This is a genomic window from Erysipelatoclostridium sp. MSK.7.34 (assembly GCF_019041935.1).
GTDB classification, from domain to species: domain Bacteria; phylum Bacillota_I; class Bacilli_A; order Erysipelotrichales; family Coprobacillaceae; genus Thomasclavelia; species Thomasclavelia ramosa.
Genome location: NZ_JAHPYJ010000015.1, coordinates 1 through 57,671, shown reverse-complemented (window position 1 = coordinate 57,671; position 57,671 = coordinate 1). Strand labels below are relative to the sequence as shown.

Annotated in this window: 55 protein-coding genes (1 of these 55 running past the window's edge); 45 read left to right on the top strand and 10 right to left on the bottom strand. The window is 31.4% G+C overall.

Annotated features, from left to right (window positions below; genetic code table 11):
• The 11 genes from KTF99_RS10945 to KTF99_RS10895 all read left to right on the top strand — a co-directional run.
• Positions 1-654, top strand: the 3' portion of a protein-coding gene (locus KTF99_RS10945) for a DUF561 domain-containing protein (protein ID WP_003538987.1). Its footprint begins 279 nt before the window's first position; only the last 654 of its 933 coding nucleotides appear in the window; its start codon lies beyond the left edge, outside the window; its stop codon occupies positions 652-654.
• A gap of 2 nt (positions 655-656) precedes the next feature.
• Positions 657-1,721, top strand: coding sequence for an NAD(P)H-dependent flavin oxidoreductase (locus tag KTF99_RS10940; RefSeq protein WP_003538986.1), 1,065 nt, complete (start codon positions 657-659; stop codon positions 1,719-1,721).
• Entirely contained in the window at positions 1,721-2,653 is a 933-nt protein-coding gene (gene fabD, locus KTF99_RS10935; protein WP_022007883.1) for an ACP S-malonyltransferase, read from the top strand. Before KTF99_RS10940 ends, fabD begins: the two co-directional genes overlap by 1 nt.
• Position 2,654: 1 nt before the next feature.
• Positions 2,655-3,407: a 3-oxoacyl-[acyl-carrier-protein] reductase gene (gene fabG / locus KTF99_RS10930; RefSeq protein WP_008792259.1), complete on the top strand. Its 753-nt coding sequence runs from the start codon at positions 2,655-2,657 to the stop codon at positions 3,405-3,407.
• Positions 3,408-3,418: 11 nt separating this feature from the next.
• A complete protein-coding gene (gene fabF / locus KTF99_RS10925) occupies positions 3,419-4,660 on the top strand; it encodes a beta-ketoacyl-ACP synthase II (protein WP_217215569.1) in 1,242 nt (413 codons plus the stop codon).
• Between the two features lie 4 nt (positions 4,661-4,664).
• Positions 4,665-5,090 (top strand): 3-hydroxyacyl-ACP dehydratase FabZ, encoded by a 426-nt coding sequence (gene fabZ, locus KTF99_RS10920; RefSeq protein WP_008792258.1) that lies wholly within the window; start codon positions 4,665-4,667, stop codon positions 5,088-5,090.
• A gap of 101 nt (positions 5,091-5,191) precedes the next feature.
• A complete protein-coding gene (locus tag KTF99_RS10915; RefSeq protein WP_217215568.1) occupies positions 5,192-6,052 on the top strand; it encodes a DMT family transporter in 861 nt (286 codons plus the stop codon).
• Positions 6,053-6,340: 288 nt separating this feature from the next.
• Complete coding sequence (locus KTF99_RS10910; protein ID WP_003538980.1) at positions 6,341-7,495, top strand: amidohydrolase; 1,155 nt, start codon at positions 6,341-6,343, stop codon at positions 7,493-7,495.
• On the top strand, positions 7,488-8,510 hold the full coding sequence (locus tag KTF99_RS10905) for a methionine ABC transporter ATP-binding protein (RefSeq protein ID WP_029481779.1): 1,023 nt from the start codon (positions 7,488-7,490) through the stop codon (positions 8,508-8,510). The genes KTF99_RS10910 and KTF99_RS10905 overlap by 8 nt, the downstream gene beginning before the upstream one ends.
• Positions 8,503-9,171: a methionine ABC transporter permease gene (locus KTF99_RS10900; protein WP_003538978.1), complete on the top strand. Its 669-nt coding sequence runs from the start codon at positions 8,503-8,505 to the stop codon at positions 9,169-9,171. Before KTF99_RS10905 ends, KTF99_RS10900 begins: the two co-directional genes overlap by 8 nt.
• A gap of 10 nt (positions 9,172-9,181) precedes the next feature.
• A complete protein-coding gene (locus KTF99_RS10895; RefSeq protein WP_008792256.1) occupies positions 9,182-9,994 on the top strand; it encodes a MetQ/NlpA family ABC transporter substrate-binding protein in 813 nt (270 codons plus the stop codon).
• 56 nt (positions 9,995-10,050) lie between these two features.
• On the opposite strand, the gene KTF99_RS10890 is transcribed toward KTF99_RS10895, so the two are convergent.
• The 3 genes from KTF99_RS10890 to KTF99_RS17220 all read right to left on the bottom strand — a co-directional run bounded on the left by KTF99_RS10890 (position 10,051) and on the right by KTF99_RS17220 (position 11,098).
• The gene (locus tag KTF99_RS10890) at positions 10,051-10,221 is read right to left on the bottom strand and encodes a hypothetical protein (RefSeq protein ID WP_155854232.1); all 171 of its coding nucleotides are present in this window, start codon (positions 10,219-10,221) and stop codon (positions 10,051-10,053) included.
• 106 nt (positions 10,222-10,327) lie between these two features.
• On the bottom strand, positions 10,328-10,825 hold the full coding sequence (locus KTF99_RS17225) for an IS110 family transposase (RefSeq protein ID WP_336244698.1): 498 nt from the start codon (positions 10,823-10,825) through the stop codon (positions 10,328-10,330).
• A gap of 66 nt (positions 10,826-10,891) precedes the next feature.
• Positions 10,892-11,098 carry a hypothetical protein gene (locus KTF99_RS17220; RefSeq protein WP_254210141.1) on the bottom strand — a complete coding sequence of 69 codons (207 nt, stop codon included), beginning with the start codon at positions 11,096-11,098 and terminating at the stop codon, positions 10,892-10,894.
• A gap of 236 nt (positions 11,099-11,334) precedes the next feature.
• Here KTF99_RS17220 and KTF99_RS10880 point away from each other — a divergent pair, with 236 nt between their 5' ends.
• The 5 genes from KTF99_RS10880 (at position 11,335) to KTF99_RS10865 (ending at position 17,609) form a co-directional block, all read left to right on the top strand.
• On the top strand, positions 11,335-12,492 hold the full coding sequence (locus tag KTF99_RS10880; protein WP_009299497.1) for a trans-sulfuration enzyme family protein: 1,158 nt from the start codon (positions 11,335-11,337) through the stop codon (positions 12,490-12,492).
• Complete coding sequence (locus KTF99_RS17215) at positions 12,479-13,246, top strand: MalY/PatB family protein (protein ID WP_254210140.1); 768 nt, start codon at positions 12,479-12,481, stop codon at positions 13,244-13,246. Before KTF99_RS10880 ends, KTF99_RS17215 begins: the two co-directional genes overlap by 14 nt.
• Positions 13,243-13,662: a hypothetical protein gene (locus tag KTF99_RS17210; RefSeq protein WP_254210139.1), complete on the top strand. Its 420-nt coding sequence runs from the start codon at positions 13,243-13,245 to the stop codon at positions 13,660-13,662. The genes KTF99_RS17215 and KTF99_RS17210 overlap by 4 nt, the downstream gene beginning before the upstream one ends.
• A gap of 1,047 nt (positions 13,663-14,709) precedes the next feature.
• Positions 14,710-15,528 (top strand): MerR family DNA-binding transcriptional regulator, encoded by an 819-nt coding sequence (locus KTF99_RS10870; RefSeq protein WP_008792252.1) that lies wholly within the window; start codon positions 14,710-14,712, stop codon positions 15,526-15,528.
• Positions 15,529-15,668: 140 nt separating this feature from the next.
• A complete protein-coding gene (locus tag KTF99_RS10865) occupies positions 15,669-17,609 on the top strand; it encodes an oxidoreductase (RefSeq protein WP_217215567.1) in 1,941 nt (646 codons plus the stop codon).
• Positions 17,610-17,674: 65 nt separating this feature from the next.
• Here KTF99_RS10865 and KTF99_RS17415 read toward each other — a convergent pair whose 3' ends face one another.
• The gene (locus KTF99_RS17415; RefSeq protein ID WP_003538969.1) at positions 17,675-17,803 is read right to left on the bottom strand and encodes a hypothetical protein; all 129 of its coding nucleotides are present in this window, start codon (positions 17,801-17,803) and stop codon (positions 17,675-17,677) included.
• A gap of 151 nt (positions 17,804-17,954) precedes the next feature.
• Between KTF99_RS17415 and KTF99_RS10860 the strand changes: the two genes are divergently transcribed.
• The 6 genes from KTF99_RS10860 (at position 17,955) to KTF99_RS10835 (ending at position 24,102) form a co-directional block, all read left to right on the top strand.
• Entirely contained in the window at positions 17,955-19,154 is a 1,200-nt protein-coding gene (locus tag KTF99_RS10860) for a PucR family transcriptional regulator (protein WP_003538968.1), read from the top strand.
• 124 nt (positions 19,155-19,278) lie between these two features.
• Positions 19,279-20,172: an ROK family protein gene (locus KTF99_RS10855; protein WP_029481777.1), complete on the top strand. Its 894-nt coding sequence runs from the start codon at positions 19,279-19,281 to the stop codon at positions 20,170-20,172.
• A 55-nt stretch (positions 20,173-20,227) separates the two neighbouring features.
• Positions 20,228-20,992, top strand: coding sequence for a MurR/RpiR family transcriptional regulator (locus KTF99_RS10850; RefSeq protein WP_029481776.1), 765 nt, complete (start codon positions 20,228-20,230; stop codon positions 20,990-20,992).
• A 4-nt stretch (positions 20,993-20,996) separates the two neighbouring features.
• Entirely contained in the window at positions 20,997-21,683 is a 687-nt protein-coding gene (locus KTF99_RS10845) for a hypothetical protein (RefSeq protein ID WP_008792249.1), read from the top strand.
• 142 nt (positions 21,684-21,825) lie between these two features.
• The gene (locus KTF99_RS10840) at positions 21,826-23,151 is read left to right on the top strand and encodes a PTS sugar transporter subunit IIC (protein WP_008792248.1); all 1,326 of its coding nucleotides are present in this window, start codon (positions 21,826-21,828) and stop codon (positions 23,149-23,151) included.
• A gap of 15 nt (positions 23,152-23,166) precedes the next feature.
• Positions 23,167-24,102, top strand: coding sequence for a DUF7916 family protein (locus KTF99_RS10835; protein WP_003538951.1), 936 nt, complete (start codon positions 23,167-23,169; stop codon positions 24,100-24,102).
• Positions 24,103-24,180: 78 nt separating this feature from the next.
• Here KTF99_RS10835 and bilR read toward each other — a convergent pair whose 3' ends face one another.
• From bilR to KTF99_RS10820, 3 genes are all read right to left on the bottom strand, one after another.
• A complete protein-coding gene (gene bilR / locus KTF99_RS10830; RefSeq protein WP_009299500.1) occupies positions 24,181-26,106 on the bottom strand; it encodes a bilirubin reductase, long form in 1,926 nt (641 codons plus the stop codon).
• Positions 26,107-26,122: 16 nt separating this feature from the next.
• A complete protein-coding gene (locus KTF99_RS10825) occupies positions 26,123-28,078 on the bottom strand; it encodes an FAD-dependent oxidoreductase (protein ID WP_217215566.1) in 1,956 nt (651 codons plus the stop codon).
• A gap of 85 nt (positions 28,079-28,163) precedes the next feature.
• A complete protein-coding gene (locus KTF99_RS10820; RefSeq protein ID WP_217215565.1) occupies positions 28,164-29,042 on the bottom strand; it encodes a helix-turn-helix transcriptional regulator in 879 nt (292 codons plus the stop codon).
• Positions 29,043-29,172: 130 nt separating this feature from the next.
• Between KTF99_RS10820 and KTF99_RS10815 the strand changes: the two genes are divergently transcribed.
• Positions 29,173-31,845, top strand: coding sequence for a DEAD/DEAH box helicase family protein (locus KTF99_RS10815; protein ID WP_029481773.1), 2,673 nt, complete (start codon positions 29,173-29,175; stop codon positions 31,843-31,845).
• A gap of 71 nt (positions 31,846-31,916) precedes the next feature.
• Positions 31,917-32,612, top strand: coding sequence for a biotin--[acetyl-CoA-carboxylase] ligase (locus KTF99_RS10810; RefSeq protein ID WP_003538941.1), 696 nt, complete (start codon positions 31,917-31,919; stop codon positions 32,610-32,612).
• Between the two features lie 32 nt (positions 32,613-32,644).
• Here the strand turns inward: KTF99_RS10810 and KTF99_RS10805 are convergent, their stop codons facing one another.
• Complete coding sequence (locus KTF99_RS10805; RefSeq protein ID WP_029481771.1) at positions 32,645-34,555, bottom strand: PTS sugar transporter subunit IIA; 1,911 nt, start codon at positions 34,553-34,555, stop codon at positions 32,645-32,647.
• A gap of 137 nt (positions 34,556-34,692) precedes the next feature.
• Here KTF99_RS10805 and KTF99_RS10800 point away from each other — a divergent pair, with 137 nt between their 5' ends.
• From KTF99_RS10800 to KTF99_RS10790, 3 genes are read left to right on the top strand one after another with little or no spacing between them, the layout of a single operon-like run.
• Positions 34,693-36,687, top strand: coding sequence for an oxidoreductase (locus tag KTF99_RS10800; protein ID WP_217215563.1), 1,995 nt, complete (start codon positions 34,693-34,695; stop codon positions 36,685-36,687).
• A gap of 12 nt (positions 36,688-36,699) precedes the next feature.
• Positions 36,700-37,932, top strand: a complete 1,233-nt coding sequence (locus KTF99_RS10795) for a PTS sugar transporter subunit IIC (protein WP_003538934.1) — start codon at positions 36,700-36,702, stop codon at positions 37,930-37,932.
• On the top strand, positions 37,932-38,234 hold the full coding sequence (locus KTF99_RS10790; protein WP_003538933.1) for a hypothetical protein: 303 nt from the start codon (positions 37,932-37,934) through the stop codon (positions 38,232-38,234). Before KTF99_RS10795 ends, KTF99_RS10790 begins: the two co-directional genes overlap by 1 nt.
• A 43-nt stretch (positions 38,235-38,277) precedes the next feature.
• Here the strand turns inward: KTF99_RS10790 and KTF99_RS10785 are convergent, their stop codons facing one another.
• Both KTF99_RS10785 and KTF99_RS10780 read right to left on the bottom strand, forming a co-directional pair.
• The gene (locus KTF99_RS10785; protein WP_008792242.1) at positions 38,278-39,219 is read right to left on the bottom strand and encodes a TIGR03943 family putative permease subunit; all 942 of its coding nucleotides are present in this window, start codon (positions 39,217-39,219) and stop codon (positions 38,278-38,280) included.
• Positions 39,219-40,241 (bottom strand): CobW family GTP-binding protein, encoded by a 1,023-nt coding sequence (locus KTF99_RS10780; RefSeq protein ID WP_029481769.1) that lies wholly within the window; start codon positions 40,239-40,241, stop codon positions 39,219-39,221. Before KTF99_RS10780 ends, KTF99_RS10785 begins: the two co-directional genes overlap by 1 nt.
• A 209-nt stretch (positions 40,242-40,450) precedes the next feature.
• Here KTF99_RS10780 and KTF99_RS10775 point away from each other — a divergent pair, with 209 nt between their 5' ends.
• The 18 genes from KTF99_RS10775 (at position 40,451) to KTF99_RS17205 (ending at position 57,603) form a co-directional block, all read left to right on the top strand.
• The gene (locus KTF99_RS10775) at positions 40,451-41,179 is read left to right on the top strand and encodes a DUF554 domain-containing protein (protein WP_008792240.1); all 729 of its coding nucleotides are present in this window, start codon (positions 40,451-40,453) and stop codon (positions 41,177-41,179) included.
• Positions 41,180-41,314: 135 nt separating this feature from the next.
• A complete protein-coding gene (locus tag KTF99_RS10770) occupies positions 41,315-42,256 on the top strand; it encodes a Gfo/Idh/MocA family protein (RefSeq protein ID WP_003538927.1) in 942 nt (313 codons plus the stop codon).
• A complete protein-coding gene (locus tag KTF99_RS10765) occupies positions 42,257-43,237 on the top strand; it encodes a Gfo/Idh/MocA family protein (protein ID WP_003538925.1) in 981 nt (326 codons plus the stop codon). It begins immediately after the preceding gene.
• A 12-nt stretch (positions 43,238-43,249) separates the two neighbouring features.
• Complete coding sequence (locus KTF99_RS10760) at positions 43,250-43,744, top strand: VOC family protein (RefSeq protein WP_008792238.1); 495 nt, start codon at positions 43,250-43,252, stop codon at positions 43,742-43,744.
• 119 nt (positions 43,745-43,863) lie between these two features.
• Positions 43,864-45,000 (top strand): 23S rRNA (uracil(1939)-C(5))-methyltransferase RlmD, encoded by a 1,137-nt coding sequence (gene rlmD / locus KTF99_RS10755; RefSeq protein WP_008792237.1) that lies wholly within the window; start codon positions 43,864-43,866, stop codon positions 44,998-45,000.
• 415 nt (positions 45,001-45,415) lie between these two features.
• A complete protein-coding gene (locus tag KTF99_RS10750) occupies positions 45,416-45,586 on the top strand; it encodes a hypothetical protein (RefSeq protein ID WP_003538917.1) in 171 nt (56 codons plus the stop codon).
• Between the two features lie 11 nt (positions 45,587-45,597).
• Positions 45,598-45,834, top strand: a complete 237-nt coding sequence (locus tag KTF99_RS10745) for a hypothetical protein (RefSeq protein ID WP_009008667.1) — start codon at positions 45,598-45,600, stop codon at positions 45,832-45,834.
• A 428-nt stretch (positions 45,835-46,262) separates the two neighbouring features.
• Complete coding sequence (locus KTF99_RS10740; protein ID WP_195992304.1) at positions 46,263-47,711, top strand: glycoside hydrolase family 1 protein; 1,449 nt, start codon at positions 46,263-46,265, stop codon at positions 47,709-47,711.
• A gap of 19 nt (positions 47,712-47,730) precedes the next feature.
• Entirely contained in the window at positions 47,731-48,570 is an 840-nt protein-coding gene (locus KTF99_RS10735) for a PRD domain-containing protein (protein WP_029481762.1), read from the top strand.
• A gap of 11 nt (positions 48,571-48,581) precedes the next feature.
• Positions 48,582-49,991 carry a PTS transporter subunit EIIC gene (locus tag KTF99_RS10730; protein ID WP_009299510.1) on the top strand — a complete coding sequence of 470 codons (1,410 nt, stop codon included), beginning with the start codon at positions 48,582-48,584 and terminating at the stop codon, positions 49,989-49,991.
• A 20-nt stretch (positions 49,992-50,011) separates the two neighbouring features.
• Entirely contained in the window at positions 50,012-50,500 is a 489-nt protein-coding gene (locus tag KTF99_RS10725) for a PTS sugar transporter subunit IIA (protein ID WP_029481760.1), read from the top strand.
• A 253-nt stretch (positions 50,501-50,753) separates the two neighbouring features.
• The gene (locus tag KTF99_RS10720; RefSeq protein WP_029481758.1) at positions 50,754-52,151 is read left to right on the top strand and encodes an ROK family protein; all 1,398 of its coding nucleotides are present in this window, start codon (positions 50,754-50,756) and stop codon (positions 52,149-52,151) included.
• A gap of 274 nt (positions 52,152-52,425) precedes the next feature.
• Positions 52,426-53,694 (top strand): class II D-tagatose-bisphosphate aldolase non-catalytic subunit, encoded by a 1,269-nt coding sequence (locus KTF99_RS10715; RefSeq protein ID WP_009008670.1) that lies wholly within the window; start codon positions 52,426-52,428, stop codon positions 53,692-53,694.
• Between the two features lie 11 nt (positions 53,695-53,705).
• The gene (locus tag KTF99_RS10710; protein WP_226814587.1) at positions 53,706-54,167 is read left to right on the top strand and encodes a PTS sugar transporter subunit IIA; all 462 of its coding nucleotides are present in this window, start codon (positions 53,706-53,708) and stop codon (positions 54,165-54,167) included.
• 12 nt (positions 54,168-54,179) lie between these two features.
• Positions 54,180-54,494 carry a PTS fructose transporter subunit IIB gene (locus tag KTF99_RS10705; RefSeq protein WP_009299511.1) on the top strand — a complete coding sequence of 105 codons (315 nt, stop codon included), beginning with the start codon at positions 54,180-54,182 and terminating at the stop codon, positions 54,492-54,494.
• 11 nt (positions 54,495-54,505) lie between these two features.
• Positions 54,506-55,561: a PTS fructose transporter subunit IIC gene (locus KTF99_RS10700; RefSeq protein ID WP_003538894.1), complete on the top strand. Its 1,056-nt coding sequence runs from the start codon at positions 54,506-54,508 to the stop codon at positions 55,559-55,561.
• A gap of 15 nt (positions 55,562-55,576) precedes the next feature.
• Positions 55,577-56,941, top strand: coding sequence for a BglG family transcription antiterminator (locus KTF99_RS10695; protein WP_254210138.1), 1,365 nt, complete (start codon positions 55,577-55,579; stop codon positions 56,939-56,941).
• A complete protein-coding gene (locus KTF99_RS17205) occupies positions 56,938-57,603 on the top strand; it encodes a PTS sugar transporter subunit IIA (protein WP_254210137.1) in 666 nt (221 codons plus the stop codon). The genes KTF99_RS10695 and KTF99_RS17205 overlap by 4 nt, the downstream gene beginning before the upstream one ends.
• Positions 57,604-57,671: the final 68 nt, after the last annotated feature.

Genomic DNA, 57,671 nt, shown 5'->3' with positions numbered 1-57,671 from the left:
GCAGGAAATCCTGGTAAATATGTTGCTGCATGGAAAGCAGCAGGAATTAAAGTATTGCCAGTTGTTCCAAGTGTAGCTTTAGCAAAGCGCCTTGAAAAATATAACGTTGATGCAATTATTGTTGAAGGAACTGAGGCAGGTGGTCATATAGGTGAATTAACTACAATGGCATTAGTACCTCAAGTAGTTGAAGCAGTTAGTGTTCCTGTTATAGCAGCTGGTGGAATTGCGAGTGGAAAACAGGTATTGGCAGCGTATGCTCTAGGGGCTTGTGGAGTACAGGTAGGAACTTGTCTGCTTGCAAGCGAAGAGTGTCCGATTCATGAAAATTATAAACAAGCTGTAATCAAAGCTAAAGATACAAGCACTACAGTAACTGGAAGAATCGCAGGAACACCAGTACGGGTAATAAAAAATAAAATGGCTAAAGAGTATGTTAAGCGTGAAAAAGAAGGTGCTGACATGATGGAACTTGAAAAATATACATTAGGTTCACTACGTAGAGCAGTTTTAGAAGGTGACGCCGATACCGGTTCATTAATGGCTGGCCAAGTAGTCGGAATGATCAATGAAATTAGACCTCTAAAAGTAATTATTAAAGAATTATTTGATGATTGTGATAAGGCATTTAAGAAATTAGAAAGCGAGTTTTAATTATGAAAAAGGTAAATATCGGAGATATGACTCTTGATGTACCAATCATACAAGGTGGCATGGGAGTTGGTATTTCACTTGGAAATTTGGCTGGAAATGTTGCTTTAAATGGTGGTATGGGTGTTATTTCAACTGCTCATCCTGGTTATCGTGCTGATGATTTTGAAAAAAATCCGCTAGAAGCTAATAAACGTGAGCTAGCTAATGAAATAAAGAAAGCTAAAGAGATTGCTAAAGGTAAAGGGATGGTTGCAATTAATGCAATGGTCGCAATTACTGACTATGCAGCTTTAGTTGAAGTAGCTGTAAAAAGTAAAATAGATGCAATTATTTCGGGTGCTGGATTACCTATGAACTTACCAAGTTTTGTTCAAGGAACAAAAGTTAAAATTGCCCCAATTGTATCAAGTGGTAAAGCCGCTAAATTGATTTGTAAAACTTGGGATCGTAAATTTAAGGTAGCTCCAGACTTTGTTGTCATTGAAGGAAGTGAAGCTGGTGGTCATCTAGGCTTTCATAAAGAAGATGTGTTAAATAAAACAACGGCTAAATTAGTAGATATTTTTAAAGAAGTAAAAGAGACTGTTCAACCATTTGTTGAAAAATATCAAAAGGATATTCCTATTTTTGTAGCTGGTGGTGTTTATGATAGTGAGGATATTCAAAAGTATTTAGATTTAGGTGCTGATGGTGTTCAAATGGCAACACGGTTTATTTGTACTGAGGAATGTGATGCAGATATTAAATATAAACAAGCATTTATAAATGCTAAAAAAGGAGATATCGAGATTGTTAAATCACCAGTTGGAATGCCGGGAAGAGCCATCATGACGAAGTTGACAAAAAGACTTAAACAAGATGAAAGGATTCCAGTAAAACGCTGTTATAATTGCTTAATTCCTTGTGATGTTAAAACTACGCCTTATTGTATTAGTGGTGCATTGATCAATGCTGCTAAAGGTAATTTGGATGAGGGATTAGTATTTAGTGGAAGCAATGGATATCGTAATGATAAAATTATTTCAGTAAAAGAATTAATGGATGAATTAAAGAGAGGACTAAAATAATGGGTAAGATTGGATTTGTATATGCTGGTCAAGGTAGTCAGGTAGTTGGAATGGGTCAATCATTCTATGATAACTATCAAATTGCTAAAGATGTTTTTGATAACATTGACTTAGATATTGATGTAAAGAAATTATGCTTTGAAGGTCCCCTTGAAGAACTTTCTTTAACAAGAAATACACAACCATGTATGGTTGCTGTTGCTGTAGTAGCAACTAAGCTATTAAAAGAAAATGGAATTGCTCCAGATTATGTAGCAGGATTAAGTCTTGGTGAATATTCAGCTTTAAATGCAGCAGGTGTTTTAGATGATCAAACTGCAATTAATTTAGTACGTTTCCGTGGTCAAGCGATGGAAAGAGCGGCAGCAGGAATTGAAAGCAAAATGATTGCAATTATTGGCTTAGATCGCGAATTATTAAATGAAGCAGTTAAAGAAGCTAGGGCTTTGGGAGTTGTTTCAATTGCTAACTATAATTGTCCAGGACAATTAGTAATTGGTGGTGAGGCTGAGGCAGTTACTAAGGCTAGCGAATTAGCATTAGAAAAAGGTGCTCGTCGGGCAATTCCTTTAAATACAAGTGGACCTTTCCATACAGAATTATTAGCATCAGCTAGTAATGAACTTAAAGAAAAGTTTGTAAGTGTTAATTTTAATGAAATGCAAGTTCCTGTAATATTCAATAGTTCGGCTAAAGAACTTGAGTCTGGAGTTAGTATTGCTCAAATGTTAGAGAAGCAAGTAATGTCTTCAGTATATTTTGAAGATAGTATTCGTTATATGTTAGAAAACGGGGTTGATACAATTATTGAAATCGGTCCTGGTAAAGTTTTAAGTGGATTTATTCGTAAGATTGATAAGACAATTAAAACTTATCAAGTTGAAGATCAAGCATCATTAGAAAAAACATTAGCGGGATTAAAAGGAGAATAAGATGAAATTAAAAGATAAAGTAGTTTTAGTAACTGGTGGAGCCCAAGGAATTGGTAAAGAAATTTGTTTAACTTGTGCTCGTGAAGGTGCTAAGATCATTGTAAATTATGTTAATTTTGGTGATAATAAAAAAATTGCTGAAGCAACTAAATCAGAATTAGAAGCAATCGGTGCGACTGTTATGTTAGCTCAAGCTAATGTTGCTTCATTTGAAGAAACAGAAACAATGTTTAAAGAAATCATTAAAGAATTTGGTCGAATCGATGTTCTTGTAAATAATGCTGGAATTACTAAAGATGGATTGTTGATGCGAATGAAAGAGAATGATTTTGATGCAGTTATTGATGTTAATTTAAAAGGAACATGGAATTGTATGAAACATGCGACTAAAATTATGATGAAACAACGTTATGGTCGTATTATTTCAATGTCATCAGTAGTTGGGGTAATGGGAAATGCTGGTCAAGTAAATTATTCAGCAAGTAAAGCTGGAATTATTGGAATGACAATGTCATTAGCGCGCGAAGTTGGTAGTCGGGGAATTACTGTGAATGCGGTAGCACCAGGTTTTATTCAAACTGCAATGACTGATGTTTTACCTGAAGATATTAAAGAAAGTATGGCTAAACAAATTCCTTTAGGAACTTTTGGACAAGTAAGTGATATCGCTAATACGGTAGTATTTTTAGCAAGTGATGATGCTAGATACATTACTGGTCAAACTATCCATGTTGATGGCGGAATGGCAATGTAAGGAGAGAGACAATGGAAAGAAGAAGAGTTGTAGTAACAGGGCTTGGAGCAATTAATGCAATTGGTCATGATGTTGAAGAAACTTGGAAAAGTATTAAAGAAGGTGTTTGTGGAATTGACGAAATCACAAACTATGATAAAGAATTAACAAAAGTAAAAATTGCAGGTGAAGTAAAAAATTTTAATGCTGCTGATTATTTAGATAAAAAAGCAGTTCGAAAAATGGATCGCTTTACTCAATTTGGTGTAATTGCTGCTAAAGAGGCTTTTAAGGATGCTGGTTTAAAGATTGAAGAGATTGATGCTGACCGTTTTGGTGTAGTTGTGTCAAGCGGAATTGGAGGGCTTGCAACAATTGAGAAAGATCATACTAAGGTGTTAGAAAAAGGTTATGATCGTGTTTCGCCATTCTTTGTGCCAATGTCAATTACAAATTTGGCAGCGGGAAATATTGCAATTGAATTAGGGGCAAAAGGATTATGTACTTGTCCGGTCACAGCTTGCGCTGGTGGAACTAATGCGATTGGTGATGCGTTTAGAAATATCCGTGATGGTTATCAAGAAATTATGGTTGCTGGTGGGGCAGAAGCTAGTATTACTCCACTTGGTATTGGAGGCTTTTCATCAATGAAAGCTCTTTGTGATAATAATGATCCGAAACGGGCGTCAATTCCTTTTGACGAGGAACGTTGTGGATTTGTTATGGGTGAGGGTGCTGGAATTGTTGTACTTGAAGAATTAGAACATGCTAAAGCTCGTGGCGCTCATATCTATTGTGAAATGGTCGGATATGGTGTCAGTTGTGATGCTCATCATATTACTGCACCTTTAGAAGATGGCTCTGGTGGGGCTAAAGCGATGATCAATGCAATCAAGGATGCTGGTTTAGTAGCTGAAGACGTAACTTATATTAATGCACATGGAACTAGTACCCCTTTAAATGATAAAGGTGAAACAATGGCAATTAAATCTGCTTTAGGTGAAGCTGCTAAAAAGGTTGCTATTTCTTCGACGAAAGGAAATACGGGGCATTGTTTAGGTGCTGCCGGGGGAATCGAGGGGGTAATTTGTGTTAAAGCAATCGAAGAGGGATTTATTCCAGCTACGATTAATTATCAAAAACCAGATCCATTATGTGATTTAGATATCGTTCCAAATACTGGTAGAAATCAAGATGTTAATGTAGCTATGTCAAATTCATTAGGATTTGGTGGTCATAATGCGACTATCATCTTTAAGAAATATGGAGAATAAGAAAATGGAACTAAATAGTAATCAAATTCAAGAAATCAATCCGCACCGTTATCCTTTTGCTTTAGTAGATCGAATTACTGATTACCAGCCTGGACAGTGGGCAAAAGGAATTAAATGTGTCAGTGTTAATGAAATGCATTTTTGTGGTCATTTTCCTGAGCATCATGTTATGCCAGGAGTATTGATTGTTGAGGCATTAGCTCAAGTTGGGTGTATTGCAATTCTTTCTAAAGAAGAAAATAAAGGTAAAATTGCTTTCTTTGGGGGCATTAATAAGTGTAAGTTTAAAGGTCAAGTAACGCCTGGTGATGTTTTAGAAATGGAATGTACTCTAACTAAACAAAAAGGACCAATTGGAATTGGTGATGCTGTTGCTAAGGTAAATGGTAAGGTAGTTTGTAAAGCTGAACTTATATTTGCTGTTCAATAATAATTAATTGGATAACGAAAGTTATCCTTTTTTGTTGTAAATCATATTAATTGACGTAATGGTTATAATAGATATAATCATTATAGTATCTGGAGGTGCTTATGAATAATATCCGTAAAGGGATGATGTGTATAATTTTAGCCGCTTTCTTTTTTGCAGCAATGAATGTATTTGTAAAATTAGCTGGCGATTTACCATCAATTCAAAAAAGTTTTTTTAGAAATTTGGTAGCTGCTTTATTTGCTTTTTTTATCCTATTAAAAAGTAAACAGGGATTTACATATAAACAAAAAAATTTACCGATGCTTTTATTACGCTCAGTCTTTGGAACGTTGGGAATTCTTTGTAATTTTTATGCAGTTGATCATCTTTTAGTTAGTGATGCTTCGATGCTTAATAAATTATCACCATTTTTTGTAATTATTTGTTCCTCTTTGTTTTTAAAAGAAAAAGCGACAAGAATACAAAAAATATCAATTATCGTAGCTTTCATTGGAAGCTTGTTTGTAATCAAACCATCTTTTAATCTTTTAAATAATGTGGATTCAATTATTGGTGTTTTGGGGGCATTAGGAGCAGGAATAGCTTATACTTGTGTGCGGAAGCTAGGTAAGCAGGGGGTAAATGGTGCAAAAATTGTATTTTTCTTTTCATGCTTTTCTTGTCTCAGTGTGTTACCATATTTAATAATTAATTATCAGCCGATGAGTTTAGAACAGTTTTTAATCTTACTAGGTGCAGGGTTAATGGCAGCTGGTGGTCAATTTGCAATTACTGCGGCGTATAATAATGCAGCTGGCAAGGATATTTCAATCTATGATTATAGTCAAATATTATTTGCAGCGATATTAGGATTTATTTTCTTAAATCAAATTCCTGATATATGGAGCATAGTTGGATATATCATTATTATTGGTGCTGCTTTAGGAGTTTATTTATATCAACGAAGAATAGCTAATTAGCTATTTTTTTTATGCAAACATATTGACATTTATTTTTTGCTTGACGGAGTATTTATAGTGTGTTAAGATACTTTACATAGCAAACCTATCGATATAGTAGGAAAAGAAGAGGAGCGAACGATGATGTTAAAAAGCAGAAGAGATATGATGTATATGTGTATGTGCAGCTGTATACAAAAGTATAGGGTACATTTTCGTGTATGCAAATATTCTTAATACTATATTAAATGGGGTAGTGGGATGTTTACATAAACATCCCACTTTTGTTATTAAAAAGGGGGAATTAGAATGGAAGACGACAGTTTACAAAAAGAATTAGAATATCAATTTGAGTGGTTTCATCGTAATCCGGAATTATCTTATGAGGAATATGAAACTACTAAAAGAATTAAAACATTATTACAAGAGCATGATATTGAAGTTTTAGATTTACCATTAAAAACTGGATTAGTTGCAGTTATTAGAGGTGGATACCCTGGTAAAGTAATTGCTTTACGAAGTGATATTGATGCTTTACCAGTTAATGAGGAAACGACATTAAGCTATAAGTCAGAGATTGAAGGAAAGATGCATGCTTGTGGTCATGATTTTCATTTAACAACGATTTATGGTGTTGCTTTATTGTTAAATGAAAATGCTGCTCAATTACATGGAACAGTAAAATTATTATTTCAACCGGCTGAAGAGTCTTCATTAGGAGCTCTAAAAATTATTGAGACAGGGGTTTTAGATGATGTTAATGCAATTTTTGGAATTCATAGTACTTCGCAGTTTGAAGTGGGAACAATTGGAATTAAAGCGGGGACAGTTTCAGCTGCTGTTGATCGATTTAAAATTAATTTGAAGGGCTTTGGAAGCCATGCAGCCCATCCACAAATGGCTAAAGATCCAATCGTTGCAGCTGCTGCATTAGTTAACAGCTTACAAACGATCGTTAGTCGAAATATGGATCCTTTTAATAGTAGTGTTTTAAGTATTACACATCTTCAAGCAGGGAATACGTGGAATGTTATTCCTGAACAAGCCTTAATTGAAGGGACTGTTAGAACGCTGACTAGCGAGGAGAGGGAGCTGTTTGGAAAACGATTAAAGGAAATAACTTATGGGATTAGCCAAGCCTATGATCTTGATACAGAAATTGAGTGGATAGCGGGGCCTCCTGCAACCGTCAATGATGAGGAATGGAGTAATTTTGCTAAAGCAATTGCTCAAGCAGAAAAAATTGCTATAGGGATACCCGAAGCAACTTTAGGAGGCGAAGATTTTGCATTTTATCTTGAAAAAATCAGGGGAACATTTATTAAAATCGGAACCGGAAAGACCTATCCTAATCATCATCCGAAGTTTAAGGTAAATCCTGCAGCTTTATCGTTAGCTGCAAAATATCTTAGCCAATTGGCGAAACAGGCTCTTTTAAAATTGGAGGCAGATGAGAATGATTAAAATTGAACACGTAAATAAGACTTTTACAACTAAAAGTGGTGAAGTTCCAGCATTGCAAGATGTCTCTCTAGAAGTAGAAGCGGGTGATATTTACGGTGTAATCGGTTATTCTGGGGCTGGTAAATCAACGTTATTACGAATGGTAAATTTATTGGAACGTCCTGAAAATGGGGCAATCTATATTAATAATCAAAATATTATAGATTTAAAAGAACGAGAATTAAATATTTTACGAAAAGATATAGGTATGATTTTTCAACAGTTTAATTTATTAGAATCACAAACAGTCTATCAAAACATTGCTATCCCATTGATTCTTTCAAAACTGGATAAAAAAGCTATTGAAGTAAGAGTTAAACAATTATTATCTTTTGTGGAATTGGAAGATAAGCGTGATACTTATGTATCACAACTGTCTGGGGGTCAAAAACAAAGAATTGGTATTGCTAGAGCATTAGCTACAGAACCTAAGATTTTACTCTGTGATGAGGCAACTAGTGCTTTAGATCCACAGACAACAGAAGCAATTTTATTGCTGCTTAAAAAAATTAATTGTGAACTTGGGATAACAATTTTGTTAATAACTCATGAGATGAATGTAATCAAGAAAATTTGTAATAAAGTAGCGGTAATGAAATCTGGTAAAATCATTGAGAAAGGTGATACTTTAGAGGTTTTTAGTAATCCACAACAAGAAATGACAAAGAGATTTGTTGAAACAGTTATTAGCAATGTAATTCCAACCACACTTTTAAAAGAATTAGATTATCGGTATCCGGTTTTAAAACTTACTTTTTTTGGTGAAAGTACAAAGCATGATGTAATTTCTAAAATTAATAAGCATTTTAAAATTATAACAACAATTTTATTTGCTTCAGTTAATGAAGTAGGAGAAGATATTTTAGGAATTTTAACAATTCAGTTAAAAGGTGAACAGGATGAAGTTATTCGAGCGATAAATTATATTCAAAAACAAGATGTGAAGATAGAGAGGGTGGAATTGAATTATGATTGAAAATTATTTAAATATACCTGCTGATAAATTACTTGAAGCGGCAGGCCAGACAATTTATATGTTGGGAATATCATTATTTTTTGGAACCTTGATAGGAATACCGCTAGGCTTACTTTTAGTCCTTACTAGAAAAAATGGAGTTAAAGCCAATCATACAATTCATTTTCTTGTGAGTGGGTTAGTAAATATTGTTAGATCTGTGCCATTTGTAATCTTATTAGTATTTATTGCTCCGCTAACAAAAGTGCTGGTTGGAACAAGAATAGGAACAAAGGCTGCAATTGTTCCATTAGTATTTTATATTGCACCATATTTGGCTCGTTTGATAGAAAGTTCTATATTAGAAGTTCAACCGGGAATTTTAGAAGCTGCTAAAGCAATGGGGGCAAATACTTTGGAAATCATTCGTTATTTTTTATTACCAGAGGCGAAAGCTTCGTTAGTTTTAGCACTTACTACTGGAACGATCGGTTTATTGGGGGCAACTGCTATGGCTGGAACAATCGGCGGCGGTGGTGTTGGTGATTTAGCATTAACTTATGGTTATCAGCGTTTTAATAATACTCTAATGTTTGTTACCGTAATCATTTTAATTATCTTTGTACAATTAATTCAAACATTGGGAAATCATTTATCTAAAAAAATTAGAACACATGAATAGGGGAAGAAAAATGAAAAAGAGAATATTGAGTTTATTATTAGTGATGGTTTTTGTTTTGGCCGGATGCCAAAGTAGTAGTGATAAAAGTGAAGATAAGACAACAATTATCTATGGTAAGGCAGCGGGGCCATATACAGTCTTATTTGAAGATGCCATTATTCCAATTTTGAAAAAAGAAGGTTATCAATTTAAATGCATCGAATTTTCAGATTTATTGCAAAATGATACAGCCTTAAATGAAGGCGAGATAGATGTCAATGTTGAGCAGCATACAGCTTACATGAAAAATTTTAATGAATCACAAGATGGTGATTTAGTAGCTTTGACAGCAATTCCAACTGTACCTGCAGGAATTTTCTCAAATACTCATAAAAGCTTAGAGGAAATTAAAAAGGGCGCTAAGATTGCTGTACCAAACGATGCTTCAAATACATCTAGAGCATATGTTTTATTACAAAAAGCAAAGTATATTACTTTAGATCCAGATGTGGATATTAGTTCCGTGACAAAAGATGATATTATTAAAAATCCTTATGAAATAGAGTTTACAGAAATGGATTCAACAATGATTCCTCAAGCTTTAGATGAGTTTGATTATGCTGTAATCACCGGCAGCATAGTTTATAATGCAGGAATTGATGCTTCGAGTGCGTTATTACAGGAGGATGTTTTAGAACATTTATTGTTACAAGTAGTTGTAAAAGAAAAAAATAAAGATACAAAATGGGCTAAAGCAATTGTTGAAGCTTATCGTTCAAAAGAATTTAAAGAATATTTAGATAAAAATAATAATGGTTTATGGTATGTACCTAGCTATAATTAAAAGGGGATAAGTGTGAAAGAAATTTATAAAAAAAGCCGACCTAAAAAATTAAAAATTCATGATGAACTCGTTTGTTGAATAGAAGATAAATTGATTTGGCTTATATCAATATCCATAGATTTCAATAATTCTAATGCTTGATGAGTGGTTATCTTCTGGTTGCGTGGTTTTGGATTTTTTAATGATTCATAATCAGATGGATTGAAGTTTTCACCAGTTTTTGTCATATGGTATATAGAAATAAGAATCATTCTAGCGGTCGCTATAATAGCTTTCTTATGATCACGTCGTTTCTTAATACGATTATACTTGATTCTGAAATATGTTTCTTTTTCACTCTTGATAGCCGAAAGAGCACATTGAACAAGAAATGGTTTCAAATACTAACCAGTTTTGAATATATTCGTCAATATTATTCATGTGTTTTATAGTGCAGTTGATTTTGAATCTTTGGTCAGATTCAATGTGAGAATTCTGAATGGCTTGAAAAATTTGATCAGATTTCTTTGAAACAGAACCCTTGAGAATTTTCTTAAGATTGTCTTCAGTGATAATATCACTTTTGAGAATCTCATCCATGGCAGCTTTACAATTCTTTCCTAAATGATCAGTAGAGACAGAAGCTAAGGCAATATTAGAAACAGTCATACAGTTTTGATAACGATTGCGTTCAGAAGAGCGCTTATTGACAAGTTTAATGCGATAATGTGATATTTTTCTAAGTTCTCTAATGTTTTTAGGTGGAATAAAAGAGTACTTGAGAAGATCTTGTTTAAAGATGTTAGCAATCCATTTTGAATCTTTCTTATCGGTTTTCTTACTTCTAATCACCTTCACGTATTTAGGATGAGTAAGAAAAATATTGAGTTCAGATTCAAGGATATTAAAGACAGGAATTCAGTACTTACTGGTAGATTCCATGCAAACATCAAAACAGTTGTTTGATTTAAGCCAGTTTAAAAGATTCAACAAATCAGAGTTAAAAGTAGAAAACTGCTTTTGAATATAGGTCGTGACATTATTATCACCAGAAGCAGCGATGGCCGCTACAATAAGATTTTTATGAATATCCATGCCACAACATATTTTACGAACAATCTTCATAAAATAAAACCTCCTTTCAAAGAAAGGAGAAGTGGTACTGACTGTCATCTAGCAATATGACCAAATTGGTAATATATCAATAATAAGTGTCCAGGCTCTGAGTCCTAATTATTTGTGCTCGAAAAGATGACGGCGACTTATAATTATACAAGATATTCTAACGAGTAGAAGGAATCAGAATGTCTTTCAAGAAATATTTGTGTCCATGCGCTTAGCGTGGGGAAATGGAGAAAAGTATGAAATATGAATTTGAAACTCGTTGTATTCATCCTGCAAATTTAGAATTGAAACAGCATCCTTATGGTGCTGTTTCAATTCCAATATACCAAACAGCAATTTTTTCTCATCCTGGGATTGGGGAAAGCAGAGGGTATAACTATTCTCGTGAAAGTAATCCAACAAGAGCTTATTTAGAAGAGATTATTTCCAATTTAGAGGGCGCAGTTGATACAGTTGCTTGTTCTAGTGGAATGGCAGCAATTTCATTGGTACTAGAACTTTTTAGTAGTGGTGATCATTTGATATGTTCAAATGATTTATATGGCGGTTCAACTCGACTATTTACTTTGCAGCAAAATAAAGGTTTAAAATTCAGTTATGTTGATACAACTAATTTAAAGAGTTTTAAGCAGTATATTCGTCCTCAAACAAAAGCTGTTTTTATTGAAACGCCGAGTAACCCAACAATGCAAATAAGTGATTTAAAAAAAATTAGTGCCTTGTGTCAAGCCCACAAGCTGTTACTAATTGTTGATAATACCTTCCTTTCACCATATTTTCAAAATCCATTATTATTAGGTGCTGATATTGTAATTCATAGTGCTACTAAGTTTCTAAGTGGGCATAATGATATTATTGCTGGAAGTATTTCGACTGGTGATCATAAACTAGCTAAAAGGATTAGAGAAGTTTCAAAGACAGTTGGAAATAGCTTGTCACCACTAGATTGTTATTTATTGATTCGGGGGATCAAGACGCTGGCAATCAGACAAAAATCACAACAAGAAAATGCGCTGAAAATTTCAAACTGGTTAAATCGGCATCCGCGGGTTAGCAAAGTTTATTATCCTGGTTTAATAGAGCATCCAGGATATGAAATCAATAGAAATCAAGCCCGCGGCTTTGGCAGCATGATAGCCTTTAGTGTTGAAAATCATTTTTTAGCAAAAAAGATTTTAGAAAATGTACAATTAATTACTTATGCAGAAAGTCTTGGAGGTGTGGAGTCATTGATTACTTATCCAATGATTCAAACCCATGGTGATGTTCCAGCAGAAATTAGAGCTAAATTAGGAATTACAGATAATTTTTTGCGATTATCAGTAGGAATAGAAAATATTGATGATTTATTAGCTGATTTGAGGCAGGCTTTTGGTGATAATGATAAAATCTAATTTTGATTCAATAATAAACCGTACTGATACAAACTCCTTAAAGTATGATTTCACTAGTGAAAGAGAACGTCCTGATGATATTTTACCGTTATGGGTGACAGATATGGATTTTATCGTTGCTCCAGAAATACAACAACGATTATATGATGTGGTAAATCATGGTATTTATGGATATAGTGATAGTAAGGATGGTTATTATCAAGCTATTTATAGTTGGTATCGGTCAAAATTTAATTACGAAATAAAAAAGGAATGGATAGTTAAGACGCCTGGTGTTGTATTTGCTTTAGCACAAGCAGTGCGGGCATTTACTAAATTGGGTGATGGAGTAATTATTCAAACACCAGTATATTATCCTTTTAAAGAAGTAATTATTGATAACGGAAGACGTGTTATAACAAATTCTTTAGTTTTAAAAAACGCTCATTATGAAATAGACTTTGATGATTTTGAAGAGAAGATTAAGAAAGAAAAAGTAAAATTGTTTATTTTATGTTCGCCACATAATCCAGTTGGTCGAGTTTGGAAAAAAGATGAGCTATTAAAATTAGGGCAAATCTGCCTTAAAAATGATGTTAAAATTATTAGTGATGAAATCCATAGTGATTTTATTTATCCGGGGCATCAGCATCATGTTTTTGCATCATTAAAGACAGAATTACAGAATATTACAATAACCTGTACGGCTCCTACTAAAACTTTTAATTTGGCCGGATTACAAATTTCAAATATTTTTATTGCCGATGAAAATTGAGATTACAATTTAAAAAAGCTATTGCCAGTACTGGTTATAGCCAGTGTAATTTGTTTGGATTAGCAGCTTGCCAGACAGCTTATGAATCGTGTTCAAGCTGGCTTGAAGATTTAAAGCAATATTTATTTGAAAATACACGGTTTGTAGATGAATATTTGAAAGAACACATACCATTGATAAAGTTGATTATCCCGGAGGGAACTTATTTGCTTTGGCTTGATTTTAGAAGATTACAAATTTCAGATAAAGAATTAAATGATTTATTGATTGAACATGCTCGATTATGGCTAGATAGTGGAACGATGTTTGGAAAAGAAGGAAAAGGGTTTCAAAGAATTAACATTGCTTGCCCAAGAGCATATTTAAGACAAGCTTTGAATCAATTGAAAAATGCACTTGAAGAAATTGAATATTAATATTTTAAGTATCAATTTCTTGAAATATTATTAAAGTAATTATTGGTATAGTGGTTAGTTAGGTATATGACTTGTAAAAATGATTTATTATAAAAAACAATGCTCTAACTGAAATGTAGAATAGATTTGTTTTAGTTGATTTGATAAAGATTTCTAAATCTTTGTAATAGAGATTAAAAGTATAATATATTTAGACTAAAATACTTGAAATCTAGATTTCTTTTGGAGAAACTAATTAAAGTTTAATCAGATTAAATGCTTATTTTTTTAAATATGCTATAATAGTCATATAAGGTATCACGGACCCTCTCCCATATAATTCGTGATACCTTTTATTTTGTTTAGAATATATTTTCAATAAAATAATATTGCTTAGTATTTATGGTATAAATATAGTACATTTTACTACTATCAGACTGTTCAAATATTTTCCGATAATAAAGTTCATCAAAGTTTGGATGTGTGTTGCCAGGGACTGATAAAGAATGAAATAGATCAAGAATTTGCTTTTCTAAATAATGATTTTTAGATGTATTGAATCCATGATAAAAATCCATATAGTTTTTATTTGTAAATACGTAATGACTAAAAAATCAATGTACTAAAAATCATGAAAATAATTATTTTATTTTTTCGATTTATGTTATTGTAACTGTTAATACGATTGTGAAGATTCATTTCATAGTAATATTGATTATCTTGAGTATTGAGATGTTCACCAGCTAATAATTCGTTAATAGTAATGCCTAAGATATCGCGAAAATCGTGATAAAATGAAGCATCGATAAAATTTCGACCATTTTGATATAGCTTTATTTGTTACATTTAGTTTTTCAATCTGGGTTAAGTTTTTTCTTTACAGCATGTCGCAATAAATTTTCCAATTTTAATACAATCCATCTATTGATTTCTCCTTTATATTTTGATTATAACGAGTTTTAATTAATTTATAAATCTACCAATAGTTGATTTATAAAAACTAATAATAAAATTATTTTTTAAATAGGAAGATTAAGTGATAAAATTATTTGTAAAGGAGCTGATATTATGAATAGCCAGTATAAAATAGGGGATATTTCACGATTGTTTAATTTATCAAGTGAAATGATTAGGTATTATGAAAAAATGGGAATTATTGATCCTATAAGAGATGAAAAGAATGGGTATCGCTATTATAGTATTTTTGACATATATATTTTATTAGAATGTTTACAGTATCAGAATTTAGGAATGAAAATAAAAGAAATTCCTAATTTTATTAATTTTAATTATAGAGAAAAGCTTCAAAATCAGTTACATATTTTCCAAAGGCGACTAAATAAAGAGATTGATTATAAAGTCATGTTGAAAAAACGAGTCACAGAGTTGGCAATGCAACTGGAGGTAGCTGATTTAAATTTATCAAATTATTGGGTAAAGAAAATTAATAAAAAATATGCTTTTGATTTTGTAGATGGAATTGGTGATGATTATGATAAAGTTAATACTAGTGAAGATAATATTCGATTTTTATTAAATGATAAATATATTAATTTTATTGATAGTTATGTTTGTTTTAATAAAGATAAAGATGAATGGTATTTTGCTATTGATGAGGAATATTTTAATGGATTAAGTATTTCTTATAAAAAGAAGTATACAATTATTCCGGCTCATTATTGTTTATGCACGGTAATAGAAATGGGACCGTTAGGACAGTTTAGTCATGAGTGTTATGAAGCAGCAGTAATGTATGCTCAAGATAAAGGTTATCATGTACAGTTACCAATACGGGGGATTATTAGGGGGCGTGGATATGAAGGTGATCATTTTAAACGGTATTTAGAAATACAAATTCCGATTATAAAAAACTCTCAAATAGCTTGAGAGTTTTTTATGTTGTTTTAGTAAAATATATGTGATTAAAAAAGAATATGTGAATAATATCACATATAATAAATTAGAGTTGACCTTCAAATCATTTGATACTGTAAAATAAAGTTATAAAAGGATTGGAGGATATTAAAATGGCTTTAAAAAAATTATTTACCCCTTATCAAATAGGAACTGTAAAAATTCCTAATCGTTTAGTAGTTCCGGCAATGGTGACAAATTATTGTACGATTGAAGGTAAAATTACTGAGCGTTATATGAAATATATTGAAGAAAAGGCTAAAGGCGGCTGGGGTTTGATTATTACTGAGGATTATGCAGTTCAACAATATGGTAAAGGATATCAAAGAATTCCCGGTTTATATAAAGATGAATTGATTGAAGGAAATAAACAATTAACAACGATGGTTCATAAGTATGAATCAAAAATCTTTTGTCAAATGTATCATCCAGGTAGACAAACTACTAGAATTGCTAATGAAGATCATATGCCAGTTGCTCCTTCAGCAATTGAATGTCCCTTATGTCAAGAACAACCAAGAGATATCACAGTTGCTGAAATCAATCAATTAGTAAAAGATTTTGGTAGTGCTGCTAAACGCGTTAAAGAAGCTGGTTTTGATGGAATTGAGCTACACTGTGCCCATGGTTATTTATTAGCGGAATTTTTATCACCATTTGTCAATAAGCGAGTTGATAACTATGGTGGTTGTCTACAAAATAGAGTACGAATAGTTGCTGAAATTTATTTAGAAATGAGAAAACAAGTTGGTGATGATTTTCCAATTATCGTCCGTCTTTCTGGTAATGAATATGTTCATGGTGGAAGAACTGAAGCAGAAACTTATGAATTATGTACGATTTTTGAAGAATTAGGTTTTGATGGTATTCATATTTCTAATGGCTCTTATGCTTCACCTGGAAATAGAGCAGTAATTGCTCCAATGTTTACGGAACATGCATTGAATATGGAGATATCAGCACAAGTAAAGAAATTGGTTGATTTACCAGTAATTGTAACTAATCGAATTAACGATCCGCAAATGGCAGATACATTAATTAACATGGATAAAGCTGATTTTATTGGAATGGGGCGTGGTTCATTGACTGATCCAGATTTACCTAATAAAGCAAAGGCAGAAAAATATGGGAATATTAAAATGTGTATCGGGTGTCTACAAGGATGTGAAATGCCATTATTTTTTAATCAAGAAGTCACTTGCTTAGTTAATCCACGGGTAGGACGTGAATATGAAAATTCAATGGACATTGTAGAAAAAGCAAAAAAAGTAATGATTGTTGGAGGGGGACCTGCTGGTCTGCAGGCGGCTGAAACTGCGGCAATGATAGGTCACAATGTAACTGTTTATGAGGCTCAGGAAGAAGTTGGCGGTCAATTTAGATCTGCAGCTTATCCAATTGGTAAAGGAGAATTAACAACATTAATATCTGTATTTAAAAAGAATTTAGAGGATCTGCATGTAAAAGTACATTTAAATACTTTAGTAACAAAAGAGATGATTGAACAAGAAAACCCGGATGCTATTATTTTGGCTACTGGAGCAAGACCGCTGGTGCCGGCAGTCAAAGGTATCGATAAAGAAAATGTAGTCAATGCTGAAGATGTGTTATTAGGAAAAATCGCTACAAAAGTTGAGCATATCGTTGTTTGCGGAGGGGGCGAAGTTGGTTGTGAAACTGCCACATTTATTGCTCAAACGCATCGTCATGTAACAGTTCTAGAAATGAAACCAGCTGTTTTGACTGATATGGATCCCATTAATATGAGCTGTCTATTACCAATTATGAATGAATCAGGAGTAACTGCCAGAGCTAATTGTACTGTGACAGAAATTTTAGATGATGGAGTGGCATTTATTAATGAACAGGGAGAAAAAGAAGTTATTTCTGCTGACTTAGTTGTCTTAGCATTTGGATATAAAGCCTATAATCCGTTAGAAAAAATTGCAAATGAATTATGTGAAGATGTTCAAGTAGTAGGTGGCGCAATTAAGGCAGGTAATGCTTTACCAGCAGTTAAAGAAGGTTATGAAGCTGCTTTAAATATAAAATAATTATCTAATAGCATAATTTAAATCTTAAAAGAAAAAGAGCATTCGTTATGAATGCTCATTATTATTTATTTCTTTTTAAAAAACTTAAAGAATTTTGAAAAGTTTTCACAATTGAAATATCCTTCATCACGAACCCAAGTTGGGCAAGTATCAAAGTTGTCAGTTAGTACGTAATATCCATAAGAAATGTTCATGTTATGTCCCTCCTAGATGTTCTGTTTTTAATACAATTATATTATATATTAATATTTTAATAATTATAGAGACAGAAATAATAAAAAAATAAGATTTATTTGTGCATCATGCACAAATAATGGTAAAATAAATATAAAGGAAGTGAGTAAAATGGGATTTACGATTGAAGATGCGTTAGTACAAACTCAAGAGCAATATCATTTAAAATTGTTAGCTGGTCGTGAGGGCTGTTCAAATGCGATGAGTTGGGTTCACATGATTGAGGATACGACAATTATTCAACAATTATGGGGAAAAGAATTGGCAGTTACAACAGGTTTAGGATTTCAAAGTCACGATTCGTTATTTGATTTTATCAAGTGTTTGGTTAAATACCATAGTGTTGGATTAGTTATCAATACAGGTAAATATATATTTGAAATTCCTCAAGATATAATTGACTATTGTAATGAGCAGGATTTTCCGCTGTTAACGACACCCTGGGAAGTACACATGGCAGATTTAATTAAGGATTTTAGTATGCGCTGTTTATATTCACAACGAGAAGACAATCAGATTTCAAAATTATTTCAGAATGTTTTTACAACTCCTCAAGTTGTTGAGGAGGTTCGGCAGCAATTGTTAGGTGCATTTGATGTGGATGGTTTTTTTCAAGTTGTTTTAATTGGAATTGAAGATTCTGATCAGTTTGATGCAATTGAACGACGTAGAGTTTCTTTTCAATTGGAATTATGTTTTGAAAAAATACAAAGCCCATATACATTTTTTTGGTTTGATGGATATTTTGTATTAATTGTAAATAATTTAGATCCGGATTCATTAGAGAAAATTACTGATAAAATGTATAAAAGAACAAAGAAGCGAATGCCTTCAAGATTTATTCACTTAGGTATTGGAACGCCAATGACAGATTTTAGACAAGTAATCTTAAGTTATAAACGAGCTCGAGCTGCAGTTGCAATGGCAGAACAATTTAAATATCCGATGATTCTTTTTGAAGAGATGGGAGTTTATCAAATCTTATTTTCAATCGAGGATAAACAAATTTTATCAGGAATGTATCAGCATTTATTAAAGCCTTTAATAGATTATGATCAAAAACATCATAGTGAATTAGAAAAGACATTGTTCTATTACCTGATTCATGATGGCAGTCAAGTAGCGATGGCCAAAAATTTATATATGCACCGAAATACGATTAATTATAGAATGACTAAAGTCAAGGAATTATTAAATTGCCAGTTAGATACATTTGAAGAAAAAATGCCATATATGTTAGCTTTATATATCAAAAAAGTCATTCAAGAAGATATTAACAAAGATAAAGATTTATTTGCTGCAATACAATAATCATAGCTAACAGTTCATATTAGATTTCTATGTTTCATTTTTTGACACAACCAAAAATTATATAGTATTTATATTTTTTTTAACTATGATAACTTTAAAGTGTTAAGAAATGAGGGATTAAATAATGAAATATTTATGTTTAGATTTTGGTGGCACCGGAGTTAAATATGCAATTATTGATGAAAACTTTCAGTTATATGATGTAAATAAAGAAAATAAAATATTTCAAAGTCATGATGAAATGATTACCTGGGTAGTGGATTTATTTAAAACTATACACATGAAATTATCCGGAATTGCGATTAGTTATTGTGGGGAAATGAATCCCTTTACAGGTTTAATAAAAAATGGTGGTAGTTATAGATTTAATGATAATAAAAATATTAAACAAATCCTTTGGAGTAAATGCCACGTACCAGTTTCGATTGAAAATGATGGTAATTGTGCGGCATTAGCAGAATTGTATAGAGGCTCATTAAAAGAAACGAGTAATGGGGCAGTACTAGTATTGGGTACTGGAGTTGGATGCGCAATTATTATTAACGGGGAATTATATCGTGGGTGTAATTATTTTGCTGGAGCAGCTACGTTTTCTTTAATTGATTCTAAACATGACTTTGATTGGCAAAATACATTTGGATTGATTGGCGGTGTAGGTTATTTAACAAGAAATTATGAAAAACGATTTGCATTAGAGCGAAATTCGATCGATGGATTAGCCTTTTTTAACAAGGCTAATCATAATGATATTGCTAGTTTAGAAATACTACGGGATTATACTAAAAATCTTGCAAGATATATTTTTAATATGCAAATGTTATTAGATTTAGAGAATATTAGTATTGGTGGAGGGATTAGTACTCAGCCGTTATTATTAACAATGTTAAAGAAAGAAGTGAGTGATTTATTTGATTGCATCCCATTTCCGGTAACTCCACCAGAGATCAAAGTGTGTCATTATTATAATGATGCAAATTTGATTGGAGCTTTTTGCTGGTACAAGAAAGCTAATTTTTAAATGAATAAATTTAATTAATATTATATAATGGTAATAATGAGTGGAGGAAGATAATATGTTTATGTGCTTAGCTTATTTTTTATCAATTGTTAATAACTCTAATAATAAAGATTTAAATTATTATATTGCCAAATATATTATAGAAAATATTAATCACATAGGAAGTATTACTTTACAAGATGTGGCTGATGGCTGTTTTGTTTCAGTTCCAACAGTAAAACAGTTTTTAAAAAAATTTGGTTATTCTAATTATTCGAATTTTAAAGAAAGATTAGAAAGTGAATTGGATGTTCGTAAAGATCAAATATATCGAGGTTATAAGATTTTTAACAAAAAACGATTAGCTGTAGCGGTTTCACATTTAGTTGATTATCCATTAGAATTCAATGATAAAATGAAATTAAAGTTGATCATTAAAGAAATAGCTCAAAGTCAGAGAGTTATTATTGTTGCTTCCCCTACGATAACTCCAATTCTTTTTAATTTTCAAATTGATATGATTTCAATGGGGAAGACAGTGATAATGTCGTCTTTATTAAAAGATAATTCTATTGAAATAGAGGATAATGATTTAATTATATTGATTTCAGGTACTGGTAGACTTTTTTTATCTGATGATAATTTAGTGTCGATTTTAGGAAATAAAGCTAATAAAGTTATTATTTTTTCAGGCGAAACAAAAATAAATTTTCATTACAATGTTTTTGAGGTAATTAATATATTATCTAATAATGAAATGTTTGAGACTGAGTATTTGTTGTTGTATTATTTTGATTTGATTAAATTTTATTATCACGAGATTATTTATCAGGAGCAGTGATAAAATGATCGATATCCTTTTAGATTTATCAATGAATGCAAAAATTAATAATACGGATCAAATTCTTGTTAAATATTTTTTAAACCAAAGGGAAAAGCTAATAGAACTATCTTTAGAGGATGTTATTTATGATACCGGTCTATCTAAATCATCAATCATTAGATTTTGTAAAAGTATAAAAACTAGTCATTTCACGGATTTTAAAAAGACTTTTGTAAGAGAATTTAATGCTGTGATTTGTGATTTTATTTATTTGCTCGATGATCGTGATAAACTTGATGATTTAGTTATTGCATGTAATCATTGTCATCAAATTATTTTATTTGGTGAGCGAGAAGCAATGTTGATTTGGAAAATGTATTTGAAATATTTTTATGTATTAGGTTATGATATTTATATAATTAATGAAGAAGATAACAATTTAGCTATTAATATGGATGAACATACGTTATATTTTTATAGTCATCTTCAGATAAGTTTAGAAAAATACTATGATTATAATATATCCAATGCTTTGATCAGGAATATTTATAGACATTTAAATGACGAAAATAATTATATCATATCTTTAAAGAGCTCGTATACTCATAAACGTTTTTTAGAGATACACGAACAGCCAGGGATTAAGAAGAAATTTGAATTAATGAAGATTATTGAAAGCTTATTAGCAAGATTAAATAACCAAGGATAAGTATTAAAGTTTCAAAAAATGAAACCTTAGCACTTATTTTTTTTATTGGTTTTTATTTTGGACTAATGAAAAGTTTTATGTACTCTTAAATGATTATACTTCTAGATAAAATGTAGTTATAAAGTTAGGAGGAGGAAAAATTATGAATGATTTTATCCAAAATAAAGTTATACCTTTTGCACAGAAAATTGAAAACAATTTTATTTTAAGTGCAATAAGTGGCGCATTTATGAAAGTGATGCCAGCGTTATTAGGAGGAGCTGTATTTTCATTATTTCAGGGTTTACCATTGGGAGACTGGTATACAAATTTTTTATCGTCTACTGGAATATCTGATGCTTTAGCTGTAGGGGTTGCTGTTTGTAATTTAACAGCATTATATTTCATTTTTGCTTTAGGTTATAATTTAGGTGAAAAGTTTAATGTTAATCCATTTCAAACAGCAATTGTTTCGTTATTATCACTATTGTTGGTTACACCATTTTCTTATAACAATGTTGATAGTACAAATGGAGCTGTAACATTGATAAAAAATGTTATCCCAGTTGATAACTTAGGTGCTAGTGGTATCTTCACTGCCATGTTATGTGGGATTATTGGGGCATATGTTTTTGCTTTTGCCGTTAATCATAATTGGAAAATAAAATTACCAGATTCGGTACCGGAAATGGTTTCTAAACCATTTGAAGCTGTTGTTCCAGCATTTTTAGTATCAGCCTTGTTTTTATTGGTAAGGTCTGGATTTGCTGTAACATCTTATGGAAATATTCAAAATTTTATTTATACTATGGTTCAAGCGCCTTTAGTAAGTTTAGGTAATAGTTTTCCAGCCATGTTGATTAGTATGTTAATATTATTGCTGTTATGGTGGGTTGGAATTCATGGTACTTCAGTTGTACTTTCTGTCATGATGGTAATTTGGATGGAACCAGCAATTACAAATTTAAATAATTATATGGCCGGAGAACCTGTAACCTTAGTCACAACTTATATGTTTTTCTTTGTTTTTTGTCAGTTTATTGGTGGACCAGGATGTTTATTTGGGCTTACTTGCGATATGGCAATATTTGCTAAAAGCGAACGTTTTAAAGCGTTTGGAAAAGTGTGTTTTGTTCCGGGGATGTTTAATATCGTAGAGCCTGTTATTTTTGGTTTTCCAATCGTATTAAATCCAATTATGTTTATTCCGTTTATTTTAACACCACTTGTATTTATGATTATTGGTTATTTGTTGATGGTTACAGGTGTTGTGAATATTCCCGCCTTAATGTTAAGTGTAATGACAATTCCAGGTCCAATTGCGGGATTTATTTTAGGTGGGGGAATTAGTTTAGGAATCATGATTGTAATTATGTGCTTGTTATCATGTATAATTTATTACCCATTTTTTAAGATTTGTGACAATCAGGCTTTAGAAGCAGAGAAAAAAAGTAATCAAGAAAAAACACTTGAAGAAAACAAAATCTAGAAATGAGGAAAAATTATGAGCAACGTAAAAAGATTGATTAATGCTTCAAAGAGTGAGATAAACAAAATGGGTCCTTTAGAATTAAAAGAATCTATCTATAAATCGGAAGGTCGAGTTATCATGGGACAACATTTAATTTTTGCTGGCCCAGGGACGGTAATGGGTGTGACAAATGCTGAATTGCTTTGTTCGTTTGGTGCAGATATGGTTATGCTTAATACTATAGATTTAGATAATTTTGAAAATAATCCAGGATTGTGCGGCTTAACTATCAAAGAGCTTAAAGAAAAATGCAATTGTCCAATTGGTGTTTATTTAGGGTGTCCTAAGAAGGGAGAAAAGCGTTCTGATGAAAAAACACTTTACCGATTGGCTGGAATGTTAGCAACAAAAGAACATATTTTAAAAGCAGTTGCTTTAGGAGTGGATTTTATTGTATTGGGTGGTAATCCAGGTTCTGGAACATCGATTGAAGATGTAATTGAAGCAACCAAATTAGTAAAAGAAATATGTGGAGATGATATTTTCTTGTTTGCTGGCAAGTGGGAAGATGGTATCGAAGAAAAGGTACTAGGTGATCCTTTAGCAGCATATGATACCAAAGATGTTATTAAAAGACTTATTGATGCTGGTGCTGACTGTATCGATTTACCAGCTCCAGGGACTAGAGCAGGAATCACAGTAGATATGATTAGAGAATTAGTAGAATATATTCATCGCTATAAACCAGGTACTTTAGCCATGAGTTTTTTAAATAGTTCGGTCGAATGTGCCGATGAGGATACAATTCGGCAGGTTGCCCTTTTAATGAAACAAACCGGATGTGATATTCATGCTATCGGGGATGGAGGCTTTGGCGGATGTACTTGGCCAGAAAATATTTATCAATTATCAGTATCAATCAAAGGAAAAAATTATACGTGGTTTAGAATGGCTAGTAATAGTAGATAGTTAATAAGAATAAAAAAGAATTAATCTTAAACATTTAAATGTTATGATTAATTCTTTTTAGTCTAGATAATAAGAGTTTTAAATACTGTTGGCTGCTAAATAACCTTGAGTAATGGCATTATTAATATCAGCAGCTTTTTCATTGCAGTCACCAACAAGATGAATATCAATATTGTGAGCTGTTAATTCACTGACATCAAATGGATTAGGTTTAGCTCCAGTAGCTAAAATAACATAATCACATGGAATCGTTAATTCACCATCGCCATTAGCAGCTTTGATACAATCGTTTTTAATTTCAATTACCTTTGTTTTAGTCAATAATTTAACTTGATGTTTTTCAAAATCTTCAAACATTACTGGCTTTACAGTTGATGATTCTTCTTTTGCAATTTCTTCAAGCATTTCTATGACAGTAACGTCCAAGCCCATTTGTGCTAAAAATTCTGCAGTTTCCGCTCCGACTAGACCACCGCCAATAATCGCTACATGGCCACTAGGGAATTGTTCATAGTTAAGAACTTTCCAAGCATCTAACACATGAGTTAAATCACTGCCAGGAATTGGTAGGGAAGCATTATTGGCACCAACAGCGATGATAACACTATCAGGATGTTCGTTTAATATATCTGTACTAGTTGCTTTTTTACCTAATCTTAAATCAACATTCAATATTTTCATTTCATTTGATAAGTAATTGATAGCCCGATTCATTTCAGCTTTACGTGGTGGAATCGCTGCAATATTAAGTTGACCACCTAATCTAGTGTCTTGTTCAAATAAAATAACATCATGTCCTTTTGTTTTTGCTACCCGAGCAGCTTCTAAACCTGCTGGTCCCCCTCCAACAACTACAACTTTTTTCTTTGTTGCTGCTGGGGTAATTATTCGTTTGTATTCATAACCATTTTCAGCATTTAAAACACAACTTAAAAATTGTCTATTTTGGATTGCATCGGTACAGCCTTTATTACACATCATACAATGACGAATTCGAGCAGCTTCATTATTTTTTAATTTTTTAACATAATCAGGATCAGCTAATAATGAACGACCTAAACCAATAATGTCACAAATCCCGTTATCAATCAAGGATTCACCATTTTGGGGAGTAAGGATTCGTCCAACAGAAGACACTGGAATCGTAACAACATCTTTAATTTGTTTTGTATATTTATTCATAAAACAGTATGGTTGAGTTCCCATTGCAGGAATGGTATCATTCATATTTCCAGTATGATTGGCTTGACCAACATGGATCATATCAACTCCATGAGCCTCTAAGATAGTAGCCAATTTAATAGCTTCATCAATTTTTAGGCCTCCTTTACCACGAAGCGGATTTTCAGTGATAATTGGCAGTTTATAATCGATGCAAATATCTGGAGCATTTTCTTTAATTACTTTGACAACTTCGAGAGCAAAGCGAATACGGTTTTCAAATGAACCACCATAATTATCATTTCGGTGATTTAGAATGGTTGAGCAAAGGGAACCGACAAGACGATCACCATGAACCTCAATAACATCCACCCCCGCGGCGGCAGCACGCTTAACACAAGCGCCGATTTTATCAATAATTGCTGTAAGCTGGGCTTCAGTTACTTCATCGATATAATGTAGCATGTCATGATGTAATTTAGCACGTGCAGCCTGCATATCACCTTTTCTAAATAATTCTGCTAGAGCATCAACATCATATTCAGGATGAAAGATTTGAATCCCTAGTTTGCAATCATACTCATGTAAGGCATCGCTTAATTTTTTGAAAGCTTCGATTTGACCGTCATGAAAAAGTTTAGGTGTAGGGGAAACAGTATTGACTGGAGCAACATCACCTAAAACAATATAAGCAACATCGCCTTGCGCTAAACGTTTATAGAAATTAAAACTTTGTTCACCGATTGAACCATCTCTTTCTTCATACCCGGTTGTCATTGGGGGAAACATAATTCGGTTTTTTAAAGTAATTTTTCCAACTTTAATAGGTTTTAGTAAATTCATATATTTTCTCCTTTGATTAAATATTTTTACATAAATGATATGCGTCACTTATAGCATTTTTAATTTTTCCTGGGGTTGCAGCGTCACCTAAGACGTTGTAGCTAAGTTGCATTTGATCGAGGGTTTTTTCTAACTCATGATCAGCATAATAACCAGTAGCTTCAATGATTGTATCAACATTTTCAATTGTAATAGTATTGCCATCTTTTTGATATTCGAGAGTTGTTGGTGTAACTTTAACGACTCTACTATCAGTAATAATGTTCACGCCTTTATCAGCCATCCGTTGAACTAAAATACTTCGTGATGGTGAAGTATCATCCATAATAATATTTGATTTCATTTCAATAACAGTTACTTTTTTATTATTTGGATGGCGGTCATTAACTAATGGGGCAACAAAATCAGCAACTTCACAGCCAACAGAGCCTCCTCCAACAACGACAATATTTTTACCTGTCCACATTTTGCCAAGAAGCACATCTTGTCCGGTACCAGTATGAGGATGATTTTTAAAAATATCAAGTCGTAATGGTTTGGCTCCGGTTGCGACGATGATATGATCATAATGATGCTGTGATAAATAGGCTTGATCAACAATCGTGTTTAATTCAATTTTGATATTACAATCGATTACTCGTTTAATGAAATATTTAGTAGTTTGAGCAAAGTGCTGTTTAGCAATAGGATAACCTGCAACGATCATTGCGCCGCCTAATGTATGATGACGTTCAGCAAGGGTAACTTTGTGTCCACGCTTTGATAAAATATAAGCTGCCTCTAATCCAGCTGGACCTCCTCCGATAACTAGGATATTTTGGGATATTGTCGCAGGTGTTACAGTTTCTTCATTCTCACTTGTCAATGATGGATTAATTCCACATTCAACATGATCTTTTAACATGGTCGAGCTTAAACATCCCAAGCATCCAATACATGGACGAATATCATCTTCTTGACCATTTTTGATCTTATTAACAAAATCAGGATCACATAAGAGTGAGCGACCTACCATACATACGTCTGCTAAATCTCTTTCTAAAACTTCTTCGAGAATCCAAGGTTCATTCAAACGTCCTACGGTTGAAACAGGGATATTAACACATTTTTTTATTTCTCGTGCGCTGTCAATATGACTCGCTTGTGGTGTTCCAGGGGGTGCAATTGAGCTGCCGCGGTGGATAGTAGTTCCCCCAGAAACATGGATCATATCAACTTGAGCAGCTTCTAATCTTTTAGCAATATAACATCCTTCGTGTAATGATTGTCCGCCGGCTTCATAATCATCACCGCTGATACGAACAATAATAGCGAAATCACGCCCACATTTTTTTCGAACATTTGCAATTACTTCTAAAAGTAGACGAATGCGATGAGTTATGTCACCACCGTATTCATCAATTCGTTTATTATAGAGTGGAGATAAAAATCCTCCTAGTAATGCATGTGCGTGTGCAGCATGAATTTCAACACCATCTATTCCTGCTTTTTTTAACCGTAAGGCACCATCACCAAATTGTTCAACAATTATACTGATTTCTTCTTTTGTCAAAGGTCGCGGAGGAGTTTTAGCATAGTATGGACCAACCTCACTTGGACCAACTAATTGTGGTGTTTCCGGGAAAGGAATTGCCATATATGCTGGGTGTAGTAGTTGGGCTACGACCTTACTATCATACTTATGAATTTCATTAGCTAATTTTTGCCATCCTTCAAGATAGGAATCATCTTGAACTGATAAAGTATGAGCAATATATTTGTAGGTTGGCTCAATCATTGTTACTTCAGTTACAATCAGACCAACGCCACCTTTTGCTCTTCTGCTATAGTAATAGATCATTTCATCAGTAACATACCCATCTTTTGTTGCAAAGTTTGTTGACATTGGTGACATAAAAATTCGATTTTTTACTTCCAGCTGATTAATTTTTATTGGTTGAAAGAGTTTTTGATATTTATTTTCCAAATTCATACCTCCCTTATAAAGATATGATAGCACTTACATATATATAAAACATATTATATCAATTAAAAAACATATACATTTTCGTATATGCTTATAATAACTTAATATTTTTCTTATATTCACGTGGACTGACCCCTGTGATTTGTTTAAAAGTTTTAGATAGATGATAGGCTGATGAATATCCCAGGTCATTTGCAATCATTGTAACACTTTTACCATGAGCCAGCATTCTTTGAGCATAGAGAACTTTTTGTTGATGAATATAAGTTAGTGAAGGAATTGCTAAAATTGCAATAAAAGATTTATATAACATACTTGTTGAAACACCTAGTTGTAAAGCCATTGCGGTTAGTTTAATTGGTTCATGAAGATGGTCATGAATATACTTAATGGCATCATTAACTAATTCGATATGTGGTAAATCTGTTATTTGTGAAATATGGTCATTATTCCTTTTAAGCTGAGCGCGGATTATCTCTACAACAACTCGAATCAAAGCAGAGGTTATAATGCTTGAATAGCCAATTTCTTTTTCACTAGCTTCGATTAATAAACGTTCTAGCATTTCTTTGAAGTCTTTTATTTCTTCTTTATATATTAAATGCCCGTGTTTTGTTAAGAGAGTAATAAATTGTTGGCGCAATGATAGGGGTTCAATATCAAAATGAAAAAAATAATAGCTGTAGTTAGTATTTCCAGTATTTATTGAAGTGTTGAGCTTATAGGGTTCGATGATGAGAAAGCTGTGGGGTGGGCAGGTGTATTTTTTATTGCCAATGGTTGTAATAGACCCACCTTCTCGATAATAGACAATTTCAATATCATCAGTAATATAATTTGCTCTAGTATCGTGATTACTTTGCCAAAGTCCAAATTTATTGATAGTAAAACTAATCTTACCAAGTAAATCAGTTAACTCATCACTTTGGAATTGGGTATATTGATTTTGGGTTTGAATATACATCGTCATAATTACACCACCTTTGATTATTATTGTACTACTTTTTTAGTGGAAGGAGAATTTTTATCATAAAATTAAGTTGATTTGTATTGATGTTTTAAGGTTGATATGTATAAATAAAGGTAATAGGAGGGATTGGATGTTAGAACAAATTTTGCATTTCAAGGGCACTTGGCGCAGTTATCAACAACGTGTTCTTGATAAATATGACCGTTATAGTCAAGATCGTAAAATTCATATTGTTGCTGCACCTGGTTCAGGAAAAACAACTTTGGGAATTGAATTAATAAAAAGAATCGATTACTCGGCTTTAATCTTAGTCCCATCAATAACGATTCGTGAACAATGGGTAGAGCGTATTTGTGAAGCTTTTTTAGTTAAACAAGAAAATCGCGATCAATATCTTTCTCAAGATTTAAAAAAACCAAAATTAATTACTGTCGTGACATATCAGGCACTACATAGTGCGATGAGTCATTATTGTGGTGAACTAGTAGAGACTAATGATGAATTTAAAACAGTTGAAGAAGTTGATTATCATAATTTTGATGTAATCAGTAATTTTAAAGAATGCCAATTAGGAACTTTATGTCTAGATGAATGTCATCATCTTCGAAGTGAGTGGTGGAAATCATTAGAAGAATTTAAAAAAGCATTTAATAATATTTTCACAGTGGCTCTAACAGCAACTCCGCCATATGATTCTAATCTAAGCATGTGGACTAGGTATATGGATATGTGTGGTGATATTGATGAAGAGATAACAGTTCCAGAATTAGTTAAAGATGGTACTTTATGTCCACATCAAGATTATGTTTATTTCAATTATCCGGCCTCTCAAGAAAAACAAAAATTAAGTATCTTTGAGGAAAATAGTCAAAGTATTTTGAAGCAGCTAATACAAGATGAATATTTTTGTAAGGCTATTATGAGTCATCGCTTTTTTACTGAGGAAGTAAGTGATGATGAGCTATTAGATGATCCGAGCTATTTATCAGCAATGATAATTTTTTTAAATACTAAGGGAGTGTGCAGTGCGAATAAGTATCAAAAGCTTTTAGGATATAAATCGTTAGAACCCTTATCACTTAAATGGTTAGAAATTTTACTGCAAGGCTTTTTATATGATGATATTGCTTCATATCGAGTTGAAGAACAATACCGTGATGAATTGATTCGTGAATTGAAGTCTAAAGGTTTAATCGAAAAACGAAAAGTTTCTTTGTGTTTAAATCAAGCAATTGAAAAAATGCTAATAAATTCGGTTGGTAAATGTGAAAGCATTAAAGAAATTGTTAATTATGAATATAAAACGATGAAACAAGAATTACGACTTTTGATTCTTACTGATTATATTCGAAAAGAATATGAACGGGCATTAGGTGATGAAAGCAAAGATGTGAATAATTTAGGCGTTTTACCATTTTTTGAACAACTAAGGCGTGATAGTGCTAAAAATAAGACAGCAATTAAATTTGGTGTTTTATGTGGCACAATGATTATTATCCCCAAGGATGCTCAAACAGCATTAATAGAATTAGTTGAAGAACCTAGTAAAATCAGCTTCCATCAAATTGGAAAATTAGATGATTATGTAAAAGTTGAAATTAGTGGAAACCGTAATTTTATAACAGGGGTAATCAGTGAGGTATTTGCGCAGGGTTATATGCAAGTTTTGATAGGAACTAAATCTTTACTTGGAGAAGGTTGGGATTCACCGTGTGTTAATTCGCTTATTTTGGCTAGCTTTGTAGGCTCATATATGTTAAGTAATCAAATGCGTGGACGAGCTATTAGAGTTTTTGAGAAAACGCCCAATAAAACAAGTAATATTTGGCATTTAGTTTGTGTTAGACCAAAAGAAAAGTTAACGGGTCATTATGATGATGGCGGTAGTGAAGATTTTCAAACGCTTGCAAGGAGAATGGAACATTTTTTAGGGTTGCATTATCAGCAGGATATAATTGAAAATGGAATCTTGCGACTTAGCGCAATTAAATTGCCATTTAGTCCAGGAAATATAAAAAAAATTAATAAAGATATGCTTAAACTATCTTCAAAGCGTAGTCAATTAAAGAAAAGATGGGAAGATTCGTTAGCTGTCTATGACAAAATTGAAATTGTTGAAGAAACTGAAGTTAAAGAAGAATTTATAACTGTCGTTATGTTTATGGATGCTTTAAGAACTTTACTGATAATTGTTTTTAGTGGGATTATTGGTGCTGTCATTGGAATACCATTTCTAAAATCATTGACCTTGATAGATATTTTAGAATATCTAGTGGTGATAATTTATGTTGGAATATTTGTTATGAGTATTCTTTTGAGCATCAAAAAACTTTATACATTAGCAAATCCTTTAGGTCGTTTAGAAATATTTGGCAAAGGAATTAGAAATGCGTTAGAAAAAACCAATCAGCTGGATTCTTTGAATAGTCGCGTTGAAACAGATTCTTTTAATGCGATACATGCAATATATTTATTAGGGGGAACAGGGCATGATAAGGCTTTGTTTGCCAAATGCATCAATGAATTTTTTGCATCTATTGATAATCAACGTTATATTCTTTATAATCCTAAACGAAAAAATAAATTAGATTGTTATTTTGCAATTCCTGATAGTTTTGCTAAAAGAAAAGAAGATGCGCATATATTTGCTGGCTATATGAAGCCGTTTATTGGTAATTATCAGGTTATTTATACTCGTAATGAAAGTGGTAGAAAAATACTGCTAGAAGCCCGGGTTAGCGCTTTAGCTAATCGTCAAGATCGTTGTTTCACTAGAAAAAAAGTAAAGGGTGCATTAGAATAAAACTTTATAATAAATATTTGTTGTTTTCCTAAATTTCTAATATAATAGAAGTATAGTAATGGGGTGATATTATGAGTTATATTGAATTAGACGAAGTCGATTCTACAAATGATTACGTAAAACGTAATTTAAATAAACTTCCTAATCTAAGTGTAGTTCGTTGTAATTATCAAACAAATGGTCGGGGTCGGAATGGACACGTTTGGCAAAGTAAGAATGGTGATGACTTGCTGATGAGTATTTTGGTAAAAGATTTTAAAAAACCTCAAGACCTTCATAAAATGACACAGCTAGTTGCTTGTAGTGTGGCGGGGTTACTAGATCGTTATGGAATAAAAGCTAAAATTAAGTGGCCCAATGATATTTATGTTGATGATTTAAAGATTTGTGGAATCTTAGTAGAGGCAATCTATCAAACTGATTTAGAAGGGGTTGTAGTTGGAGTTGGATTAAATGTTAATTCAATAAACGGTGATTATGCTTCAATGAAGATGAAAACTGGCCAGACATATCAAGTTAAATCACTAATGATAGCAATGTTAACATATTTTAAGATATACTATAGTCTTTATCAGCAAGGTTCGTATGATAAAATTCTTGATTATGCTAATGATATTGCTTATTTAAAGGATAAACAGGTTGAATTTCAAGATTATGGTTTAGTTACATTTACTAAGTTGAATGAAAATGGTACAGTTAATTTTGTGGATTCAAATCATCGGGAACATAATATTTTAATAAATGAAATATCTTTGCATAAAGATTAAAAAGTTGTAATGAATAAAGCATTACAACTTTTTTAAACATGATTTTCTAAATAAACTGATAATTCATCAAATGTTTTGATTTTCAACATTTCATCAAAAGACTCATCATCTAATAAAAGATCAATAATTGAAGAATAGATTGTATTGAAAGTCATTATGTCTTTTTCATTTATTGAAATAAGCATGACTAAATGAACGGAGGTATCACCCCAAGGAATTGCTTTGTCATTCAATAAAAAAGTAATTCGGGTTTTTACATCACCAAAATGAATTGCATGAGGAACTGCAAATTTATTAAAAAATGAAGTTGTTGATATTTTTTCGCGTTCAAATACACTATCAACAAAATCTGTTTTAGCATCACCATGTTTTAACATTTGACTGCATAAAAATAAAATAGCATCCTTTTTACATGTAAAATCAACATTTCTAAAAAAGAGTTTAGGATCAATGTATTTAGATAATTCCTTTTTTAGCAGATCTTTTTTCTTTTTCTCTTTTAATAGATTGATTTTAAGATTCAATTTATCAATATCTTGTGATAATAGCAAGGGGCTGATTACCATACAATCGGGGCTTTCATAGTCATTAATAGTAGAAATCAAAAAATCAAAATGATAGTCTTGAATATTCTTTTTAGAAGAAATAAAACTAATTAATTGTACATTATCACCAAAGTTTAATAAAAATTGATTGGCAAAATGCTTTCGTAAATCATTATACTTTGGACAAATACATAGTGCTTTTAAATATTGTTTATTTTCTTCATTGGATTGAATCATTAAACCTAAATGAATTGCCAATAGGCCAATTTCGTTAATATTCACTGTAATATTGAAACTTTCTTGAAATTTATAGGCAAAATAAACAGCTAACTCATAAATGAAAGGATGGGTATTTTTAAGGTTATTATGGAAGTCATTTTGAAAGTAAAGCGAAGAATGATTTCTAAAAAATAAACGATGAATATGTAAAGCAAAATGATTTAAAGACATTTGATAATTAAGTTGCAATGAAAAGTGTTCAACAAGATCATCGAGAATTTCTTTAATTTTATAAACAAAACTATAATCATTATATAAAATTTGGGTTTCATAATTTTCTTCGTTTATTTTAATCGAGCCAATACAAAGGACTTGCATATATTCATTATCTGTTTGAGCAAAATGAAGATTAAAATATTCTTCTAGGTTATGACATAGGTCTTTGGACAGCTGGCAAATAATTTCGTCATTAGATAAGGAGTATGAAAACGGCAGGGGTTCGATGTCGCTTCCAACAAAAATTCTTTGAAGCGTGATAGATGTATTCATCACAAGATTTTGATAGTGAATATCGTCAACTCGAATATTATATTTCTTTAAAACAGAGTCGATTATAGCTTCTATTTCAGAAAGATGAAAATCTTGAAAATACTGTTGAAAGTGTTGTAGGCTAGTTATTGGTTGTGAAGCTTCAATCCCAATTAAATGAGCAAAAAGAGCTCTTTTATCATATTCACTACCATGTAACGAAAAAATATCATTTTTTCGTTCAACTGTTAGATGATATTTGTTTAAAAGCGGTTTGATTGTTTTAATACAGCGAGCAACACTGGATTCACTCATATAACAATTTTCTGATAACTCTAATAAGTGACATGATGGGTGATTAAGCAGATATTGTAAAATTATATTGGTAGACTTTGATTGTTCGGATATTTTAATATCATTTATAAGCATATGGGCATTTTCGCTTAATAAAGTTAATTGATAGCCATTTTTGGATGAAGAAATATGAAAATCCTCAATATTTTTATTAATTTGAAAAATATCGTTTCTAAGTGTTCTAGGACTAATATCTAGTAATCTTGATAGCGTATTAGCACTTAGTGGAACGGTATTTTTTTGTAATAGACGAATAATTAAAAATTGTCTAGAGGTAAGTTCAAGCAAAATAATCACTCCTTTATCATATTATAACAAACTTCTTGATAGAAATCTTAAAATTGTGATTCAGCTTTTGCCATGATCGTGGCAAAAGCTGGTTTGGAAGCAAAAGTTATTTGACATACAATAAGAGAGCAAGGAGGAGTTAGAAAATGAATCAGTATTATCCACATTTATTTCAACCATTAAGAGTTAATACAATGATGTTGAAAAATAGAATTATTGCATCAACGATGGGGATTCCCAAGAGCCATGAATTATTATCTACGACTCACTATGGAAATGTTAGTATTATAGATAAGTCTGTAGGTGGAGCAGCAATGACTTTTGTATCAATTGAATCTGCGGCTAATGACAATGGTGAATTTCCAAAACATGATCGCGATGGTATTCGTGAATCTATTTCAGTAGCCCGTCAGTATGGGGCTAAGGTTGGAACTTGGTGTGTACCACGACTAAAACAAGATGCAGCTAATGATATTCGAGCTCATTATGATGGTAAGCAGGTTTTAGCACCATCACCATATTTAACAAGAAGTGGCGCTCGTGCAGTTGAATTAACGCTTGAAGATATTCAGGAAATTATGAAACAGGCAAGAAATGATGCATTGGCAATCAAACGATTTGGTTTTGATTTTATCTATTTGTACGTTGGATATGAAGAATTAACAACCCAGTTTTTATCTCCAGTATTTAATAAAAGAACAGATGAATATGGGGGTTCGTTAGAAAATCGTATGCGCTTTACAATAGAGCACGTTAAAACGATTCGTAATGCTGTTGGCACAGACTTTCCAATTGTTATATTGTTAGGAGCGAGTGATTATTTAAAAGGGTCTTACCAATTTGAAGAAATGTTGGAATTATTAAAAAGAATCGAAGATGATGTTGATTTGATCAATGTATCAGCTGGGATGGATATGATTCCAGGATATTTTCCAGAAGAGCAAATAATAGAGCCTGAATTAGGATTGGAAGCTTGGTATAGTGTTAATGGGAAACATTGTCAAAGTATTTTTGAACCGCATCTAACTAATGTTCATTGGGCAAAATTAGTTAAACAAAACTTTCCTAATAAACTAGTCGGTGTAATTGGTTCAATAATGACGCCAAAAGAAGCTGAGCAATTATTACAAGAAGGTGTAGTTGATATTATTTCAATGGGTAGACCTCTAGTCGCAGATCCATTTTTACCACGAAAGGCAATGCAGGGGCAAATCGATGATATTGTACCATGTATTCGCTGTTTACAATGCTATCATAGTGCTACAGAACATACAAATGTACAATGCTCTGTAAACCCTCGATATCGTCGGGAACATCGGGTACCATTAAAGTTAGAAAAAAGTGAGATTATTAAAAAAGTGATTGTCGTTGGTGGTGGTCCTGCTGGTTGTAAAGCTGCAATAACTGCACATGATCGGGGACATCAAGTTATTTTGATTGAACAACGTGATAAATTGGGGGGACAATTAAATTTGGCCCAACATGAAATGCATAAACAGGAATTAAAAGCATATCGAGATTATCTAGAAAACCAAATTAACAAGCGAGATATTCAAGTTATGTATAAAACGACCGCTACTAAAAATTTATTAGAGCAACTAAATGGTGATGTGGTGCTTGTTGCCATTGGAGCTTCACCAATTCGCCTCCATTTCCCAGGGGAACAATTAGAATATGTTGATTATTTTGAAAACGTTTATCCTAAATTGGATTCTTTAAAAGATAATGTTTGTATTGTCGGCGGAGGACAAGTTGGAATAGAGTTAGCAGTAGAGTTATTAGAACGTGGAAAATTAGTAACAGTAATAGAAATGACTGACCAAATAGCTAGTCAAGGGCATATTTTATATCGAGCAGGATTAAGGCGTTTGTTAAAACGATTTGAAAAACAGTTGACCATTTTAATAAATAGTCAATGCTTAGGATTTAGTGAAAGCGGAGTTAAAATAATAAATAAAAATGGCGAATCTATTATTAAATGTGATAATGCCATAATTGCTGTTGGAATGAAACCAAATCGTGAGGAAGCTTTTAAATTGTATGGAATAGCTGATGAAACGATGATGTTTGGTGATTGTGAAAAGTTAGGACAAGTAGTTGGAGCAACTAATGATGCGTATTTTATTGCAGCAAATATATAGGAGGAAAATAAAATGAAAAAATTACAAGATAAACTTATTGAAGTGGGCAATAAGTTAGCAACACAAAGGCATTTGCAATCGATTAGTTTTGGATTAATGGCAATAATGCCATTAACGATTTTTGGGAGTATTTTCCAGCTTATTTCAGCATTACCAGATATATTTCCATTCATACCTAGTTATAGTGAGACGATAAAGGATGCAATTTTATTCCCGTATAATATGGTTTTCGGTTTATTTGGAGTCATTGCAGTATGCGCTATCGCTTATTACCATGCACGAACATATAAACTTGATTTATTACAAGCGCCGATTGTATCGCTGTTATCATTTATTGTTTTGGCAGCACCAATTGTTGATAATAATATGGATGCAACTTATCTAGGATCACAAGGAATCTTTTTAGCAATTTTTGTTGCTTTGGTAACCGTGGAAATCATGCAATTACTAAAGAGACGTAATATTCAAATTAAATTACCTGATAGTGTTCCTCCAGCAGTAGCTGCTTCATTTGATGCGATTATTCCGATGTGCTTGATCGTTGCTGGTTTCTATGGATTATCTTTACTTTGTCAAAATTTCACAGGGATGCTATTACCGTCTTGGATAATGAGTTTATTAACACCGGCGATTCAAGGTTCTGAATCATTATGGTTCTGTATGTTGATGGCATTTATTATTGCATTTTTACAATTCTTGGGAGTACATGGGTTTAATGTTGTATCTGGAATAATTCTTCCGTTATTGATTGCCAATACAGGTGCTAATGCTGCTGCTTATGCAGCCGGAGAAACTGCTACAAAAATATTCACTTTACCAATGTTCCAAATGTCTGGAGTATTTTGTTACATAATTCCTCTATTATTCTTAAAATGTAAAAGTGAGCGATTAAGATCAATGGGGAAAATATCGATTGTTCCAGCAATTTTTAATATTGCGGAACCAATTCAATATGGAGCTCCAATTATGTTTAATCCAATTTTAGGAATTCCATGGATTGCTTTTTACACAATCAATATGGGAATAATTTGGTGCTGTATGAATTTTGGCATTATGGGTAAAGCTGTAATTGCTGCTAGTTCTAATATTCCGATGCCGTTTTTCCAATACTTGTGTACTTTAGATTGGCGTGCGGTGCTTATCTTTGTTGTAATGTTCATTGTATCTGGCCTTATTTGGTATCCATTCATCAAAGTATACGATAAGAAATGTCTTGATGAAGAAAATAATTTGCAGGCTGAATAATGAAGCGGATATATATCTTTTGTGCACAGGGAGTTTCAACAAGTATTTTAGTTAATTGTATGAAAAGGTATATTAGTCAAGAGGGGTATAATTATGAAGTATATGCTTATCCAATCTTAAAAATTAATGAATTGGGGAAATATGCTGATTATATTTTTATTGCTCCTCAAATAAAACATGATTTGTATCGAGTTAAGGAATTATTGCCAGAAAAACCGATCGAAGTAATTGATCCATTCGTTTATGGTCAGATGAATGGTCAAGAATTAGTAGTTCAAATAGTTGAAAAACTTGGAAAATAATAAAGATGTCTGCTTTTTTATAATAAAGCAGGCATCTTTATTTTTAATCAAATGTCACATATTGGTTTTTTAATGGAGGGACTACATCGAGGTGCTCCACTGTTAATATAGGAACATTCATTTGATATTCCGGATCATAATCAACTGTAATTTTTCCTTCAACAACGATCCATTCTTCAGGAATCAATTTATTTGCTAGCTTACTAATACAGACAAGCCCAATCAATGAGGTATCTTCTTCACAGCATACCATAGCTTGACGCCCTAGGACAAAACCATCTTCAATGACACGATCTAGACCGATAAACTTACCTTTAATTTTGACTGTTTTACCATTATATTTATCAGGATGATCCATAGCGTCCATACAAAAGATTCCAAAATCATGATCTTGTATATCTAAATGTTCTTTATTAATATCAAATGGTAATTCTTCTTCAGGATTCATTGTATCTATAGTGCCGTTAGCTAATTCATAAATGATTTGAGCATTACTGTTAATCGCTTTAATATTATTTCTTAACATGGATTTTTTAATATTTGGATCGTAGCGATTAAAAATAACAAGATCACTAAAGACAACCTGACTATATACAAGAGAACGCATATTATTTAAATACATTGAAAAAGTAGTAGTATCAAAAGTTGTTAATACTTGGACCACTTTCCAGTTTTCAGGAATCGTTTCTTTTACAAAAATATTCAGGTCCATCATTCCATTAGCTTCAATCATGATTTGAGTAGGACGATATTCTAATTCTAAATGTTTTAGATCATAGGTGGTAAAATTTTCAAAATCTAATGTTACCAATGAAGTATTAGATTTTTTTAAATAAATATCATTATAGGCAACTTCACCTTCTTCAAAACTAATTAATAAGGTGTCTTCTTCACTATAAAAGTCAGGATTCATTAAAGTATCATTAATAAATGAGGTTTTACCACTATCTAGAAAGCCTGCGAAAATATATACTCTTGTTTCCATTAAGCGACCTCATCGAATAATCTATCTAATTTTATTTTATCTAATTTTTCGCCAATGACACAAATTCGACCTGTAAAGTCAGGTTTTCCTATACGAATTTCATATTCTCCAGGGACTAAATCAAAATACCACCAATCACCTTCAATACTATCGACATATCCTTTAGCTCTTAAAATATTTCCATAGGCGGAACTGTCACTTAGTTCTTTTAAGATTTTTTCTAATTGAGATTTAGAATATTTTTTAGGTGTCTGTTTACCCCAACTGGTGAAAACTTCATCAGCATGATGGTGCTCATGACCACACTCACAATTATGATCATGATGATGTTCGTGATCATGATGATGTTCATGATCGTGGTGATGATCATGATGATGGGCACATATAGGACAAATATCTAATTGTTCCAACAATTCATCACGAAGATTATCACTATTACTAAAGGCATTAATTAGTATTTCTTTGGTAAGCTGATCCCATGGGGTTGTAATGACATTAGCTTGATTATTATGTTCTTTAATAATTTTTAAACACTCATCTAGCTGAAATTCTGTTATATCTTGAGTTCGGCTTAAAATAATAAGTGAGGCGTACTCGATTTGATTATTAAAAAACTCTCCAAAATTCTTTGTGTATAATCGACATTTTTTAGCATCGATAACAGCAATATAATTATCAAGTTCTAATTCATGACTATGTACATCACTAACAGCTTTAATTACATCTGACAATTTTCCAACACCAGAAGGTTCGATGATAATTCGATCAGGATGATATGTTTCTAATACTTCTTTTAATGAAGCTTCAAAGTCACCAACTAGACTGCAACAAATACACCCTGAATTAATTTCAGTTACTTCAATTCCAGCATTATTCATAAAAGTTCCATCAATTCCAATTTCACCAAATTCATTTTCAATTAAGACAATTTGTTCTCCTGGATATACATCACTAATTAATTTTTTTATGAATGTAGTTTTACCAGCTCCAAGGAAACCAGATATAATATCTACTTTTGTCATATAGTTCATCTCCTTTTTGTCTTTATATTATAACATCATGTATTTTATGGTTCAAATATTGTAGCCTATAGAATTATGTCCTTTTTTTTCTTAATAAGACAAGAAACTATTTTAATTGGCAATTATCTAATAAAAATGATATTCTTTATAAAGAGAGTGAATGGAATCTTTTAGAGAAATAATTTTCAAATTATAAAGGGGGAAAAATAATGCCAACAGGAGTCATTATTAATAGTTTATCAATTGTATTAGGGGGAATATTTGGTGCATTATTAGGTCATAAATTAAGTCATAGACTTAAGACAGAAATAACCTTGATTTTTGGGATTTGTGCTATGGCTATGGGAATCAATGCAATTGGATTAATGGAAAATATGCCGGCAGTAATCTTTTCAATAATTATTGGAACTATTGTGGGATTATCACTGCACTTTAGTGATTGGATCAATAAGGGAGCAATTTTAATGCAAAAGCCAATTGCCAAAATATTTAAAAATAATGGTAGTGATTTAAGTTCGGAAGAGTTTCAATCTACTTTAATTACTATTATTGTGTTATTTTGTGCTAGTGGAACAGGAATTTATGGCTCCTTAACTTCAGGAATGACGGGTGATAATGGAGTTTTGATTTCTAAATCAATTCTTGATTTTTTTACTGCTGCGATTTTTGCTTGTAATTTAGGGTATGTGGTATCTGTAATTGCCATTCCGCAGTTTGTAATCTTTTTTATTTTATTTTTATCAGCAAAGTTTATTTTTCCATTGACTACACCAGCAATGATCAATGATTTTAAAGCTTGTGGTGGCTTTTTAATGATTGCTACAGGATTTAGAATGATCAAGGTTAAAGAATTTCCAATTGCGGATATGATTCCTGCAATGGTTATTGTTATGCCAATTAGCTGGTTATGGGTCAATTATATTATGACGGTTATATAAAAGTATTGTGATTGTACTAAAAGTACAAAAATCACAGTATTTTTTTTATTTTCTTAGTACTTTGTTTCCAGAATATTATAAATATATTTAAATAATAAATAGTTATGTTATAACAAGGAAAAGGAGGCAAAATCAATGAATTTTGGAATTATTGGATTTGGGAATATTGCAAGAAAATTTGTTAAAAGTATTGAATACACTGACGAAGGAAAGATTTATGCAATTGCATCTCATTCCTTAACAAGTGATGATGAATATGTAAAGGCTCACCCAGAAGTTAAAATATATCAAGATTATGACGAATTATTACAGGATCGAGAACTTGATGCTGTATACATTGCCTTACCTCATAAATATCATAAGGAATGGATCTTAAAAGCACTTGATAATCATATTGCGGTATTATCAGAAAAACCAATGGTATTGACAGTTGCAGATATTGAGGAGATTAAAACAAAAGTATATACGGAAAAAGGATATTGCTTAGAAGCATTAAAGACTAAATTTAATATTGGTTTAGAACATTTAAAACAGGATTTATCATTGATTGGTAAAATCAAACAAATTGAAGCTAATTTTTGTTTTGATGCTACTGCTCACCAAACTACCTCATATTTATTTAACGTTGATCAAGGTGGGGCACTGAATGACGTAGGAAGTTATTTGCTTGGTTTTGTATTAGCTTTGGTGGATTCAGATATAAAGAATGTTAATTCACAGATTGATATTGTTGCTGGAGTTGAATGGTATTTTAAAGCAAAAATTAATTTTAATAATGAATGTACTGCGATTGTGGAAGGGGCAATTGATCGTAATAAAGAGCGTTTAGCAATTATCGAAGGTGAATTTGGAAAAATAGAGATTCCAATGTTTAATCGTATTATTGATTATAAAATCATAAAAAATGATGGTACTGTGGTTGAACGCAATTATCCAATTATTGGAGATGATATGACTATGGAGATTCAGTGCTTTATTGATGATGTACGAGCTCATAAAACTGAGAGTGCACTTCATAGTTTGGAAGATACAAAAAGGATATTGGAATTAACAGAAATAATTAGGGAGGCAAATTAAATGAAATTAGGTATTTTAGGAACAGGGATGATTGTTAAAGACTTATTAACAACTATAAATAAGTTAAAGATTGAATCAATTTCGATTTTAGGGACTGAACAAACTAAGAAAGAGACTACTATTCTCGCTAAGCAATATCATCTAGATCATTGTTATTATGACTATGATGAAATGTTGCGAAGTGAAATCGATACAGTGTATGTTGCCTTGCCAAATCATTTACATTTTAGTTTTGCTAAAAAAGCTTTATTAAAAGGTAAGCATGTAATAATGGAAAAACCTATTACTTCAAATGTTAAGGAATTGGAAGAATTAAAAGAAATTGCTCAAGAAAACGATCTAATTATTTTAGAAGCAGTTAATATCCATTATTTACCTGCTTTTAAAAAATTGAAAGAAGATATAAAGAGAATTGGAAATATTAAAATCATGAATTTTAATTATAGTCAATATTCTTCACGATATGATGCTTTTAAACAAGGAACAATTTTACCGGCATTTGATTATCATAAATCAGGTGGAGCTTTGATGGATATCAATGTTTATAATGTTAATGCAATAATAAGTTTATTTGGTCAACCAGTAAGTATTGGGTATATGGCAAATATTGAGAATCAAATTGATACAAGTGGTATTCTAATGTACGATTATGGTTCGTTTAAGGGGATAAGTATAGGGGCTAAAGATTGCAAAGCACCGATTATTTCAACGATTCAAGGTGATAAAGGGGTTATTAAAATTGATAAACCTGTTAATCAGATGACCGGATATCAAATTATTTTTAACGATGGCACTGAAGAAATTTATCGAGTTGATGATTGTGAACATCGCTTATATTATGAATTTATTGAATTTATTAGAATCATTGATAATAATGATTATGATTTTGCTAAAAAGATGCTGGAATTAAGTTTAATAGTAGCTAAAGTCATGAATGAGGCAAGAAATCAAGAAAAAATAGTATTTACAAATGATAATTAAAGGAGAAGACAAATGGAATTTAAAAGCTTGATGCATGTATCTTTTTTCACTGATCAAATGGATGTGATGAGAGACTTTTATGAAAATAAGTTAGGATTAAAAGTTAAAATTGTAACAAGGGCGGGACTTTATAAAGGACTAAATCGTGGTAAATATAGTGAAGTAGCTGAAGTTGATCCAAACAGAATTATCATTGTTTATATTGAAATTGCCCCTGGACAGTTTATTGAACTATTTCCAAAGGATGAAGGACAAGCGCCACATGATGAGTGGAACCAGAGGCTGGGGTATTCACACTTTGCGTTATTGGTTGAGGATATAGAAAAAACTTATCGAGAACTAGTTGAATGTGGAGTTGCAATAGATACACCTATTTCTAAAGGTCCATCACATACCTATCAAATGTGGGTGCATGATCCTGATGGTAATAAATTTGAAATTATGCAGTATACTGATAAGTCATTTCAAGTAGTAGGGCACATTGAAGAAGAGATATCTGAAGATTAATAGTAGGTATAGTTTGGTAACAAACTATACCTTGTTTTTATTTATGAAGAAATAATAATGAGAGAAGGAATTGATTAGTATTTTGCTTTAGTTATGTTATACTGTTGCTAGGTGATAAAATGAAATGTTTAATAGAGAAGAAATGTGGTAGCTGTAAATACATTAATACTGATTACCAGAGACAATTAAAGATTAAAACAGATTATTGTAAGAAGCTGTTAAAAGATAATAAATTAGACATGTATGAAGTCAAGGATACTATTGGAATGGGGCATCCTTATGAATACCGTAATAAAATAATTGTTGCTTTTAATCATAGATATGAATTTGGCTTTTATGAGGAGGATAGTCATAAGATTATTCCTTATGATCGTTGTCTTCTTCATGAAGAACTCAGTGATATGATTATTAAGAAGATTCAAAGCTTATTAAAACGATATCGAGTTAGTATTTATGATGAAAATCGTAATCGCGGATTATTGCGTCATGTATTAATTCGACGTGCTCTTGTTACTGATCAGACAATGGTAGTACTAGTTTGCAATGATAATGTATTTAAAGGATCCAAAAATTTTTGTAATGAGTTGATTAAAAATTTTCCAAGTATTAAGACGGTTGTATTAAATGTAAATAAACGTAAAACGAGTGTGGTTTTAGGTAATGAAGAAAAGATTCTTTATGGTAAGGGATTTATAGTTGATGAATTGTGTGGTTTGAAGTTTAAGATTTCGCCAAAATCATTTTATCAAATTAATCATCAACAGTGTGAATTACTGTATTCTAAAGCTCTAGATTTATTGAATTTAACAGGTCAAGAAAGAATTATAGATGCTTATTGTGGAATTGGGACAATTGGAATGATTGTAGCTAATAGAACTAAGGAAGTTACTGGTGTGGAATTAAATAAAGATGCAGTTAAAGATGCCATCAATAATGCTAAAATGAATAAGATTGAAAATATTAAATTTATTAATGATGATGCTTCTGCTTTTATGATTAAATTAGCTAAACAGAAGCAAAAAGTTGATTGTGTAATTATGGATCCCCCACGCAGTGGCAGTACGCAGGAATTTATGGATGCTGTAAAAATCTTGAATCCTAAACAAGTTGTTTATATTTCTTGTGATCCAAGTACTCAGGTAAGGGACATCAAGTATTTTGCAAAAATTGGCTATCGTGGTGAGGTAATGTATCCGGTTGACATGTTCCCACATACTAGTCATGTTGAGACAATCGTACTGCTATCAAAGATATAAAAGTTTAGAGCGTAATTTAGTTGCGCTTTTTTTATTAAATAATGAAAATAAGTGAGAATATAAAAAATCTTTATTTTAATAGATATGAAGATTATTCTTTTATTAGGATTAATTATTAGATTAAGAAGGATTGTGATGATTTATAATATTGCAAATAAAATGATTAAATATGCTAATGGAAATAACTATAACATTAAACATTTCTTAAAAGTGCATGCTTATGCTAAAACATTGGTGAATTAGTAAAACTGAATCAGCAAGACTTAAAAGCTCTTGAAACAGCAGCAATTATTCCGTTGAAGATATAAGAAATTTTATAGAAAAAATATTTAAAACAAAAACGGGTATTGAATTATTAAAATCGATACATCAAGTATAAGCATACTAATTACAAAAGAATAGAAGATAAAAATTTATGACGTCAGTAATACAACAAGCAATGGTATTTATTTTGATTATCTTTTTAGCATGTTTTATAAAATTAAGAGGATATATTAAAGAAAGTGATTCGTATGTTCTTGCTTTACTTATAACAAACATTACATGTCCATGGACATTGCTTGCGGGAACCGTGAGATTCGATTGATATCAAATATCATGCTTTTTATTATTCTAGAAATTTTAAATAATATAATTATGGCGGTTGTTGGCTATCATGTTAAATTAAGAGATTCCAAAACAATGAAAGGTGTCTCTATGTTAAATGCTTCTGTATATAACATTGGAAGGTTTGTTTTGCCGTTTATTCAAGCGATAATGCCATCTTTGACAGTAACTTATTTAAGTACTTTTAATATTGGAGCAATCTTTATGGTGCTGGTAGCATCTATGTGATAAGTGACTATGTTGTAAATGGAGAAAATCACTTTAGAATCAAATCTTTTTAAAACATTGTTTTCATCAATAGCTTTAGATATTTATTTGATTGACTTTATTCTAATGATTATGAGGATAGAAATTCCAAATTCAAAAAAGGAATATTTACTCTCACTGGTATTTTGATAATTAGATACATTGGAGCTGTTTTACTTAGTCTCTTTACCTATGTGTTTGTGCTTTTACTTTTAATAAGCAAAATATTGTAAATAGTTTTATTTTTTGAAAGCCCTTGCAAAAAATAAATTATATGATAAAATATAAGTGTCAATTAAATATGGCTTGTTACCCGGGAAAAACAAGGGGCAATACCAAAAAAGAATTTAGCTTCTTTTTGGTATTGCCCTTTTTATATTGGCAAATTAGAGAGGAAGAGAGGTAAGAAAATGATCAGGTTTCCAAAAGATTTCTTATGGGGAGGTGCTACAGCCTGTTTTCAATATGAAGGTGGATATAAAGAAAAAGGAAGAGGCTTATCGAGTCATGATTTTGAAACTGCTGGTGACATAGATAAAGAAAGACAAATTACTTTAAAATTAAATAATGGAACGAGGGGGAGTATTGATTATCGAGACTCAATTCCCGATGGAGCTATACCGTATATTTATGATGATATATATTATCCGAGCCATCAAGCGACTGATTTCTATCATCATTGGAAAGAAGATATTGCTTTGTTTGCAGAAATGGGATTTAAAGTTTATCGTTTTTCTATTTCATGGAGTCGAATTTTTCCAAATGGTGATGAAGAAAAAGCAAATGAAGATGGTTTGAAATTTTATGAAATGATAATTGATGAACTTTTAAAATATAATATCGAACCAATGATTACAATTTGTCATGATGAAGTACCCTTTCATTTATGTGAATTATATGATGGTTGGGCGGGGCGAGAAACGATTGGATGCTATGTAAATTATGCAACAACACTATTTAACCGATTTAAAGATAAAGTAAGATATTGGATTACTTTTAATGAAATAAATAATTTAGGTGGGTACGCTCAAATGGGAACCCATAAACAAGATAGTCAGACGAGATATCAAGCAGTTCATCATATGTTTGTAGCAAGTGCTAAAGCAATTAGTCAGGGAAAGAAAATTATGGGAGACATAAAATTCGGAGCAATGTTTGCATTAAGCGAAATTTATCCAGCTACATGTAATCCTGAAGATGTTTTTGCCACTTATTGTAAGCGACGTGAAGCATTATTTTTCGTTGATGTAATGGCTCGCGGGTCATATCCAAATTATACAAAAGATATTTTTAATAAGAAAGATGTCAAATTGAAAGTAAGTGAGGAAGATCGAAACTTGATTAAAAAACATACTTTAGATTTTATTTCATTTAGTTATTATCGTTCTTCAATTGTTAGTGCTGGTTCTAAAGTTGATCATATGGGTGGGGAACCCAATCCGTATTTAAAAAAGACCCAATGGGGTGCAGGAATAGATCCATTAGGTATACGCTATTGTTTAAATGAAATTTATGATCGTTATCAAAAACCATTATTTGTTATTGAAAATGGAATGGGAGCAGTAGATATTTTAGAAAATGGAAAAATTCATGATTATTACAGAATAAAATATGTGGCTGAACATTTAAAACAATTGAGAGATGCTATTGTCATTGATAAAGTACCATGTTTTGGATACACTATGTGGGGATGTACAGATCTAATATCTTTAGCTAGTGGACAAATGAAGAAACGCTATGGTTTTGTATATGTTGATATGAATGATTATGGACAAGGATCATTACAGCGTTATAGAAAAGATTCATTTTATTGGTATAAGAAGGTAATTAAAACAAACGGGTCTGATTTAACATTTTAATAAATGTAGAGGATTAGATATGAAAAATAAATACTATAGAATTAATAAAATCTTAAATAATAATGCCATTGAAATATTAGAAAATGGAACAGAAATAATTATTATCGGTAATGGCGTAGGATTTAATCATAAAGTTAATGATTATATAACAATGAAAGAAAATTACAAGCTTTATACGTTACAAAATAATTTATTGAAAATTCAATTTAAAGCCTTACTGAATGAAATTCCATTTAAATGTATTGAATTGACCCAAGAAATTATAGATATGGCAAAAACTGATTTAAATAGAAATTTTAATCAAGGATTATTAGTATCGCTATCAGACCATATTAACTTTGTTTCCAAAAATTATCTAAAGGGTTATGGTAGTTATAGTTTAGTTAGTGAAGAAATAAAAAGATTCTATCATGAAGAATATGAAGTCGGCCTTAAAGCATTAGATTTGATTAATAGATATTATCAAATAAATTTAAATAAAAAAGAGGCAAGTGCTATAGCATTTCACTTAATTAATGCTGAGTTTAATAATAATGTAAGCAAAACAACGAGTATTTTAAAGAGCATAGATGATATTTTAAATATAATTGAAGCTAATCTTGGTCTTGAACTACAGGAAGATTCACTGTATTATTCTAGGCTAGTGATTCATCTTAAATTTTTTATGCAGCGGGTGATAAAGGGTGAAAGTGATGATGAGAATTTTGAAAAATTAATAATAAGTGCTAAGTCAGATATTAATAAAAAAATAGGTATTACGTTAGATTCAATCGAAAGATATTTAAATGAAGAATTTGATTATGTACTATCAGAGGCGGAACGATTTTATTTATTAGTACATATTTCAAGAATAATATAGAGGAGAATAATATGGATTATAAAGAAATAGCCGATCAAATCATTATAACGATTGGCGGACAGGATAATGTTAAATATGTAACCCACTGTGTTACAAGATTACGATTTGTATTAAAAAATAAAAATCTAGTTAATCAAGATAAGATTAATGAAATTGATGGAGTGTTGGGCTCAACCTTTGGTGCCGGTCAATTTCAAATAATTATGGGGAAAAATTTATCTGCGACATTTACTCAAGTAGTTAAAAATTATAATTTTGAAGTAGCAGAAATTATTGATGAAATTTTGGATGAAGATATTAAAGAAAAAGATGATTCGCCAATTTGGAAAAGAGGAATAAAAAATATTTTCAATTTCTTATCTGCATGTGTTACACCAATGATTCCTGGGCTTACTGTAGCTGGATTAATAAAAGTATTTTTGGTACTAACCTCATTAGCGTGGCCGGAAATTGTTGATAATCAAACATATCTAGTTATAAATGGTATTGTTAATACTTCTTTCTACTTTATGCCTGTTTTTGTAGCATACGGTGCAGCAATCAGATTAGGAAGTACACCTATTTATTCAATGATAGTAGCTTGTCTACTGATCCATCCAGATATTATTGGGATGTTAAGTGCAGAAGAGCCCTTAAAAATATTAGGCTTCACAGCTTATTCAGCAAGTTATGCTTCATCTTTTTTACCAGCAATATTATCAACTGTAGCAGTTGCAAATATTGAAAAGCTTTTGAATAAGTATTTACCGGGAATGTTTAAAGGAATTTTTGTTGGTGGATTAACGCTTGTTCTTGCAAGTCTTTTAACCCTTACTGTATTAGGCCCAATTGGTTTTTTTGCTGGTGAATATTTTATTAATTTCTTAGTTTGGATGCAAAGTACGATTGGTCCATTTGCGCTTGGAGCTCTCGGTGGTGTATTGCCATTTGTAATAATGTCAGGAATGCATACTGTTTTTGGCCCTGTAATGATGCAAAGTATTGCATCATTAGGTTATGAAGGTTTTTTAAGGCCAACACAATTTGTTCATAATGTTGCTGAGGGAGGAGCTTGTTTTGGGGTAGCACTAAAAACTAAGAATCCAGAATTACGTTCACAAGCGATTAGTAGTGGTGTCGGGGCTATTCTAGCCGGGGTATCAGAGCCGGCTATCTACGGAATCAATCTGCGTCTAAAAAAGCCAATGTATGGTGTTATGGCTGGTGGTGCAGTTGGCGGTTGTATTGCTGGATTTTTTGGAGTAAAGGCATTTGCTTATGGTAATCCTAGTATTTTGGCACTTCCTATTTATGGGGAAACGATTATTGGCGTCATTATCGCAATTATTGCGGCATTTGTTGTATCTAGTGTGGTGAGTTATTTCTCAGGATTTGAAGATGTTCCAGTAAAAAATAAAAACTTCCAACAAAATAGTCATTAGCAAATTTAGGAGTTAATACTATGATAAAGATATTTAAATCATTAAAAAATAATCAAAAAAATACAAATAATGTATATGCAGTTGTAAATGGAGTCAGTTTTAATCTTGAATATGTTGATGACAATGTATTTGCAAAAAAAGTAATGGGAGAAGGGGTTGCTATTGTTCCGACCTCGTCAGAGGTCTGTGCCCCTTGCGCAGGAGTATTAACGACATTATTTCCTACTGGTCATGCTTTTGGAATTACACGAGATGACGGTGTTGAAATCTTGGTTCATATTGGACTAGATACCGTTAATTTAAAAGGAAAAGGATTTACAATATTAAAAAAGAAAAATCAAAAAGTTGGAGCTGGTGAAAAAATTATTAAACTAGATCTTAATTATTTAAGAAATGAAAATATTGACTATACAATTATGATTGTTTTTCTAGATACTAAAGGAAAAACATTAAAATTAGAAAAATATGGTGAAGTAACGGCTGGAAAGTCGATTATCACGGTTATGTAGGAATAAAGAGAAACAAGGCGGTAGCTTTGTTTCTTTTAATAGTTGCCAAAATTAATGTTTAATTATGATTTTTATAAAGATTAAATTGGAGATTAAAAAGAAATTTATTTCTTTTTATCCTTTTTTTATATTAAATTGAAAAATTATTATCAGAATAACGGCAATTGGTCTCTTTTCTATGAATTTTATAATATAATAAAGGTATGTATAATCAGGGACTATTAAAATCATTAGAAGATAAAGGAGTGAAAAAATGGATGAATTCTTGAGTGAAATTTATATAGAGGTATTTAAACAGTGGATCTTAATGCAAAGTAATAAAAATTTAGCTATAAGTCTATCGGATGATTATAAAACGATTGCTATTAAGAATAAATATAGTACTAGCCAGGTTAATTTTTATAATATGAATATAGTTGAATTTTCGGTTGAAAATTTAATAAAAAAAGAAGTTGAATTTTATCTCCATTTCCAAATTAAAAATATCAAACATGCGATTCAATTATTTGATGAAATGTTAGAAACGATCAAGCAATTAACAAATAAACCAGCTTTAAAAGTTTTACTTTGTTGTACTAGTGGGTTAACGACAGGTTATTTTGCTGATCGGATCAATCAAATAACAAAGTTACTTAATATCGATGTTCAAGTGTCTGCGGTTAGCTATAATAATCTTTATAAGGCTAGTGAAGATTATGACATGATTATGTTGGCACCACAAATCTCATATATGTATGCAAAGGTATGTGAGATTTTAAAAAATAAAATCGTTTTAAATATCCCGCCTGCTATATTTGCTAAATATGATGTAAAAAAGATGTTATCGATTATTGAAGAGGAGCGTAATTATAAACGAACCTTGGCAAAAGGAATGCATAAACCGTTGAAAGCTAAAAATATGCAGCCTAGTGGTGTTAAAACATTGTGTCTTGCTTTAATTAGGAATAGTAATCGTGTTCATATTGTGTACCGTTTATATGATGAAAATAATAGTATTTTAGAAAATAATGAAATTATCAAACCTACTTTATCAATCCAAGATTATTATGATGTAATCGATAGCATGCTGGCTAAATATGTAGATATTAAAGTTATTGGATTATCGACTCCGGGAATTATACGTGGTGATCAGATTATCTCAATGAGTATAAAGGGGCTAGAGAAAATTTCAATTACTCATGATTTTACTTTGAAATATTCGCAAAAATTTGTTTTTAGTAATGATGCTAATACAATTGCTTTAGGCTATTATAGTTCTAAAGAAAACTGTTCATCACTGTCATTTGTTTTTCAACCGGTTAGTTCGAACTCAGGGGCAGGACATATTGTAAATGATCGTTTGATTGCTGGACACCATCATGTAGCTGGAGAAATACAATATTTGCCATTATCATATTCAAAAGATGTTTTAGAATTACATCAAACACCAGAAGGAGCCATTGAAGCAATGGCTAAAACTGTTACATCAATAATCAGTTTTTTAGATCCGCAAATTATTGTTATATGTTGTTTTTTAATTACTAATATTGAAGAATTGAAAAAAGAGGTAGCTAAATATATTCCTAAAGATTATATTCCTGAAATTGTTTTAATTGATTATCTCCAAGAATATATGTTATTAGGTACGCTATTATTATGTCATCAAGATTAAAAGATAGTAGTTTTATATGAAGAAAAATTAATTATTTATTATTAGCAGCGATGCTGATTTAAAAAAATAGAATTTATGCTCTAGTTGAGTTTAAATTCTATTTTTTCTTAATCAACAATAGGGTGCAATTTTTGTAACTTTTTCTTTCATTTGTTTTATCTTATGTCATTGTGACTAATTGAATATGATATATGTGTAGATAGAAACAAATACCTATCTCATAAATCAAAAGTCGACATTTGATTAATTGCTAAATGATGAGGAGAAGATAAAAATGAATAAAAAAGTTACAATTAGAGAAGCAGTTAATTATGTAATTAATTCAAAAGGAGAAAAACATACATTACTTGGGATTGGACCTATGTCTGAAAATTTTTTACGGGCATCTTTAGAAATTTCAAAAGAAAAAGATTTTCCATTAATGTATATTGCAAGTCGTAATCAAGTTGATGCATATAAATTTGGTGGTGGATATGTATTCAACAGTGATCAAAAGTTATTCAAAGAAAAAATCGAAGAGATTGCGCAAGAAATTAATTATGATAATGTCTATTATTTATGCCGTGATCATGGTGGACCATGGCAAAGAGATAAAGAAAGAGCAGATCATTTACCGGAAGATGAAGCTATGGCAATTGCCAAAGAGTCATATAAAGAAGATATTTTAAATGGTTTTGATTTATTACATATTGATCCAACTAAGGATCCTGATGAATATTGTAAAGTAGTGGATATAGATGTTGTCTTTAATCGTACTATAGAATTAATTGAGTATTGTGAGCAAGTTAGAAAAGAATATGGAATTGAACGTGAAATTGCATATGAAGTAGGGACAGAAGAAACAAGTGGTGGTTTAACTTCGATGGATCGCTATGAAAATTTTATCCAAAGAATTGAATCTTATACTCAAGAACATGATTTACCAATGCCAATTTTTATCGTTGGTCAAACTGGAACGTTAACACGTTTAACTAAAAATGTTGGGAATTTCAGTTATGAAAATTCTTTAGAATTAAGTGCAATATCAACTAAATATGGAGTAGGATTAAAGGAACATAATGGTGATTATTTAAGTGAAGCTAAATTACTAGCACATTTACCTTTAAATATCACAGCAATGAATGTTGCTCCAGCTTTTGGAACGATTGAAACGATGGCTTTATTAGAGTTAATTGAAGTAGAAAAACAGTTTGCTAAATTTAATATGATTAAAGAGCCATCAAATTTAGAAAATGTTATTAAGTATGAATCAATTCATTCAATGAAATGGAAAAAATGGCTTACTGATGAAGTAGATATGTCGGATTTAGATAATTTAGATGAGCAAACAACATTACAAATTACAGAATTATGCGGTCATTATACTTATTCTAAACCTAAAGTAGCATTAGAAATTAATAAATTATATGAAAACTTAGCAAGCATTAAAATTGATGGAAAAAGATTTGTTATTGAAAAACTAAAAGAAGAAATGCAAAAACATGTTAGATGTTTTAATATGGAAGGATTAACATCAAAGATGCTTGCTTGTAAAAAAGGATAAGGGGAATGATTATGCAGGAAAAAGCAATTCATAAGGAAATGGTCTTCTTAAAGCAAGCTTTATCGACTAAAGATGATGTTATTGAATTATTATCAGATCAGGCTATTAAACTAGATTTAATTAATAGTAAAAAAGATTTTAAAGAAGCGGTTTATAAACGAGAAGAAATGGCTTCAACTTCAATTGGTTACCAAATTGCAATTCCTCATGGAATTAGTCATACTGTTAATCGTGCTTTTATTGGATTTGTTCAAATAAAGGATGCATTTCATTGGAATCATGATGAGAAACAATCAGTCCAATTGATTTTCCTTATAGGCGTGCCCCAAGATAATCAAAATAATATTCATCTTAAATTTATTTCTTTATTAAGTAGAAGACTTTTAGATGATAATTTTAGAAAGCAATTGATTGAAGTAGAAGATGTTGAAGATGCATATCGTGCATTAAATGCAATCAATGAACAATTATAGGAGGAAATGAATATGAAAATTGTTGCAGTTACAGCATGCCCAACCGGTATTGCGCATACGTACATGGCTCAAGAAGCAATTGAAAAAGAATGTCGTAATCGTGGTTACGAAGTAAAAGTAGAAACTCAAGGAAGTATGGGGATTGAAAACGAATTAGAACAAGAGGAAATTGATGAAGCGGATGCTGTTATTTTGGCAATTGCAGTGGGGATCGATGGTGAAGAACGTTTTGAAGAAAAACAAGATGCTGGTAAAGTAATTCAAGTCGAACCTGGGGATGTAATTAAAGATGCCGTTAGGGTTATAGATCAAGCAGAAAACTTATAGGAGAAGAAGTTATGAAAAATAATAAAGTATGGAAAGATATTCAAAAAGCCTTTAATACTGGGGTTTCGTATATGCTTCCTTCAGTTGTGGTTGGTGGGATTCTATTAGCGGTTGCTTTAGCAACAGGGACAGCAACGGATACTGGAATGGAAGTAACTAATCCTTTCATGAAAAATTTAAATGATTTAGGATCAGCTGGTTTTGCTATGATGATTCCAATTTTATCTGGGTATATCGCTTATTCATTGGCTGGAAAACCTGGGATAGCTCCAGGGATGATCTTAGGATATGTAGCAAATAATCCAATTGGTGAATCAGAGGTTAAAACAGGATTCTTAGGCGCAATGATTTTAGGGTTAGCAACTGGTTATTTAGTTCGTTGGTGTAAAACATGGAAAGTTTCAAATACGATTAAAACAATCATGCCTATTTTAATTGTTCCTATTTTTACAACATTTATTTTAGGAATTATCTATATTTACGTTATTTCTGTTCCGATTGGAGCTTGTATGGACTGGCTTGTTAAATTTTTAAGTGGAATGCAAGGAGGAAATGCAGTTCTCTTAGGTGCAATCATTGGTGCAATGACAGCAGTTGATATGGGTGGACCAATTAATAAGACGGCAACGGCATTTACTCTTGCGTTGATGGCAGAAGGTGTTTATGCTCCAAATGGTGCTCATCGAATTGCTTGTGCAATTCCGCCATTAGCATTAGCTTTATCTACTTTTATTGATCGTAAAAAATATAGTGCAGATGATAAGAATTTAGGAATATCGGCATTATTCATGGGAACGATTGGAATTACTGAAGCAGCGATTCCTTTTGCGGTAAAAGATATGAAAAGAGTTTTACCAGCAATTATTATTGGTAGTGCAGTAGGTGGGGCACTAGGGATGATGAATGGAGTCGAAGCATTAGTTCCTCATGGTGGTTTGATTATTTTACCAGTAGTCAATGGCAAATTATGGTATGTATTAGCGATGCTGGTAGGAGTATTAGTATCCGCAGCAATCTTACATTTTACAAAGCCAAATTTAGATATAGCAGAAAAAGAAGAAAAATAAACGGAGGAAATTGGGATGATTAGTGCTAGAATGTTTAAAATTATTAGATTTTTAAATCAAAAAAAAGAATCTAGTTATAAAGAAATCGGCAATGCTTTAGATCTTAAAGAACGTAATGTACGTTACGACATAGATTGTATTAACGATGCTTTGAGTTTAAAAGGATTGTCTGAAATTGAAAAGCGTTCTAAAGGACAATTAATTGTCCCAATTGATTTAGATTTAAATATTTTATTAGAAGATAGTGAATTTATTTTTTCAGCTGATGAGAGGATGCAATTATTACGTTTTATTATTATGTTTGATGTTCATAGTCTAAATATTAAAAAGTTAAGTGAAAAATTTCAAGTATCGCGTCGTTCAATTCAAAATGATTTGGATACTCTTATTAAAGAATTTAATCAGTATGGTCTATCGCTAGTCTATAATCGTCATTTTCATTTAATTGAAGATGATCATAAGGGATATCCTTTAAGGGTCAATGAGTTAAAAAAATATATCTATTTATTTAGTAATAAACTTTCTGAATATAATACATTTGAATTAGAATTAATGAAATTGTTATATAGAATCTATAATTTTGATATTCTTCATATTTATGACTGGATCACTAATAAAATGAAAATGATGAGTTGGACTTTTAGTGATGATTCGTTTGATTGGTATGTAGCAAATATATTAACTACTTGCTGGTATATTATAAAAGAGAAGCAATTGCCATCTTGTCCTAAAAAAATTGATGTAGAAGATTATTCACTCCAAGAACTGGAAATGATAATTAATAAACAATTAGATGATAATCAAAAAAAACTAATTATGAGTTATTCTAGTTATACTAATAAATATGGTGAGGTTGATATCAATTTGGATTTAATAATGACTGAAGATATTATAATTCAACTTGTGACAATGATGTCTGATGAGTTAGGAGTATTTTTTTTACGGGATATGATTTTAATAAAAGGATTATTGAATCATGTGGCACCGATGTTGGAACGAATAAAAAATAATATTCGAGTTTATGAGTTAAGTCAAACAGTGATTCCACAAAGTTATGAATATGTATTTGAAGTTTTAAAATCAATTGTATTGAGTATTCAACCGTTACAAGAGATCAGTCAAGAAGAATTAATTTATATTACTATTCATTTTATTGCAAGTATTCAAAGATTAAGAGCAAATGACTATAAAAATATTTTACTAATATGTGGCTTAGGTTTTGGCGCTACAGCACTTTTAAAAGATACTCTAAGAAATGAATATCAGGTTCAAGTGATTGATAGTATTCCAGCGTATGATCTAGAGCATTATCAGAAATGGGAGCAAATAGATATTGTTATTTCAACGTCAAAGTTAATCCTCCCAGTAAAAAAACTTTGATTGTTGTAAATGCAATTTTTGATAATCATGATCATAATAAATTAGAAGCGGTGGGAATTAGAAAAAAGAATGTTTTAACGAATTATATTGCAATTGAAAAAAGATTGGGATTTTTAAATTCTCCTGAGCGTGAAAAAGTACTTGAAATAATTAAAGAAGAACTTGGCTATAAAGATGTTAGGATTCCTAAGAAATACTATAATATAAGTGATTTATTAGGTGAAAATTGTATTCGTTATGTTAAATCATTTAGCAATTGGAAAGATGCAATCAAACTTTCAACTGATATTTTAATACAACATGGATGTATTAAATCTGAATATTATGAAGGCTTGATGAGTGTCATTAAGGAATCAGGGTTTTATGCTGTAACAGATAGTAAATTTGCGTTATTTCATAGTGGGAACACATCATCGGTTAAAATAAGTTCAATGAGTCTGATTGTAACTGATGAACCCGTATGGTTCGATAATAAACAAGTTAGGGTTATCTTTTGTTTAGCGAGTAAAGATAAAAAAGAACATATTCCTGCAATTGTTAAATTAATGCGAATGGTCAATGATGCAAAGCTGATTGAAAAGCTGGAATCATGTAATAACCAGAATAATATTATAAAAGTTATTAATGAATGTGAAAAAGAAGTGTTATCACAATATATATAAGGAGAAAAATAAAATGAGATTTTTTTTAGATACGGCTAATGTCGAAGAAATAAAAAAAGCAAATGATA

Bases quoted from the DNA above. Each gene is read 5' to 3' on its own strand.
- KTF99_RS10940 (WP_003538986.1), top strand. From the start codon at position 657: ATGAAAAAGGTAAATATCGGAGATATGACTCTTGATGTACCAATCATA.
- fabD (WP_022007883.1), top strand. From the start codon at position 1,721: ATGGGTAAGATTGGATTTGTATATGCTGGTCAAGGTAGTCAGGTAGTT.
- fabG (WP_008792259.1), top strand. From the start codon at position 2,655: ATGAAATTAAAAGATAAAGTAGTTTTAGTAACTGGTGGAGCCCAAGGA.
- fabF (WP_217215569.1), top strand. From the start codon at position 3,419: ATGGAAAGAAGAAGAGTTGTAGTAACAGGGCTTGGAGCAATTAATGCA.
- fabZ (WP_008792258.1), top strand. From the start codon at position 4,665: ATGGAACTAAATAGTAATCAAATTCAAGAAATCAATCCGCACCGTTAT.
- KTF99_RS10915 (WP_217215568.1), top strand. From the start codon at position 5,192: ATGAATAATATCCGTAAAGGGATGATGTGTATAATTTTAGCCGCTTTC.
- KTF99_RS10910 (WP_003538980.1), top strand. From the start codon at position 6,341: ATGGAAGACGACAGTTTACAAAAAGAATTAGAATATCAATTTGAGTGG.
- KTF99_RS10905 (WP_029481779.1), top strand. From the start codon at position 7,488: ATGATTAAAATTGAACACGTAAATAAGACTTTTACAACTAAAAGTGGT.
- KTF99_RS10900 (WP_003538978.1), top strand. From the start codon at position 8,503: ATGATTGAAAATTATTTAAATATACCTGCTGATAAATTACTTGAAGCG.
- KTF99_RS10895 (WP_008792256.1), top strand. From the start codon at position 9,182: ATGAAAAAGAGAATATTGAGTTTATTATTAGTGATGGTTTTTGTTTTG.
- KTF99_RS10890 (WP_155854232.1), bottom strand. From the start codon at position 10,221: ATGACAAAAACTGGTGAAAACTTCAATCCATCTGATTATGAATCATTA.
- KTF99_RS17220 (WP_254210141.1), bottom strand. From the start codon at position 11,098: ATGAAGATTGTTCGTAAAATATGTTGTGGCATGGATATTCATAAAAAT.
- KTF99_RS10880 (WP_009299497.1), top strand. From the start codon at position 11,335: ATGAAATATGAATTTGAAACTCGTTGTATTCATCCTGCAAATTTAGAA.
- KTF99_RS17215 (WP_254210140.1), top strand. From the start codon at position 12,479: ATGATAAAATCTAATTTTGATTCAATAATAAACCGTACTGATACAAAC.
- KTF99_RS10870 (WP_008792252.1), top strand. From the start codon at position 14,710: ATGAATAGCCAGTATAAAATAGGGGATATTTCACGATTGTTTAATTTA.
- KTF99_RS10865 (WP_217215567.1), top strand. From the start codon at position 15,669: ATGGCTTTAAAAAAATTATTTACCCCTTATCAAATAGGAACTGTAAAA.
- KTF99_RS17415 (WP_003538969.1), bottom strand. From the start codon at position 17,803: ATGAACATTTCTTATGGATATTACGTACTAACTGACAACTTTGATACT.
- KTF99_RS10860 (WP_003538968.1), top strand. From the start codon at position 17,955: ATGGGATTTACGATTGAAGATGCGTTAGTACAAACTCAAGAGCAATAT.
- KTF99_RS10855 (WP_029481777.1), top strand. From the start codon at position 19,279: ATGAAATATTTATGTTTAGATTTTGGTGGCACCGGAGTTAAATATGCA.
- KTF99_RS10850 (WP_029481776.1), top strand. From the start codon at position 20,228: ATGTTTATGTGCTTAGCTTATTTTTTATCAATTGTTAATAACTCTAAT.
- KTF99_RS10845 (WP_008792249.1), top strand. From the start codon at position 20,997: ATGATCGATATCCTTTTAGATTTATCAATGAATGCAAAAATTAATAAT.
- KTF99_RS10840 (WP_008792248.1), top strand. From the start codon at position 21,826: ATGAATGATTTTATCCAAAATAAAGTTATACCTTTTGCACAGAAAATT.
- KTF99_RS10835 (WP_003538951.1), top strand. From the start codon at position 23,167: ATGAGCAACGTAAAAAGATTGATTAATGCTTCAAAGAGTGAGATAAAC.
- bilR (WP_009299500.1), bottom strand. From the start codon at position 26,106: ATGAATTTACTAAAACCTATTAAAGTTGGAAAAATTACTTTAAAAAAC.
- KTF99_RS10825 (WP_217215566.1), bottom strand. From the start codon at position 28,078: ATGAATTTGGAAAATAAATATCAAAAACTCTTTCAACCAATAAAAATT.
- KTF99_RS10820 (WP_217215565.1), bottom strand. From the start codon at position 29,042: ATGACGATGTATATTCAAACCCAAAATCAATATACCCAATTCCAAAGT.
- KTF99_RS10815 (WP_029481773.1), top strand. From the start codon at position 29,173: ATGTTAGAACAAATTTTGCATTTCAAGGGCACTTGGCGCAGTTATCAA.
- KTF99_RS10810 (WP_003538941.1), top strand. From the start codon at position 31,917: ATGAGTTATATTGAATTAGACGAAGTCGATTCTACAAATGATTACGTA.
- KTF99_RS10800 (WP_217215563.1), top strand. From the start codon at position 34,693: ATGAATCAGTATTATCCACATTTATTTCAACCATTAAGAGTTAATACA.
- KTF99_RS10795 (WP_003538934.1), top strand. From the start codon at position 36,700: ATGAAAAAATTACAAGATAAACTTATTGAAGTGGGCAATAAGTTAGCA.
- KTF99_RS10790 (WP_003538933.1), top strand. From the start codon at position 37,932: ATGAAGCGGATATATATCTTTTGTGCACAGGGAGTTTCAACAAGTATT.
- KTF99_RS10785 (WP_008792242.1), bottom strand. From the start codon at position 39,219: ATGGAAACAAGAGTATATATTTTCGCAGGCTTTCTAGATAGTGGTAAA.
- KTF99_RS10780 (WP_029481769.1), bottom strand. From the start codon at position 40,241: ATGACAAAAGTAGATATTATATCTGGTTTCCTTGGAGCTGGTAAAACT.
- KTF99_RS10775 (WP_008792240.1), top strand. From the start codon at position 40,451: ATGCCAACAGGAGTCATTATTAATAGTTTATCAATTGTATTAGGGGGA.
- KTF99_RS10770 (WP_003538927.1), top strand. From the start codon at position 41,315: ATGAATTTTGGAATTATTGGATTTGGGAATATTGCAAGAAAATTTGTT.
- KTF99_RS10765 (WP_003538925.1), top strand. From the start codon at position 42,257: ATGAAATTAGGTATTTTAGGAACAGGGATGATTGTTAAAGACTTATTA.
- KTF99_RS10760 (WP_008792238.1), top strand. From the start codon at position 43,250: ATGGAATTTAAAAGCTTGATGCATGTATCTTTTTTCACTGATCAAATG.
- rlmD (WP_008792237.1), top strand. From the start codon at position 43,864: ATGAAATGTTTAATAGAGAAGAAATGTGGTAGCTGTAAATACATTAAT.
- KTF99_RS10750 (WP_003538917.1), top strand. From the start codon at position 45,416: ATGACGTCAGTAATACAACAAGCAATGGTATTTATTTTGATTATCTTT.
- KTF99_RS10745 (WP_009008667.1), top strand. From the start codon at position 45,598: ATGCTTTTTATTATTCTAGAAATTTTAAATAATATAATTATGGCGGTT.
- KTF99_RS10740 (WP_195992304.1), top strand. From the start codon at position 46,263: ATGATCAGGTTTCCAAAAGATTTCTTATGGGGAGGTGCTACAGCCTGT.
- KTF99_RS10735 (WP_029481762.1), top strand. From the start codon at position 47,731: ATGAAAAATAAATACTATAGAATTAATAAAATCTTAAATAATAATGCC.
- KTF99_RS10730 (WP_009299510.1), top strand. From the start codon at position 48,582: ATGGATTATAAAGAAATAGCCGATCAAATCATTATAACGATTGGCGGA.
- KTF99_RS10725 (WP_029481760.1), top strand. From the start codon at position 50,012: ATGATAAAGATATTTAAATCATTAAAAAATAATCAAAAAAATACAAAT.
- KTF99_RS10720 (WP_029481758.1), top strand. From the start codon at position 50,754: ATGGATGAATTCTTGAGTGAAATTTATATAGAGGTATTTAAACAGTGG.
- KTF99_RS10715 (WP_009008670.1), top strand. From the start codon at position 52,426: ATGAATAAAAAAGTTACAATTAGAGAAGCAGTTAATTATGTAATTAAT.
- KTF99_RS10710 (WP_226814587.1), top strand. From the start codon at position 53,706: ATGCAGGAAAAAGCAATTCATAAGGAAATGGTCTTCTTAAAGCAAGCT.
- KTF99_RS10705 (WP_009299511.1), top strand. From the start codon at position 54,180: ATGAAAATTGTTGCAGTTACAGCATGCCCAACCGGTATTGCGCATACG.
- KTF99_RS10700 (WP_003538894.1), top strand. From the start codon at position 54,506: ATGAAAAATAATAAAGTATGGAAAGATATTCAAAAAGCCTTTAATACT.
- KTF99_RS10695 (WP_254210138.1), top strand. From the start codon at position 55,577: ATGATTAGTGCTAGAATGTTTAAAATTATTAGATTTTTAAATCAAAAA.